Origin of the sequence: Pelagicoccus sp. SDUM812002 (assembly GCF_031127835.1) — a bacterium.
Classification (GTDB): Bacteria; Verrucomicrobiota; Verrucomicrobiia; order Opitutales; family Opitutaceae; genus Pelagicoccus.
Map to the genome: position 1 here is coordinate 57,672 of NZ_JARXHX010000014.1, position 57,671 is coordinate 115,342.

47 protein-coding genes (2 of these 47 cut by a window edge) are annotated in these 57,671 nt (G+C 54.5%); 22 read left to right on the top strand and 25 right to left on the bottom strand.

Annotated elements, in window-relative coordinates; translation table 11 throughout:
• Nucleotides 1–779, top strand: partial view of an ATP-binding protein gene (locus tag QEH53_RS17865; RefSeq protein WP_309024575.1) — the end only. 2,179 nt of this gene lie to the left of the window's left edge; the window shows 779 of its 2,958 coding nt (coding positions 2,180–2,958); its start codon lies beyond the left edge, outside the window; the stop codon is at nt 777–779.
• Nucleotides 780–827: 48 nt separating this feature from the next.
• On the opposite strand, the gene mog is transcribed toward QEH53_RS17865, so the two are convergent.
• The 3 genes from mog to QEH53_RS17880 form a co-directional block, all read right to left on the bottom strand.
• A complete protein-coding gene (mog, locus tag QEH53_RS17870; protein ID WP_309024576.1) occupies nt 828–1,367 on the bottom strand; it encodes a molybdopterin adenylyltransferase in 540 nt (179 codons plus the stop codon).
• Nucleotides 1,368–1,413: 46 nt separating this feature from the next.
• Nucleotides 1,414–4,524: an efflux RND transporter permease subunit gene (locus QEH53_RS17875; protein ID WP_309024577.1), complete on the bottom strand. Its 3,111-nt coding sequence runs from the start codon at nt 4,522–4,524 to the stop codon at nt 1,414–1,416.
• 100 nt (nt 4,525–4,624) lie between these two features.
• The gene (locus tag QEH53_RS17880) at nt 4,625–5,710 is read right to left on the bottom strand and encodes an efflux RND transporter periplasmic adaptor subunit (RefSeq protein WP_309024578.1); all 1,086 of its coding nucleotides are present in this window, start codon (nt 5,708–5,710) and stop codon (nt 4,625–4,627) included.
• Between the two features lie 209 nt (nt 5,711–5,919).
• On the opposite strand from QEH53_RS17880, the gene QEH53_RS17885 reads away from it, so the two are divergent.
• Both QEH53_RS17885 and QEH53_RS17890 read left to right on the top strand, forming a co-directional pair.
• Nucleotides 5,920–6,363: a Minf_1886 family protein gene (locus QEH53_RS17885; RefSeq protein ID WP_309024579.1), complete on the top strand. Its 444-nt coding sequence runs from the start codon at nt 5,920–5,922 to the stop codon at nt 6,361–6,363.
• 100 nt (nt 6,364–6,463) lie between these two features.
• Nucleotides 6,464–9,037, top strand: coding sequence for a pitrilysin family protein (locus QEH53_RS17890; protein ID WP_309024580.1), 2,574 nt, complete (start codon nt 6,464–6,466; stop codon nt 9,035–9,037).
• Between the two features lie 117 nt (nt 9,038–9,154).
• On the opposite strand, the gene QEH53_RS17895 is transcribed toward QEH53_RS17890, so the two are convergent.
• Nucleotides 9,155–10,522: an alkaline phosphatase D family protein gene (locus QEH53_RS17895; RefSeq protein ID WP_309024581.1), complete on the bottom strand. Its 1,368-nt coding sequence runs from the start codon at nt 10,520–10,522 to the stop codon at nt 9,155–9,157.
• Nucleotides 10,523–10,746: 224 nt separating this feature from the next.
• Here QEH53_RS17895 and QEH53_RS17900 point away from each other — a divergent pair, with 224 nt between their 5' ends.
• Both QEH53_RS17900 and QEH53_RS17905 read left to right on the top strand, forming a co-directional pair.
• Nucleotides 10,747–11,385: a DUF4202 domain-containing protein gene (locus tag QEH53_RS17900; RefSeq protein ID WP_309024582.1), complete on the top strand. Its 639-nt coding sequence runs from the start codon at nt 10,747–10,749 to the stop codon at nt 11,383–11,385.
• Nucleotides 11,386–11,507: 122 nt separating this feature from the next.
• A complete protein-coding gene (locus tag QEH53_RS17905; RefSeq protein WP_309024583.1) occupies nt 11,508–13,997 on the top strand; it encodes a glycoside hydrolase family 2 protein in 2,490 nt (829 codons plus the stop codon).
• Between the two features lie 60 nt (nt 13,998–14,057).
• On the opposite strand, the gene QEH53_RS17910 is transcribed toward QEH53_RS17905, so the two are convergent.
• Entirely contained in the window at nt 14,058–15,644 is a 1,587-nt protein-coding gene (locus QEH53_RS17910) for an MFS transporter (RefSeq protein WP_309024584.1), read from the bottom strand.
• 193 nt (nt 15,645–15,837) lie between these two features.
• On the opposite strand from QEH53_RS17910, the gene QEH53_RS17915 reads away from it, so the two are divergent.
• On the top strand, nt 15,838–16,656 hold the full coding sequence (locus QEH53_RS17915) for a hypothetical protein (RefSeq protein ID WP_309024585.1): 819 nt from the start codon (nt 15,838–15,840) through the stop codon (nt 16,654–16,656).
• Nucleotides 16,657–16,774: 118 nt separating this feature from the next.
• Here QEH53_RS17915 and trxA read toward each other — a convergent pair whose 3' ends face one another.
• The 6 genes from trxA to QEH53_RS17945 all read right to left on the bottom strand — a co-directional run bounded on the left by trxA (nt 16,775) and on the right by QEH53_RS17945 (nt 22,222).
• A complete protein-coding gene (gene trxA / locus QEH53_RS17920; protein ID WP_309024586.1) occupies nt 16,775–17,098 on the bottom strand; it encodes a thioredoxin in 324 nt (107 codons plus the stop codon).
• A gap of 2 nt (nt 17,099–17,100) precedes the next feature.
• Nucleotides 17,101–17,364 (bottom strand): hypothetical protein, encoded by a 264-nt coding sequence (locus QEH53_RS17925; RefSeq protein WP_309024587.1) that lies wholly within the window; start codon nt 17,362–17,364, stop codon nt 17,101–17,103.
• Nucleotides 17,365–17,399: 35 nt separating this feature from the next.
• A complete protein-coding gene (locus QEH53_RS17930; RefSeq protein ID WP_309024588.1) occupies nt 17,400–17,651 on the bottom strand; it encodes a hypothetical protein in 252 nt (83 codons plus the stop codon).
• A 15-nt stretch (nt 17,652–17,666) separates the two neighbouring features.
• A complete protein-coding gene (locus QEH53_RS17935; RefSeq protein ID WP_345785740.1) occupies nt 17,667–18,413 on the bottom strand; it encodes a segregation/condensation protein A in 747 nt (248 codons plus the stop codon).
• A gap of 197 nt (nt 18,414–18,610) precedes the next feature.
• A complete protein-coding gene (locus QEH53_RS17940) occupies nt 18,611–19,870 on the bottom strand; it encodes an RsmB/NOP family class I SAM-dependent RNA methyltransferase (RefSeq protein WP_309024590.1) in 1,260 nt (419 codons plus the stop codon).
• Between the two features lie 48 nt (nt 19,871–19,918).
• Nucleotides 19,919–22,222 carry a hypothetical protein gene (locus QEH53_RS17945; RefSeq protein WP_309024591.1) on the bottom strand — a complete coding sequence of 768 codons (2,304 nt, stop codon included), beginning with the start codon at nt 22,220–22,222 and terminating at the stop codon, nt 19,919–19,921.
• A gap of 243 nt (nt 22,223–22,465) precedes the next feature.
• Between QEH53_RS17945 and glgB the strand changes: the two genes are divergently transcribed.
• The 4 genes from glgB to QEH53_RS17965 all read left to right on the top strand — a co-directional run bounded on the left by glgB (nt 22,466) and on the right by QEH53_RS17965 (nt 27,896).
• A complete protein-coding gene (gene glgB / locus QEH53_RS17950) occupies nt 22,466–24,676 on the top strand; it encodes a 1,4-alpha-glucan branching protein GlgB (RefSeq protein WP_309024592.1) in 2,211 nt (736 codons plus the stop codon).
• Nucleotides 24,664–25,176: a gluconokinase gene (locus tag QEH53_RS17955; RefSeq protein WP_309024593.1), complete on the top strand. Its 513-nt coding sequence runs from the start codon at nt 24,664–24,666 to the stop codon at nt 25,174–25,176. Before glgB ends, QEH53_RS17955 begins: the two co-directional genes overlap by 13 nt.
• Nucleotides 25,177–25,385: 209 nt before the next feature.
• Nucleotides 25,386–27,128: a hypothetical protein gene (locus tag QEH53_RS17960; RefSeq protein ID WP_309024594.1), complete on the top strand. Its 1,743-nt coding sequence runs from the start codon at nt 25,386–25,388 to the stop codon at nt 27,126–27,128.
• Between the two features lie 240 nt (nt 27,129–27,368).
• The gene (locus QEH53_RS17965) at nt 27,369–27,896 is read left to right on the top strand and encodes an SRPBCC family protein (RefSeq protein WP_309024595.1); all 528 of its coding nucleotides are present in this window, start codon (nt 27,369–27,371) and stop codon (nt 27,894–27,896) included.
• On the opposite strand, the gene QEH53_RS17970 is transcribed toward QEH53_RS17965, so the two are convergent.
• The gene (locus tag QEH53_RS17970) at nt 27,893–28,180 is read right to left on the bottom strand and encodes a DUF1294 domain-containing protein (RefSeq protein ID WP_309024596.1); all 288 of its coding nucleotides are present in this window, start codon (nt 28,178–28,180) and stop codon (nt 27,893–27,895) included. The genes QEH53_RS17965 and QEH53_RS17970 overlap by 4 nt on opposite strands.
• Nucleotides 28,181–28,280: 100 nt before the next feature.
• On the opposite strand from QEH53_RS17970, the gene QEH53_RS17975 reads away from it, so the two are divergent.
• The 3 genes from QEH53_RS17975 to QEH53_RS17985 all read left to right on the top strand — a co-directional run bounded on the left by QEH53_RS17975 (nt 28,281) and on the right by QEH53_RS17985 (nt 32,475).
• Nucleotides 28,281–29,372: a glucokinase gene (locus tag QEH53_RS17975; protein ID WP_309024597.1), complete on the top strand. Its 1,092-nt coding sequence runs from the start codon at nt 28,281–28,283 to the stop codon at nt 29,370–29,372.
• A gap of 187 nt (nt 29,373–29,559) precedes the next feature.
• Nucleotides 29,560–30,306, top strand: coding sequence for a GvpL/GvpF family gas vesicle protein (locus QEH53_RS17980; protein ID WP_309024598.1), 747 nt, complete (start codon nt 29,560–29,562; stop codon nt 30,304–30,306).
• A gap of 258 nt (nt 30,307–30,564) precedes the next feature.
• The gene (locus QEH53_RS17985; RefSeq protein WP_309024599.1) at nt 30,565–32,475 is read left to right on the top strand and encodes a methyl-accepting chemotaxis protein; all 1,911 of its coding nucleotides are present in this window, start codon (nt 30,565–30,567) and stop codon (nt 32,473–32,475) included.
• Between the two features lie 46 nt (nt 32,476–32,521).
• Here QEH53_RS17985 and QEH53_RS17990 read toward each other — a convergent pair whose 3' ends face one another.
• The 4 genes from QEH53_RS17990 to ilvD form a co-directional block, all read right to left on the bottom strand.
• Entirely contained in the window at nt 32,522–33,412 is an 891-nt protein-coding gene (locus QEH53_RS17990) for a hypothetical protein (protein WP_309024600.1), read from the bottom strand.
• 46 nt (nt 33,413–33,458) lie between these two features.
• Entirely contained in the window at nt 33,459–35,807 is a 2,349-nt protein-coding gene (locus QEH53_RS17995; RefSeq protein WP_309024601.1) for an ATP-binding protein, read from the bottom strand.
• A gap of 328 nt (nt 35,808–36,135) precedes the next feature.
• Nucleotides 36,136–37,716 carry a glucose-6-phosphate isomerase gene (locus tag QEH53_RS18000; protein WP_309024602.1) on the bottom strand — a complete coding sequence of 527 codons (1,581 nt, stop codon included), beginning with the start codon at nt 37,714–37,716 and terminating at the stop codon, nt 36,136–36,138.
• A gap of 43 nt (nt 37,717–37,759) precedes the next feature.
• The gene (gene ilvD, locus QEH53_RS18005; protein WP_309024603.1) at nt 37,760–39,454 is read right to left on the bottom strand and encodes a dihydroxy-acid dehydratase; all 1,695 of its coding nucleotides are present in this window, start codon (nt 39,452–39,454) and stop codon (nt 37,760–37,762) included.
• A 154-nt stretch (nt 39,455–39,608) separates the two neighbouring features.
• Between ilvD and scpB the strand changes: the two genes are divergently transcribed.
• From scpB to QEH53_RS18020, 3 genes are all read left to right on the top strand, one after another.
• Entirely contained in the window at nt 39,609–40,526 is a 918-nt protein-coding gene (gene scpB / locus QEH53_RS18010; protein WP_309024604.1) for an SMC-Scp complex subunit ScpB, read from the top strand.
• Nucleotide 40,527: 1 nt separating this feature from the next.
• Entirely contained in the window at nt 40,528–41,595 is a 1,068-nt protein-coding gene (pheA, locus tag QEH53_RS18015; protein ID WP_309024605.1) for a prephenate dehydratase, read from the top strand.
• A 76-nt stretch (nt 41,596–41,671) separates the two neighbouring features.
• Nucleotides 41,672–42,706: a Gfo/Idh/MocA family oxidoreductase gene (locus tag QEH53_RS18020; protein WP_309024606.1), complete on the top strand. Its 1,035-nt coding sequence runs from the start codon at nt 41,672–41,674 to the stop codon at nt 42,704–42,706.
• A 36-nt stretch (nt 42,707–42,742) separates the two neighbouring features.
• Here QEH53_RS18020 and QEH53_RS18025 read toward each other — a convergent pair whose 3' ends face one another.
• From QEH53_RS18025 to QEH53_RS18035, 3 genes are read right to left on the bottom strand one after another with little or no spacing between them, the layout of a single operon-like run.
• Complete coding sequence (locus QEH53_RS18025) at nt 42,743–43,180, bottom strand: hypothetical protein (RefSeq protein WP_309024607.1); 438 nt, start codon at nt 43,178–43,180, stop codon at nt 42,743–42,745.
• 17 nt (nt 43,181–43,197) lie between these two features.
• On the bottom strand, nt 43,198–44,109 hold the full coding sequence (locus tag QEH53_RS18030; RefSeq protein WP_309024608.1) for a hypothetical protein: 912 nt from the start codon (nt 44,107–44,109) through the stop codon (nt 43,198–43,200).
• 39 nt (nt 44,110–44,148) lie between these two features.
• A complete protein-coding gene (locus tag QEH53_RS18035; RefSeq protein WP_309024609.1) occupies nt 44,149–45,858 on the bottom strand; it encodes a hypothetical protein in 1,710 nt (569 codons plus the stop codon).
• A 372-nt stretch (nt 45,859–46,230) separates the two neighbouring features.
• On the opposite strand from QEH53_RS18035, the gene QEH53_RS18040 reads away from it, so the two are divergent.
• The 3 genes from QEH53_RS18040 (at nt 46,231) to QEH53_RS18050 (ending at nt 48,828) form a co-directional block, all read left to right on the top strand.
• A complete protein-coding gene (locus tag QEH53_RS18040) occupies nt 46,231–47,052 on the top strand; it encodes a M48 family metallopeptidase (protein ID WP_309024610.1) in 822 nt (273 codons plus the stop codon).
• A gap of 169 nt (nt 47,053–47,221) precedes the next feature.
• The gene (locus QEH53_RS18045) at nt 47,222–48,016 is read left to right on the top strand and encodes a GNAT family N-acyltransferase (protein ID WP_309024611.1); all 795 of its coding nucleotides are present in this window, start codon (nt 47,222–47,224) and stop codon (nt 48,014–48,016) included.
• A 218-nt stretch (nt 48,017–48,234) separates the two neighbouring features.
• Nucleotides 48,235–48,828, top strand: coding sequence for a lysophospholipid acyltransferase family protein (locus tag QEH53_RS18050; RefSeq protein WP_309024612.1), 594 nt, complete (start codon nt 48,235–48,237; stop codon nt 48,826–48,828).
• A gap of 107 nt (nt 48,829–48,935) precedes the next feature.
• Here QEH53_RS18050 and QEH53_RS18055 read toward each other — a convergent pair whose 3' ends face one another.
• Nucleotides 48,936–49,187: a hypothetical protein gene (locus tag QEH53_RS18055; RefSeq protein ID WP_309024613.1), complete on the bottom strand. Its 252-nt coding sequence runs from the start codon at nt 49,185–49,187 to the stop codon at nt 48,936–48,938.
• An 11-nt stretch (nt 49,188–49,198) separates the two neighbouring features.
• Nucleotides 49,199–49,618, bottom strand: coding sequence for a hypothetical protein (locus QEH53_RS18060; RefSeq protein WP_309024614.1), 420 nt, complete (start codon nt 49,616–49,618; stop codon nt 49,199–49,201).
• Nucleotides 49,619–49,837: 219 nt separating this feature from the next.
• On the opposite strand from QEH53_RS18060, the gene QEH53_RS18065 reads away from it, so the two are divergent.
• The 3 genes from QEH53_RS18065 (at nt 49,838) to QEH53_RS18075 (ending at nt 53,647) form a co-directional block, all read left to right on the top strand.
• Nucleotides 49,838–50,839, top strand: coding sequence for a nucleoside hydrolase (locus QEH53_RS18065; protein WP_309024615.1), 1,002 nt, complete (start codon nt 49,838–49,840; stop codon nt 50,837–50,839).
• Between the two features lie 38 nt (nt 50,840–50,877).
• On the top strand, nt 50,878–52,788 hold the full coding sequence (locus tag QEH53_RS18070; protein WP_309024616.1) for a RecQ family ATP-dependent DNA helicase: 1,911 nt from the start codon (nt 50,878–50,880) through the stop codon (nt 52,786–52,788).
• A gap of 64 nt (nt 52,789–52,852) precedes the next feature.
• Nucleotides 52,853–53,647 carry an HAD family acid phosphatase gene (locus tag QEH53_RS18075; RefSeq protein WP_309024617.1) on the top strand — a complete coding sequence of 265 codons (795 nt, stop codon included), beginning with the start codon at nt 52,853–52,855 and terminating at the stop codon, nt 53,645–53,647.
• Nucleotides 53,648–53,703: 56 nt separating this feature from the next.
• Here the strand turns inward: QEH53_RS18075 and QEH53_RS18080 are convergent, their stop codons facing one another.
• The 4 genes from QEH53_RS18080 to QEH53_RS18095 form a co-directional block, all read right to left on the bottom strand.
• Complete coding sequence (locus QEH53_RS18080) at nt 53,704–54,672, bottom strand: D-2-hydroxyacid dehydrogenase (protein ID WP_309024618.1); 969 nt, start codon at nt 54,670–54,672, stop codon at nt 53,704–53,706.
• 67 nt (nt 54,673–54,739) lie between these two features.
• Complete coding sequence (locus QEH53_RS18085) at nt 54,740–55,984, bottom strand: tetratricopeptide repeat protein (RefSeq protein WP_309024619.1); 1,245 nt, start codon at nt 55,982–55,984, stop codon at nt 54,740–54,742.
• Entirely contained in the window at nt 55,981–57,327 is a 1,347-nt protein-coding gene (locus QEH53_RS18090; protein ID WP_309024620.1) for an AAA family ATPase, read from the bottom strand. The genes QEH53_RS18085 and QEH53_RS18090 overlap by 4 nt, the downstream gene beginning before the upstream one ends.
• 101 nt (nt 57,328–57,428) lie before the next feature.
• A protein-coding gene (locus tag QEH53_RS18095; protein WP_309024621.1) for a LytTR family DNA-binding domain-containing protein crosses the window boundary here: on the bottom strand, nt 57,429–57,671 show its final stretch. The gene runs 459 nt beyond the window's last position; the window shows 243 of its 702 coding nt (coding positions 460–702); the start codon falls outside the window, past its right edge; its stop codon occupies nt 57,429–57,431.

Below are 57,671 nucleotides of genomic sequence, written 5' to 3' on the forward strand. Positions count from 1 at the left end.
TGGTCGTGGACGACAACCCGATGGTGAGGCGTCTGATCCTCCAATACCTCGAGGCTCTTGGCTACGAAGCGGACGAATTCGACGGCGGGCAAGCTGCAGCAGATCATGGTTTGGAATATGACGTATTGATCATGGACCTACGAATGCCGGTTATGGATGGTCCGACCGCTGCGAGCAGAATTCGCGAAAAAGGTGTGGCTGCGGATCGTCCGTGGATTGTTGCGGTTTCGGCCTCCTTGCAGGAGGATGAGGTGAAGCGGGCCCGCGACGCGGGAGTGAACGATTTTCTGGGAAAACCGTTTTATGCGGGGCAACTCGGTGAAAGAATAGAGGCGATTCCTTGGATCGAGGAAAAACGGTTAGATCCTGCTTCAATCGTGGCAGAAGAGGAAGTTGTTGCGGAGCCGGAGCATGTGCCGCTGTTTATTGGTCCTGCCGTCGTGGAGGAGCCAGAGGAGGAAGTCGTAGCTGAACCTGTAGCGCCGAGAACGGTATTTGGCGGAATCGATAGCTATCCTGAAGAAGCGGTGAAAGCCGCAATCGCTGAAGTGTATTCAAAGCTCGGTGACATGGAGGCAGGTGCTGCGGAAGGTGACTGGTTTATGGTCAAGGAAGATGCCCACTACCTTGCCAATACTGCGATGGCGTTGGGAATCGACCAACTGTATCTTGATTCCAAGGACGTCGAGAATGCCGCCCTTGTGGAAGATGGGGAGAAAGTGAAGAAGGGGTTGGTCGAGCTGAAGTTGAACTTCGAGGCCTGGGAGAGCGAAGAGTAGAGAGAGCTTGGCTCAGGATGCACGGACGGGTTGGAAACCGTCCCTCCGTTAGGCACCCTTCGGACGGAAGGCTTTCATGTTGGCTCCGTTGGTTTCGAAGCGAGCGCCGCCGATGAGGTCAATGCAATAGGGGATAGCAGGGAAGACCGCTTCCAGGTTTTCTCGGATGGCTTTGGGCTTTCCGGGAAGGTTGACAATGAGACATGACCCGCGAGTGCCGGCTGTTTGGCGAGAGAGAATTGCGGTGGGTACGTACTTGAGCGACGCGGAGCGCATGAGCTCGCCGAAGCCGGGCAACATGCGGTCGCAGACGGCTTCGGTGGCTTCGGGGGTGATGTCGCGGGGAGCGGGGCCGGTACCTCCGGTAGTGACGATGAGACTACAGCCTTCCTCGTCGGAAAACTTCTTTAGGGTGGCCTGTATCTGGTCTTGCTCGTCGGGCACGACGGCGTAGGAGACCTCGAACTCGGTCGTGAGCCATTCCTTGAGGAGCTCCAGACAGGCTTTGCCAGGAATGTCTTCGTAGATGCCTTTGGAGGCACGGTCGGAGATATTGATGACGCCGATACGTGGAGAGGGTTGTGTCATTGCTCTTGGTTTGCTCGTAGAATGCGCAGAAAGGTTTGGATGAGGTTTAATCTCGTTTTAGTCGGAAGCGTCTCTTGATGTTGTCTTCGCAGGCGAGTAGTGACGGTGTCAATACGAGCGTGAGAATGGTCGCGAAGGCGAGACCGAAGGCGACGGAGGTGGCGAGTTGACTCCACCATTGGGTAGAGGGAGCGCCGATGGCGACGTGTGGTGTGAAGAAGTCGAGGTTGATGCCAAAGACCATGGGTATGAGTCCAAGGATTGTGGTCACTGTCGTTAGCAAAACGGGGCGAAGACGTTGAGCTGCGGTGAGCAGCGCGGCGTCATAGGAGTCCATGTTTTTGCGATGCGTGTTGAAGGTATCGATGAGGACGATATTGTTGTTAACGACGATGCCGGCGAGGGCGATGACGCCGATACCGTTCATGACGATGCCGAAAGCTTGGTCCATAACAAGCAGTCCGATGAATACGCCGAAGGTGGAGAAGAGCACCGCGGTGAGGATGAGCATGGACTGGTAGATGCTGTTGAATTGGGTGATGAGGATGATGGCGATGGCAAAGACTGCTACGAGGAAGGCCTTGCCGAGGAAGGCTTCGGCTTCCTTTTGCTCTTCGTCTTCCCCTCGGTAATCGATTTTCACTCGTGTGAAATCGATTCCGGAAGTGGGCAACCAATCGCGGAGTTGCTCGAAGATGGCTGCGGGTTGCACGCCTTCTTCAACCTCGGCCGCTACGGTGTAGACGCGGCGTTGCTCGACGCGATTGATGGATTGAACACGGGGAGCGGGGCGCTGCGTTATAAAATTGGATACGGGTGCGAGTCCGGCTTCGGTGACTATTTTGAGGTTGGCGACCTGATCGAGGTTTCGTTCGTCGAAGGGATAACGAGCTCGGATTTCGACTTCGTCATCAGCGTCGAAGGGGCGGTATTCGCCAATTTCGACCCCGTTGGTGAGCATTTGTATTTCGTTTCCTATTACAGTGATGTCTGCCCCGTAGCGAGCGGCTTCGGTGCGGTCGACTTCGATTTCCCACTCGAATCCTTCCACGCCTCGGGTGTCGGCTATATCGATAAGACCTTCGGTGGCTTCGAACTTTTCGACGATTATCTGGGTGGCCTTATTGAGAGCGTCCGGAAAGGCGGAGCTGATTTGCAGCTGGACGGGTTTGCCGACAGCGGGACCAGCGTCGGGCTTGGCGAATTCGATATGAATGCCGGCGAGGTCGGCGGTGCGTTCCCGAATGGTGTCGAAAATCTGGTTGGCGGTGGGGCGGCTTTCCCAGTGGGTGAATTCGAACTGGATGACCCCGACGGTGTCCTCAGGCACGTTTTGGGCGCGGAGTTCGGGATCGGCTCGGGAGTAGAGGAACTTGATGCCGTCGATATTGTGGATACGGCTTTCGACTTGGCGTACGAGTAGGTCCGCTTCGTCTACGGAAAGGTTTCCGCGGGCGCGGATGTTCATGCTGGCGAATTCTGGCTCGACGTCGGGAAAGAACTCGATGCCGTGGCCAAATTTGGCGTAGGTCGCGATAACGCCGACGAAGAGCACGATGAGGGCGACCAATTGCAGAACAGGGTGGCGAATGACTTTGTTCAGGAAGCGCGCGTAACTTCCGGTGAAGCCTTTTATTTTGGTGACGTCTGCGTGCTTGGCGCCGTCGAGAGCATCTAGGGCATCGTTGTCCGAATTGTTGGCCTTGCCAAAGATCGCACCGAGCGCGGGCACAAATATGAGGGCCATAGCCAAGGAAGCGGTTAGGGTGGCGATCAAGGTGATTGGCAGGTATTTCATGAATTCGCCAACCATGCCGGGCCAGAAGAGGAGGGGGGCGAAGGCGGCCAAGGTGGTTAAGGTGGAGGCGATAATGGGGAGTGCCATCCGCTTGGAGGCTTCCGCGTAAGCAGCGCCTTTGGGCATGCCTTCGGCCATTTTCCGGTCGGCGAATTCGGTGACGACGATGGCTCCGTCGACGAGCATGCCCACTGCCATGATAAGTGAGAAGAGGACCACGATGTTAACTGTGAATCCTATGGCATAGAGGAAGAGTACGCCCGCGAGAAAGGAACCGGGGATGGCAATACCTACTAGTAGGGCCGAGCGAACGCCGAGAGCGATGATGACCACCACCATGACGAGTACGATCGCTGAGATGACGTTGTTTTGCAGGTCGAGCAGCATATCGCGGATGCCAGTCGATTTGTCCTGCGAGTAGGTGACGGAGAGATTGTCGGGCCAAAGCGGCCGCGTGCTTTCGACGAGTTCCTTCACGGCGGCGATGGTATCGAGCACGTTTTCGCCGGAGCGCTTGGAGACTTCAATGCCGATGGCTGGTTCGCCATTGAGGCGGGCGTAAGCAGAGCGGTCCTTAAAAGTGCGTCGCACGGTGGCGACGTCGGCGAGACGCAGGACTTTGTCGCCGTCGCGCTTGACCGGGATGTCCATGACCTCTTGGGCGGACTTGAAGAGACCGGGGACTTTGACGGCAAAGCGGCCGTCGCCTTTGTCCATGTTGCCTGCGGCTACGATCTTGTTGTTGCGGGAGATGAAGGTGATTATCTCGCCCTGGGAGAGGTTGTAGGAGCGCAGCACGGTCGGGTCGATAATGACCTCTACCACTTCCTCGCGGTCACCGATGACGCGGGCTTCGAGGACTTGGCTGATGCCTTCGATCTCGTCGCCGAGGTCCTTGGCAATCTTGGTCAGGGCGCGTTCTGGGACTTCGCCGGAAAGCGTGATGACGATGACGGGGAATTGCGAGAGGTTGATCTCATGCACGGTCGGCTCCTCGGCGGCCTGGGGAAGCTCGGCTCCGGCGAGGTCGACTTTTTCGCGAACATCGGCGAGGGCGGCGTCGGGATCGAATCCGGCGTTGAACTCGAGGGTGACGGAGGCGGAGTTTTGCGAGGCGTTGGAAGTCATCTCCTTCACGCCTTCCACGCTGGAGAGTTCCTGCTCCATGGGGCGCACGAGAAGGCGCTCGGCGTCCTCGGGCGAGATGCCTTCCATGTACATAGAGACGTAGATGGTCGGGATGGTGATGTCCGGATCCGATTCCTTAGGAATCTGGATGTAGGCGAACATGCCTGCGGCGAGGATGAAGAAAAGCGCGAGGTTGACCGTGCGCTTACGGCTGAGAATGAGTTCGATCACTTTTTGTAGGTGATTGGGTGCTGGATCCTAGATGCTAGGGAGTTGGAGGGAGAGGGTGTTGGGGAATCGCGGTACATGGCCGCTTCCTACCGAGCCAGGATTACTGGATGCTGCTTTCTTCGACGGCGTTGACGGTGGCGCCGGGGACGACAAAACCTTGGCCCACAGTGATGAGCTTTACTTTCTCGGGAAGGCCGCTGACCCAGACCCCGTCGTCGGCAGTACCGATGATCTTGGTCTTGTGGAAGCTTACCTCGTTTTCGTCGTCGATGGTTTTAAGTCCGAGCTCGCCGTCGGTGTCGGCACTTAGGAATAGGATCGCTGGAGTGACCTTGTGGGCCATCTGGGTGGCTGTAGTGGCTACGATGTCGGCGGTCATGCCCGCTTCGAAGGATAGATTCGGGTTTTCAAATTCGAGCTCGACAGTGTAGGTGCGAACCGCGGAGTTTGCCGATTTGGAGAGGTATCGTATGTGTCCTTCCACCGTTTTGTCTCCGATCTTGGCGACAGCCGGGGAGTCGGCATTTATCTTTTGGATCTCCTGCTCGGTGGCCTCGGCGGTAACGATCATAGGATTGAGAGCGAGGAAATGGGCCATGGGGTCGCCGATCGCGACGAACTCGCCTTCCTCGACGAGACGATCATTGAAAACCCCGTCGTAGGGCGCGGAAACGACGGTGTGTTCGAGGGCGATTCGCGTGGCCGCCAAGGTGCTTTGAGCGTTTGCGAGCGCGGCGGCGGTCTCGGCGAGCCGGGTTTCTGATTGGTAGCCGCTTGAGCGGAGTTTTTGGGCTGCGTCGTATTCGAGCTGCCGCTGTTGGAGGACGGCTTCTGCGGCCTCGATTTGCTCGGGCAGGTTTTGCGGATCGATTTTGATGAGCGGATCTCCCGCTTTGACGGCGCTTCCTCGCTGTGCGACGATCTCGAGGATTTGCCCGCCGATTTCGGCTTTCAAGACGCTTTCTCGCGAGGCGAGCGTCTTGCCGCGAAGGGTTACCTTGGCGGCAAACTCCTGGGCGATCGAGTCGCGCACGCGCACGCTGGGAAGCGGCTTCTCGGTGGCTTCCACGGCTTGAACGGCCTCTGCTTTTTGGGCGGCTTCGTCGTTGGCGCCGATTGATCCGAACACCATCCAGGCGGTCAGAATAACTACGATAAGAGTAGCGATGGTAAGGTTGGTTTTCATCCTGTTTTTTAGGTCAAAGCGTGTTCAGAGGCATAGGGTTTGCCAGCCTAGGCCCCATTATACGCTCTTATATTTCGAATGGTTACGGAAAATGACTGCAGCTTGCACCGCTACAACTTTCTTTTTGAGAGATTGACAGTACAACCCCGTGCAAGTGGGGTTCTCTTTGCAAAAGTTGCCTCTAATTAAGGGAGCGCTATGTCACAGTAATGAAAGAGCACGATTTTACGGAAGTTGTTAGCCTCATCGTCAAAGAGGATCCGCGTTACGCGAAAAACGGGTACCTCTTTCTGCAGAAGGCCCTGAACTTCACCATCGACCGGGAGCGCAAGCGTCAAGGCAAGGTAGTGACGAAGGCAGCTAAACGGCACGTTTCGGGTCAGGAGTTGCTGGAAGGGATACGGGAGTACGCGCTCGATCAATACGGACCGATGACGTATTATATTCTGACCTCTTGGGGGATTGCGAAATGCGAGGACTTCGGCGAAATGGTATTCAACCTGATCGAGTACGGAGTTTTCAGCAAAAACGATAACGACGCTCGCGAAGACTTCGCTGCGACCTACACGTTCAAGGAAGCCTTCGAGGATCCGTTCAAGCCGAAGAAACGCTTTCTTAAGCGCCCCAGCTATCGGGCAATCGAGTCGTTGTAGGTGGCATCGTGTGCTATTTGCTCGCGACTGAGGTCGCTCCAACTTTTTGAATTCGTATTGAGGACGACTTGGAAGTCGTCCCTCCACACTTCTTATCGATATGATTGATTTTCCTAACAACCGCTCGCTGGATGCGAGCCAGGCTCTGATCGCTCCTCTCATGAAGGAACCTGTTGACCGTTACGTTTTGGACAACGGGCTAACGGTTCTGTTGAAGCCAGATCGTTCTTCGCCTGTTTGTTCGGTGCAAGTTTGGGTCAAGACTGGCAGCATGCACGAGGATAGCCACCTAGGGTCAGGGATCTCGCACTTCGTGGAGCACATGCTCTTCAAGGGTACGGGCAAGCGGCCGGGCAAGGAAATTGCCCGCGTGGTTCACGAGTCGGGTGGCTACATAAACGCTTACACGACGTTTGACCGTACCGTGTACTACATCGACATGCCCGCTGAAAATGCTGAGGTGGCTCTCGATGTTCTGGGTGATTCCGTGTTCGGCTCGGTCTTCCCGGCGGAAGAGGTGGACAAAGAGCGCGAGGTTATCAATCGCGAGATCGCCATGGGCGAAGACGATCCCGACAGCAAGCTGATGCACTCGCTCTTCGAAACGGCATTCAATAAGCATACCTATCGCTATCCGATTATTGGATACAAGGACGTCTTCAATCGAATCTCGCGCGAGGACCTCGTCGGCTACTATGAGGAAAGATACGTTCCGAACAACGCGGTTCTCGTGATTGCGGGTGACTTTGCAGCCGCCGATATGCGTGGAGCGGTCGAGAAGCATTTCAGTGCCTATCAGCGTCGTTCGCTTGCTCCGGTTTATCTCCCGGAGGAGCCCCTGCAATTGTCGGAGCGCCGCCAAGACCTTTACGAAGACGTGCAGATTTCCAGAGTGGCGATGGGTTTCCAGGTCCCTGGGCTAACACATGCGGACACGCCGGCGCTCGACGCCTTGGCGCTTGCCTTAGGCAGCGGCGATAGCGCATTGCTCTATCAACGATTGAGAGAGGAAACGCAGCTCGTTCACCACGTCGACGTCTCGAACTGGACGCCCGGTAGTGTGGGCGTGTTCTATATTTCGATGCTGTGCGATCCCGATAAGCTTCAGCCGGCCCTCGATGAGATGCGGTCCTATATCGAATCGCTTACGGAAAGTGATTTCTCGCAAAAGATCGTCGAGAAGGTGCGTCGCCAGCTGCTGGTAAATGAAGTTAATTCCCGAAAGACTGCTTCCGGCCAAGCTTCGCGTCTTGGTACCGCAGAAGTTGTGGTAGGAGATATTGGATACGCTCGTAATTATCTGAATCAAATAACCCAAGTTACGAGCGCTGATCTCAAGCGAGCGCTGGATACGTGGATACGTTGGGACCGATTGACGACAGTGACCTTGAATCCCAAGGACGAGCTCGAGAAGGGGACTGTTGTGGAGGACCAAGAAAAAGCGACTCTCGACTTTCAGGAGACGATTCTCCCAAATGGCTGCAAGATCCTGCTGCGTGAAAATAGGCGTCTGCCTAACCTGCATTTCCGGGTAGCGCTGCAGGCTGGTTCCTTGTTCGAGCCGGAGGGCAAGCACGGCCTTACCGCTTTGCTCTCCACCATGATGACTAAGGATACCGCCAAGCGCAGTGCCTTGGAAGTGGCCGAAGACATCGAAGGTGCCGGTGGAAGTTTCTATGAGTTCTCTGGCAACAACAGCTTAGGATTCGCTTTGGAAGTATTGCCGTCGGACACGGATATGGCGATCGATTTGCTGGAAGAGGCCCTCTTCCGGCCGTCTTTCAAGGACGAAGTTTTCGAGATCGAAAAAGAGTCGCACATAGCCGGAATAAAAGAGAACTTGGACGATATAGTGACTGCGGGTCGACGAACCTTGCGTAAGAAGTTTTTCGGTAAACATCCTTTTGGAATCAGCGGTAGTGGAGATTTGGAGACCGTAGAGTCGATAACGCTCGCAGATGTGATCGGGTTTTGGAAACAGATCGTAGTGGGCGGAAACGTGACGATCGGCGTTTCGGGACAGTTCGATTCGAAAGAGCTGAGAGCGAAGTTGGAAGCGTTGCTCAACAAGTTCGCCCCAGCTAAATTGCCGGAGCGAAAGGTTGCTTTCGACAAGCCCGTGGAACCGGGAGTGCATCGCGAGAAGATGGATCGCCAGCAGGCGATCGTTTTCCACGCATACCCAGCCCCCGGCTTGAAAGCGGAAGACTACTTCGTTTCCGAAGTCGCGGACGAGCTCTTTTCTGGGATGTCTAGCGAGCTCTTCGATCGCGTGCGCGAGAAGCTTAGCTTAGCTTATTTCGTTCGTTCGGCGCGTCTTGTCGGACTGGATACGTCAATGTTCTATTTTTATGCAGGCACCTCTCCCGAGCGCTTCGAGGAAGTGATCGTGGAACTGGATCGCGAAACACGTCGCGTGATGGACGGAGTCGACGAGGACGAGCTAGCTCGGTGCAAGAAGCGCCTCAAGGCTGCGAAGCGAATGAGCATGCAGACTAACTCAAGTTGCGCGAGCCAAGCAGTACTCAATGCGACCTATGGGTTGCCCGTAAACGAATGGCGGTTCTATGACCAAAAGATCGATGAGGTATCAGTGGAATCGCTACGCGATTTCGCTAAAAAATACTTCGTCGAAGCGAATCGCGTAGAACTGGTTATCGGTCCAATGGCCTAGCTCGGAGGATTTAGCAGTGAGCTGGGGGCCTCGAGTTAAAGCGTCGCCGTACGGTTCTTTATAGAAAAAAGCCGTCCGGAATCGGGCGGCTTTTTAGTTTGAAAACGTTGGCGAATATCAGTGTACCACGGCGTTGCTAGGTGCGGTGGGAGCGAGGGCTGCGTTAGCGTAAGCGTCGGGGTCGTCGACCTTGGTTTGCCATGAGGCCACACCGTTCTTCAATTCGCTGGCCTTAACCTCAAGAGTCGGGAATGCGCCTTCACCGAAAACGTTGATCACGTCGTAAGCGAAGCTTGGATCGTCGCCAGTCATGTCGAAGCTAAGAAGTCCGAAATTCATAGACGACGAATAGGGTTCGTGGATATTGATGGTGGAGGCTTCCTGATCGTCGTAAGTGGCTACGGGATCTTGGGCCAGCGGACTGCTTACAAGCTCGTAGAAATCGTATCCACCCTTCTGGGACATCGGGATCGCTTTGACTTCAGCTTGGTCGTTATCGCCGGACACGAGAATGACTCCTGGAATATCGTTGGAGGTAATGTAGCCGAGGAGCGAGTCGCGCTCTTCGACGTGGGCGGTCCAGGTGGAATTATTGTTTTCCTTGATATCGGTCCAGCTACTGCTGCTAAGCAGAACCTTGAACGGAGCGGAGCTCGCATCGAGCTCGGACTTGAGCCAATCGAGCTGGGCTTTGCCAAGGAGAGTGGAGTCGTCGCCGCTTTGGCGGAAGCTGTATGTGTCGAGAACGAAGAAGTCTACTCCGCCGTAGTTATACTTGAAATACGACCCGGGATTTTCGTCAGTGCCGTAGCTAGGGTTGGCCCAGTAGCGCTGGAAGACGTCGAAGGACTTTGGAGAATCTTGCTTCGGACCATCCCAAGTGGCCATTTGGGGGATAGAGCGTAGGAGGGGCTGCAGGAATGGGATATTGCGTTGCTTACGGTATTGCTCCGCTTGGAAAGCCGGTGGGAGGCCCTCCGCGGATTCGTTGTCGCCCAGCCAGAAGAAAGCGTGGGGACGGGCGTTTTGAACCTGCAGCCAGATGGCTTGCATTCCGTCGATTTCCGTCTTTGCACCGGCGCCGAAAGCGATGGTGAACTGGACTTCCATATCGGATGGAGGCGCTGTGAGGAGCGGATAGCCCTCCTTCTCGCGAACGGCGTCGAGGGGTTCGCCGTCCACGAGTATTTGGTAGTAGTAGAAGGAGCCGGCTTCGAGTCCGTCGATGGTCGCTTGCACGCAGTAGTCGTTCTCGGCTAAAGCGCGGAAGGGTGGGGTTTCGCGAGCATCAATGAACCGTGGGCTCTCTGAGTACAGGATGGAGAGGTCTGCTTCGCCGGCGACGCGGGCCCAGATCTGGGCCGAACTTTGGTCCACGTGGCCGAGCATGGGGCCCTGCATGAGCTTGGGAGCAGCTGTGGCGGCAAGGGCAGAAAGGGAGGCGCAGCTAGCGAGGATAGCGAGACGGAAGGATTGGATGCGCATATGTATTTGTCGTGGAGTTGATGTTAGCCGGCGTTTGTAAAACGTCCGTTAATGTAAAAGTATTGTTAAATCTACGACAGGATTTGGGAAGCCCGAAAGCTATCGGGAGTCGACCAACGAGGGCTGGGGGATTGGCTTAGGGTCGCTTGTCGGTACGACGATAAAATTGCTTGGTCGCATAGCAGCGCTATTGCTTTGCGACGTTGCATTTGTAGTGTGGCGAAATGGAACGTACCTTTGATAAAGACCTGCTTGTCCGGCAGTTGGGTCGAGTTGCCGACCCGACCCGCTTCCTGAAGACCATGGGGGAAATCGATTTGCTAAACGACGACGATCCCAAGCGAGTGGCGCTCGGAAAGCGGAACGTCGGGTACGAACTCTTTTTTGCCACTCAACTGACCCGGTGGGTGTTGCAGCTGGCACCGGAAGCATCCGAGGCTTTAATGCTGGCGGCCCGTGGACAGCATATCTGCCGTTGGATGATTCCTCGTGAGGACTACCCTCGTGACAGAGCAGGTTATCTGAACTGGCGGGCAGACCTGAAGAAGTTTCACGCCCATAAGGTTGGGATCGTCCTGCAAGAAATGGGGTATGACGAGGCGATGCAGTTAAAGGTTGCGGACCTTAACCTCAAGAAGGGCATCAAGAAGGATCCCGAGTGCCAGACCATGGAAGACGCGCTTTGCCTCGTCTTTCTGGAAAAGCAGTTTGCGGAGTTCAGCGAGAGGACCGACGAGGAGAAGATGATCGGCATCCTGCAGAAGAGCTGGGCAAAGATGAGCGAAGCTGGCCGCGAAGCCGCGCTCGCTCTCGAGCTTAGCGAAGATTGTCGGAAACTGGTTGAGAAGGCCCTTGCCACGTGAACGTTTAGTGCAGCGATTTCCGATCGCTTACGCAATTTCTCAAGCGAAATAAGTTCTGGAGCATTTCGACTTTTTGCGCTCCTGTCTGCTCTCTGACTGAGAATCGGAAACGACCCAAGATTATGATTGAAACGCTCTCGCTAGATGGAACTTGGATGCTCAAGGGGCCCAAGAAAATTAATATTCCAGCAACCGTACCTGGCTGCGTGCATGCTGATTTGCATCGGGAGAAGTTGATTCCGGATCCTTACTTTCGCGACAACGAGAAGCTTGTGCAGTGGGTGGGCGAGAAAAGCTGGACCTACTCGCGGAGCTTCGAGGTGGGCGGCAGTTTGCTAGAGCGCGACCGTGTTCTTCTGCGTTTCGATGGACTTGATACCTTGGCGAAAATTTCACTCAACGGCAAGGTGCTGGCGGAAACCGACAATATGTTTCGCGAGTGGGAGTTCGACGTGAAGTCTTTGTTGAGGGAAGGAGAGAATAAGCTCTCCATCGTTTTCTCCTCGGCCCTAATGTACGGACTCGCAAAGCAAAAGGAGCGATTCCTCTGGCAAACGGGTATGGGGCATCATCGCCTCGAAGGCGGCCAATGGGTTCGCAAAGAGCAGTCGAACTTCGGTTGGGACTGGGGTCCCATGATCGTGACCATGGGTATTTGGCGTTCGGTCCGTATCGACGCGTTCGATACAGCTGAGGTCACCGACCTTTTGGTTAAGCAGTCTCTGAGCAAAGGCTTCAAGAAAGCGGACTTGGAAATCGACGCCTTGGTGACGACGGCACGTCGCAGCAAACTCGCTGCTTTTGTCACCGTCTCGAAGGACGGGACCGTCGTGGCAACTGCGGAAGTACCCATAGCTCGGGGCAAGGCGAAGGCCAACCTCACTGTTCAGTCGCCGGAGCTTTGGTGGCCGAATGGACTAGGCGAGCAGCCGCTTTACGTGGTGGCAGTTTCCCTGCTCGACGGGGAAGGGGAGGTGATCAGCCAATCCAGCAAGCGGATCGGCATTCGCGAACTGAAGCTGGTGCGCGAAAAGGACCAGTGGGGCGAGTCGTTTTGCTTCGAGGCAAACGGAAACCGATTCTTCGCCAAGGGCGCGAACTGGATACCCTCCGACCAGTTCGACGTTTGGGGAACTGACGAGCGAAACCGTGATTTGCTCAAGTCCTCTATCGAGGCCAACATGAACATGATTCGTGTCTGGGGCGGAGGCAAATACGAACGGGACGACTTCTACGATGCTTGCGACGAGATGGGCGTCTGCGTTTGGCAAGACTTCATGTTCGCTTGTGCGGCGTATCCAGGCTTCGACGACGATTGGGTCGATAACGTGAAAGTTGAGGTCGAGCAGCAGGTTAAGCGTATTCGCCACCATGCCAGTTTGGCGATCTGGTGCGGCAACAACGAGATGGAGCACATACCGCCTATCCTCGGCGACGAACCCGGTCAAATGCCGTGGGACGAATACATAAAGCTATTCGACAAGGTGATCGGCAAAATTGTGAAACAAAACGATCCACAGCGCGACTACTGGCCCTCTAGCGAACACTCGCCAGTGGGGGATCGGAAGTTTTCCCAGAATCCGGATTGTGGAGATGCGCACTTGTGGAAGGTCTGGCATGGCCGTCGTCCTTTCGAATGGTATCGCACGGCGTTCCACCGTTTCTGCAGCGAGTTCGGTTTTCAGAGTTTTCCGGAGCCGAGCACGATCGAGACCTATACCAACAAAGAAGAGCGCAATGTGACTTCCTACGTTATGGAGCAGCACCAGCGCAGCCCGATCGGCAATAGCGCGATCATCGATTACATGCTCAGCTGGTTCCGCCTGCCGGTCGGTTTCGACAACACGATTTGGTTGACCCAGATCCTGCAAGGTCTGGCCATCAAGTACGCGGTCGAGCATTGGCGCATGAACAAGCCGCGTTGCATGGGTGCCTTGTACTGGCAGCTCAACGATTGCTGGCAGGTTGCGAGTTGGTCCTCGGTTGACTTTTTCGGGAAATGGAAGGCCTTGCACTACGCAGCTCGTAATTTCTACAACCCATTGCTCGTAGCAGGTGTAGAAGATCTGGATACAGATACGGTCGCGATCCACGTCGTGAACGATCTGCTCGAAGCCAAATCGCTAAGCATCGGTTGGAAGGTAGTCGACGTGGACGGCAAGGAACTCGAAACGGGGTCAAAGAAAATCCGCTCGGGCGCGAATTCGACGGGCGTTTTCAAGACGCTTAAACTGAAGAAGCTAGTAGCGGAGCATGGGCAGAGAGGGTTGATCGTGAAACTTTCTCTCAAGGACGGTCGCAAGGTGGTGAGCGAAAATTTGGTGACCTTTGCCCGTCCAAAGCACCTTTCCTTGGTCAATCCAGACCTTTCGCTCAAGGTGAAGGCGGCTACGAGAGGAGCTTACGATATTACGGTGACGGCTAATAAACCGGCGCTTTGGACCTGGTTGGAGCTAAAGGGAATCGACGCCCAGTACAGCGACAATTTCGTGCATCTCATGGCAGGCGAGTCGAACACGATTAGAGTGACGCCGAAAATCAAGACCACGGCAATCGCGGTGAAAGCTTTCTTGAGGGCTCGCTCGGTTTTCGATACGTACCAAGAAATTTAATACAAGTAAGGGCGGCCGTAGAGGTCGCCCTTCTTTGTGATTGGTAGCACTGCTGCTTCGTCACACCGTACCGCGGCGGTCTTCGAGTTGGGTACGGATCTCTCTCATCTTATCTGCGGTGAGCGGGAAGCGAACGATGAAGAAGAGAGAAACTACGAGGCCGGCTATGGGAACCGCAGCGAGAAGGAATCGTATCCAGAAAATGGCGCTATCCGGTTGGTCTCCTCCGAGCTCCGCGTCGAAGCCGGTTCTTTCGAGGGCTACACCCGTGATGAAGGTTCCGAGGATCATGCCGATTTTCATGATATAGCTGCCGCATGCTGAGAAGGCGCCCTCGCGACGGACCCCGCTTTCGAGTTCGTCGTAGTCGATGACATCGGCTCCGATGGACCCGTACATCATCCAGAAACCAGCCTGGGTGAGGGCGATGAAGCCCGTGGCGAGCACTTGCAGCATCTTGATCTCGGGGGTGTAGAGCCACCAGGTGGCGATGAACACGGCGATGCCGAAGAACTGGATGATGAGAATGACTCGCTTCTTATCGAACTTGGAGGCGAGTAAACCCCATATCATAGGACCGATGAAGCCAAAGAGCATTCCGACGATGCCCATCTTCAGATTGAAAAGGTTACCTTCGGTGCGGTTGCCGCCGCTCACGAAGTAGACGGTGGTGTAGAATCCGAGGGTGCCGACCATGCTCAATCCGAGAGAGTAAGCGAGTCCCATGGAAAGCTGGACGCGAAAGGGGCGGCAGCGCAGGGCTCCCCAAATAGAAGCGATAATCTTGGTCCTTGCTTGGTTTTTGTTTACGGTTTCGTAGTAGCGCTCCTTCAGTCCGAAAAAGAGAATGAAGCCGATGCAAATCATGACAGCTCCCAGCATGGAGGTGTAGACCCTGGCCGATAGCACAATGTTGATCTCTTCCGTACCGTCGCCTGTTTGCAGCCCAAATGGTGTTTCGAGGGCAGCCCAAGCCGCGGCAAAATTGAAGGTGAACAGGTTGCCGAGGAGCGATGTTGTCCAAGCGAATCCAGTGCTGAAAATATTGCCAACGACTTGCGGGATATCGGAAGCGGTCGCGCCCTCCCAGTTGAGGGCGGTCACAAAGGCCCCAGCGCCAAAGGAAGCGACTTCCATTACTTTTTGGATACTGCCCTTGTATTTGTAGATCGAGTTGCGCTCTGCGTAGTCTGGCGACAGTTCGGCACCTAGGCTGTTGTAGGGCATGTTGAAGCAGCTCACGAAGGCCATGAATACGATGGATGTAATGAGCATCCACCAAAAGTACTGCGTGTCGCTGGCTCCGACTTCTACCATGAAGAGGACGGGGAGGAATAGCCCGCTGAGGATGGATCCGACTAGGATGAAAGGGCGTCGTCGCCCGAAGCGCGTTCGGGTATTGTCCGACCACCATCCGAACACAGGGTCGGTGATGGCGTCCCACAGCAAACGGAGGCTAAGCGCGGTGCTTATGAGGGAGGGAGAGACGCCCAAGTACTGGTTGAAGAAGAGCCAGACGAAGGAGACATAGAACCAGTTGCCCCACATGTCGTTCCCAGAACCCAATCCATAAATGATCTTGGTACGCAGCGAGACAGACTGGGTGCTGGGCATATCTGACTCGGGCAAGGGCGAAGTGGGGGACATTGGCTTCTCTTAAGGGTGAGGAATCTGGGGATGGAAAACTAGGCTAAAGGCATACTTTATAGTCAAACTTCAAAACTTTAGCTTTTGCCCCGGCGGTTTGAGTTTTTTCTACGTCCGTAGAACTTAATAGCTCGGTCTCGAACGGGACCGTGAGGGGCAATAGCTCCACCTCGATACCCTAACCAAAATGTCTATGAACTATATTAAACGTGTAATTGTTTTTTCAATACTGAGCGTTGCAACCCCGTTGGCCTTTGCTGGCAAAGGCGAAGCTGAGAACTACATCGAAACTGAAATCTATACCCAAGAAGATAACGACGCTATGTTGGCCTTGTTCAAGGAACTGCGAGTAGCGGACGTAGCAGACGGAATGCACTCGGTTGGCCTGCCCCATACGGGTTTCGTCGATCCTGCCATCCATGCGGACTGGTTGGACCGGAAAACGATGAAGCATGTGATTCGCGGTATTGCGGTCACGGTGCGCTACGTTCCTACGCAGCGATCTGAGCATCCGGCGCCCGGGCAGGCCTTTTCTGAATGGGAAGGCAACTTCTACAACGAATATTCTTCAGAGCCTTTTGCGGACCATCTCTTTCCCGGAGCCGTTGTCATGATAGACGACGTTGAGGAGCGAGACATAGGCTCGATCGGCTCGTACAACATTCTGGCTTGGAAAGATCTGGGCGCGGTAGGCGTGATAACGGATGCGGGGTCGCGCGACACGGACGAGATCGCTTTGCAGGAGGTGCCACTGTACCTGAGGAAGCGTACTCGTGGAATTCGTCCAGGGCGTAACGAGATTGAGTCGATCAATCGTCCACTATCCTTTGGCGGCGTTTTGGTAATGCCAGGAGATGTGGTGGTAGCGGATGGCGATGGAGTCGTAGTGGTCCCGCGAGCAGTGGCGAAGGACGTGGCTGCTCATGCGCAGAAGGTTCTCGATGGAGATAAGGCTGGGAGACGGAGTTTGTACGAGCAGATGGGGATCCCACTCGACCAGACTGTTGAGTAGCGAGAAGCAGGACAGATAGCCGATCAAGGCCGCGTCCCCATTTATATCCAGCACGAAAAAGCCCTTCGCGGTTAGGCGAAGGGCTTTGTTTTCGAAAATGGGTTAGACTGGCGTGGCTTTAAACGTGAGCTTCGACCTTGGCTTTGAGATCATCCTTGCCGATCATTCCGACGATGGTTTCGACCTGCTCGCCACCCTTGAAAAGGATCAGGGTCGGGATCGCGCGGACGTTGAACTTGGCGGCAATGGCGCTGTTTTCGTCTACGTTGACCTTGGTGATGGCGGCTTTGCCATCGAGTTCACTAGCAATCTCTTCGAGAAGAGGAGCGATTGCCTTACAAGGTCCGCACCAAGGTGCCCAGAAATCCACTAGGACTGGTCCGCTTGCGGTGGATATAGCTTCGTCGAAGCTTTGTTCGTTCAGGTTGATAATGTCTGCCATGATTAGTGCGTGTTAAAGTAGATCAGAGCCGCGAATGCAAGAGAAGCCGTTGCGCAGATTAAACTGAGAGCGAATTCGAAGGGGCCCACGCGACTGTTTTTTCGGCGAGCGTATTCTTCGAGGAGGGTCAACGAATTGCCCTGCGAATCGGTTGCAAGCACCACTTGGTCGTCGTCCTTGGACTTGGTTGCAAGGATTTCCTCGCCCTTGCCATCTTCAATGGAAAGGGAGTTGGATGTGCTAGCTTCTCTATTGCGATTTGCCAATGGATTGGAGTGTCGGTCTGTCTGACCGTTCGGGTTCAATCTTGGGGACGGTTCTTTTCAATGAGTTCAGCTAGGTGCTTTTTCTCGATGGTTTCGAGCTGCTTCCCCGCCTTTTTCATGTCTTCGAAGGTTTTCACCACCGTTTCGGTCATCTTTTCGTGAGTCTCTTGGGATCCGCCGACGATGGAAAACTTGTCAGCTTGGGTGACGCGTTTGTGTCCATCTTCGTTGTCCAGACCAATTCCGAGTAGGTGTGATTGCTTGTTTGCTAGGCTTTCGTCTCGCACACCGCCTAGGTTGGGCTAAGGAGCTGGCTGTTCAAGCTCGTTTTCGTCCTCGAAGGAGAGGCTTTCGCCGCCTTCCAGTCCGGTGACAACGAAGTCGCAGAATGCTTCGTTTTGCTCGACCTTGAGGCGCCTCAAACGGGTGAGCTCCAAGATGGCGATAAAGGTAGTGACGAGCGTGCGAAGCCCGATGTGGCCATCGAAGAGGGATGAAAAGTTGAAAACGGGCTCGGTGCGAATTTTCGCGATTAGCATTTCCATCTGGTCGACCACAGTCACGGAGTCGTCCTGGATTTCTCCGACTACCAGTTTCTCGGTGAGGCGGCGGAGGACGATGTTGTAGGAGTTCCAGATCGCAATTTTGTCTTCGGGCTTGAGCGGTCGTTGCGGGGTCTCGGCCTTGTTAACAGAGTTGTAGTCGCGTTCCTTCAGGAGGGCTGCTCGATTGGAGAGCTTGTCGAGGGAGTCAGCGGCTTCCTTGAACTTTTTGTATTCCAATAGCTGGTGAACGAGTTCCCAGCGGGGGTCGATGTCAGCATCGTCGTCCTCGTCGTCGTCCGAAGCGATTCGCTTTTGCTTGGGCAAGAGGAGGCGACTCTTGATTTCCATCAGGGTGGCGGCCATGACGAAGAAGTCGCCGGCGACTTCGAGGCTGACATCTTTCATGGCGTTGATGACGCTTAGGTATTGGTCGAGAACGAGCTCGATGGGGATATCGTAAATGTCGATCTCATGCTTGCGGATGAGAAAGAGCAGAAGGTCCATGGGGCCTTCAAATACCGATAGCTTGATTCTGGGATCGTTCTCCTCTGACACGTCGGGAATTCACGTTGGGCGGGCGGCGGCTGGCAAGTGCGAAGTTGAGTGTAAAGGTTCCAGTCACCCGACTGTGGAGTTATTCGCGCTCTCCGGCTTCGCTCGTCCGCTCGGAAGACGTAACCGAATTTCGTTGCGAGCCGAGGCTAGGCTTTTTTGCGGAAGGTGGCGACGTAGAGTCCGTCGCCATTGTGGTCTTCGGGATAGACGGTGATGCCGCGGCCTCTATCCTCGTAACCGAAGCGGGAGGAGAGGGGTTCGTGGCGGAAATCGGTGTAGTCCTCGAGGAACTTCTCCTGCACGGCTTCGTTCTCGTAACGGGAGAGGGAACAGGTGCTATAGACGAGGATACCGCCTTCGGCGACGAGTGGGGCGTAGCTTTTGAGGATCGCGAGCTGGGTCTTTGCGTAGTCGAAAATTTCATCCTCGCGGGTTTGGCGCATGAGGTAGGGGTGGCGACGCCAGGTTCCGGAGCCGCTGCAAGGTGCGTCCACAAGCACTCCGTTGTAGGAGCCTTCCGTAGGTCGCTGGTCGAGCACGGATATGTTTTTGAGGCCTGAGCGTTTGGCGCGGGAGTGGAGCTCGCGCAAGGCGGAGCTGCGTTTGTCGTACGCGGTTACTTTGCCGTAGGGCTTGAGCAGATTGGCGAGTTGGAGGGTTTTGCCTCCAGCCCCGGCGCAAGCGTCGAGCCAGCTGCCTTTGGGTGCTTCTTTGAGGAGGTGAAGAAGGATTTGGGATGATATGTCTTGGATCTCGACGTCGCCTTCTAAGAAGCAGGGATGATTGGCGAGCGGGAAGTCGGAAGGGGCGTGAATGCAGTCGGGGACATTTGGGTGTTTCTCGATTCGCTCGGCTTGGGCGGGATTGGCTTTCGCTTTAAGTCGATCGACGAGATCCTCCCTAGGGTCCTTTTGGATACGCAGCCAGAGCGGCGGTCGAGTTACGAGGTTGAGCAACGACTCTGGCGAGGGAGAGCGCTGAGTGTGGCTGGTGAACCAATCGGGTAAGAGTTGCTCGAGATCGTCATCATCGCGGCCGAGCGAGCGGAAACGTTGGTCAGATGGGATCGCGAGTGGGGCTCTGTCCTTAAGTGTTGGATACAGCGTTTGGATCTCGTCGGTAGGGGCGGACAGGCAGATCAGCTTGTCCATGAAGCTATCTTGGTTGGCGTAGCTACTTTCCAGCCACGGCTGGTACCGGAGGTAGGTGTAGATGAGCTCGCGGTAGAGGCGGCGGTCCTTCGAGCCGAATTTGCCTTGGGCGCGGAAAAGCTCATGAATCTCGCGGGTGAAGGCGGTGCCGGGTTTCAGCAAGGTGCGCGATCGCTCGATGAGGGAGTAGGCTATTCGCCTCTGGTTTTGCAGGCGATGGATTTTGAGGCCTGCGTTAAGAAGTGGCTTTTGCACTTTAGAAGGAGTGAGTTGCTACGTGCTAGTAGTGTTTTTTGGGATTCGCTACTCGTCGAATAGATCGATTCCGACGGAGATGCCAAAATCGCTTTCGCGGCGGTCACCGTCGTAGATGCGCAACTCGTATTTGAGGCCGTACGTGTCGAGGGCGCGCTGCATGATTCCGATTCGTTGCTCGTAGAAGACGCCCGTTTGGTCGTCGTACCGAGTGGTGGCGTAGAGCTTCAGATTTTCGGAGAACTGGTATTCGAGGTGGGCGAAGTATTGCTCGAGGCGGAGGTTGCGGTACTCAGGGTAGCTGCGTCCGTAGTTGGGCCAAGTTTGCCAAGAGTAGGTTCGCGAAAGGTTGTAGGGTCCTGATGAAGTGAGATTTGAGCTCCCGTCGAGGAAGTGGGAGCCGAAAGTGACCCGCCAGTAGCCTTCGTCATGAATGGATACTCGGGGATTGAATTCTTGAACCGACATGCCGTCCTCGGGATCGAGGCGGGTGAAGAGCCCTAACTCCAACCACGGGGCAGGTGTGAGCTCGAAGTCGATGTTTATGAGAGATGAATATTCCTCGGCGTATTCGGATCCTTTCAGGTAGTAGTCAGTGGAAAGGTCGAAACGGGCGAGGTCGCGGGAACTGCCATTCTCGTTTCGAGTTTGTATCCGGTTTTTCACTTCGAATCGGATTTTATGGTCTTCGCGAATGTTGTCTGAGTCTCGACGGTCTAGCATGTCGATGGACGGCAGGTAGCTGGCGAAGGCTCCTCTGTCAGCATAGAGCATGCTCTCACCCATCGGCGGACCGTATATTGCTAAGACGGGCTCATCTGGGATGGTTAGGCTCGAATCGTAGCTCAACTCGGGGACGTAGCGGTAGGAGATGCGAGGTTCGATGATGTGGCGGATGCCGTCGATATTCCAAGTCTCGTTCTGGTAGTCGAAGGTGGCGCTCGCCTTCATGTTGAGATCCGCTCCGATCTCGCCGTAGGACTTGGTTCCGCTCGCTTTTCCCCAAGCGCTTACGGTGTCGGAAGGATCGTTAAGACTGGTGCGAACGTAGTAGGTTTCGGCGTCTTCGTAGCGGAGTCCGCGAGCTCCGGCGGTGAGGCGAAGGTTCACCCCGTCAGCCAAGCGGCGATTCCAATCTAGGCCGTAGGCCGCGTCGATCTTGGTGCTGTTCAGGTCTAGGTCGAAGCTGTCCTTTTTTTGCAGGGCTGCGGCCGAGAGGAAGCCACGGTGGCTGAAACCGTGGCCGAGGGATGTGGGAAAGTAGGTGAAGCGGACTTCGGGAAGGCGTTCGGTGTAGGATTGGAACTCCCCGAGAGCGGCCCGAGTGAAGAAGGAAAGTTGCCAGTTGTCGGCGTTGTAGTTAGCTTCCAGATACGAGTCTGGATTCTGCATACGGTCGAAGGAATCCTCGTAGAAGTCGCGGGTTACTTCTGAGTCTGACCAGTAGCGCGCGTAGGCGGAGATGTTTGCCCCGTTGTCGGTCCACATCTGCTGGTGCTGCCATTCGGCGAAGTAGCGGTCTTTGTTGATGAGTTCTCCGTTTACGTCGAGACCCAGATCTCCTTGGTCGTTTATGTAGCCAGAGATGAGCGAACCGTCGGTGGTGTAGGCTTCGTTTTCGAAGGAGTAGCCAGCGGCGGGGCCGACTAGAATGCCGCGCTTGGAAGAGAGGGCGACATTGCCTCCGAATCGGATGTGGTCGGTGACGGGCACGAGCGCTTCAGCTCCGATGAGTGCTCCGATGTGTCCGCTATAGTCGAGGGTTGGCTTGAAGAGGTTGGTTTCCGCATCGAGCGGTTGGGTTATGTTAGGAATGAGAAGGAAAGGGACAGCGCCGACCTTGAAGAAGAGACGTTTGCCGCGGAATTCGTTTTGGTCGACGATGGCGAGCTCGCCAGCGCGGGCTACGAAAAGAAAGGTGCCAGGTTCGCCAGGGTAGAAGTTGATCTCCTCGAAACGGAAGTTGTCCGGGTTTCCTTCGAGAAGGGATCCGTCGACGTAGTAGAGGCCGTTGCCGGCCCTGAAGTTTTGGGCTCGGGCGAATTGCTCGCGAGGTTTGTAAGTGAGGGAATCGGCGACGAGGCGTAGGTCGGCGCGGGTGAACACGACATCGCCGTTCGCAGAGGCTTCGCCGGTTTCTTGGTTGAAGCGTATGGTGTCGGCCGAGAGGAGCCACTCGTCGTACTCGATTTGGGCACCTTCGGTGGCTACGACTTCACCTGTGTTTTGGTCGTAAGTGACGGGGCCGCTGGGGATTAGCTCTATATCTTGGGCACGAAGGGACGTGTAAAAGGCGGCTAATGTGGCAGCAGCCAAGGCGAGGCGTGGAAATTGTCGGAAGAGCTCGATCATGGTGTCAGGTTTGAAAGCTGATTAATAAGGTAGGAGGAAGGGCGGCTGGCAAGGTCCAAGAAGACTCGCCTTAGGACGGCTAGCTAGGGATTCGGTTCCGTCACAGGCCAGACTGGGAATTGGGTACCAACCTGGCGGGCAGCTTGCTGATTATCACGAGTTTGAACCGGTTTTGCCTTGTCTATTTTAGGCAGGGCTGGCATCGGTTTCGAGAGTAAGTCGCCACACTCTTTGGCCAGTTTTATGTACACTTCGAAGCAGGATCTTAAACGGTTTGTCGACGCCAAGGTCGGCACGCCTCACGATATTTTAGGGATGCACCCTTACACTAAGGGCAAGAAGCGCGGCATCCTAGTTCGGGCCTTCCTCAGCGGGGTGGACGAATGCGAGGTCGTCGACGCGAGTTCCGAGCAAGGGCCTCGTTACTTGATGAAGAAGATCGATGACAGCGGTTTCTTCGAAGTGCTGATCGAAGACCGCGACATGGTATTCCCTTATCGTCTGCGTTCGGAACAGCGTAATCGCGAGATTCGCCAGTTTTATGATCCGTACTCTTTCCTGCCGACGGTGGGGGAATCGGACCTTTACCTTTTCAACGAAGGCAACGAACACCGCATCTACGAAAAGCTAGGTGCGCACCCGAGAACGGTGGACGGGATCCCAGGTGTTTCTTTCGCGGTTTGGGCGCCTAACGCGGACCGAGTTTCGCTGGTTGGCGTGTTCAATGATTGGGATGGCCGCTATCATCCGATGAGATCTTTGGGAGCGAGTGGCGTTTGGGAACTCTTCATTCCCGGCCTCGAAAAAGGCGAAGTTTACAAATTTGAAGTGCGGGCAAAGAATGGCGACGTTTTCCTGAAGACCGATCCCTACGGCTGCTATTTCGAAGCTCCTCCCAACAACGCTTCGATCGTCTTCGATCATTCAGCCTACAACTGGAGCGACCAGGCGTGGATGGCGAAGCGGGTTAATCATCAGGCTCTCGACCAGCCGATGAGCATTTACGAGGTGCACCTTGCATCCTGGAAGCGTCGCTGGGAAGAGGACAACCGGCCGCTGACCTACTCCGAAATGGCCAAGGAGTTGGCTGATTACGTTACCGAGCACGGCTTCACGCACATCGAGTTAATGCCGGTGGCGGAGCATCCATTCGATGGGTCGTGGGGGTATCAGGTGACTGGATACTATGCGCCAACGCACCGTTTTGGCACGCCCGACGAATTCAAAGCCTTTGTCGACTACATGCACCAACGCGACATCGGCGTACTCCTCGATTGGGTACCCGCCCACTTCCCTCGCGACACTTTTGCTCTCCCCGGATTTGATGGGACCTGCCTCTACGAGCATGAGGATCCGCGCCTGGGATCGCACATGGACTGGGGCACCTTGATCTTTAACTTTGGACGCCACGAGGTGAAGAGTTTCCTCGTCGCCAACGCTCTCAGCTGGCTCGACCGTTATCACATTGATGGACTTCGCGTGGACGCGGTGGCCTCCATGCTTTACCTCGACTACTCAAGAGAGGAGGGGCAGTGGATTCCTAACCAGTACGGCGGCAACGAAAATTTAGAAGCGATCGCCTTCCTACGCGAGACTAACGATCTCGTTCACAAGTACTACCCCGGCACGCTTATGATCGCGGAGGAGTCGACTTCCTTTGGCGGTGTCACCAAGTCGCCCGCAGAAGGAGGACTCGGTTTTGACCTGAAGTGGAACATGGGCTGGATGCACGATAACATGTCCTACTTCGAGAAGGACCCCATCTACCGCAGGCATCATCATAACAACCTGACCTTTGGCATGCTCTATCAGTACGCCGAAAAGTTCGTAACGGTTTTCTCGCACGATGAGGTGACTCACGGCAAAGGCTCGATGTTGATGAAAATGGGGGCTGGATCGATTTCGGACAAGTCCCGCACCCTGCGGTCTCTGTATGGCCACATGTGGGGGTATCCGGGCAAGAAGCTTTTGTTTATGGGCAGCGAGTTCGGCCAGTCCGAGGAATGGAACTACGACAAGAGCTTACAGTGGCACCTGAACGGGTTCTCGGACCATCATGGGATCGCCTCCTTGGTGCGTGATCTGAATCGCGTATACAAGTCGGAGCCCGCTCTCGCGCTGACCGACTTCGATGAGCAGAGCTTTCGATGGATCGCTTGCTGGGATGCGGATTCAAGCATCATCAGCTATGTACGAACCTCGCCGGATGGTCGCAGCAAGATTCTAGTTATCGGTCACTTTACGCCGATGGCTCGGGAAAATTATCGGATCGGTCTGCCGTCTGCAGGGCATTGGCGTGAAATTTTGAATACGGATTCGTCTTTCTACGGAGGATCGAATATCGGGAATGCGAGCGGTGTAAACTCCGAACCGGTCGAGTACGATAGTTTCGCTCAGTCGGGCCAATTTACAATACCGCCGCTCTCTACTGTTTATTTCAAGTGGGAAGGATAGAGTCTGTTGATTCGTCCCCGATCGCGTACTTCGTGATGGGAATTTGCGGCAGTGGCAAGTCGACCATCGCTATTGAAATAGCGAAAGCGAAGCGTATTGAAATGTTGGATGCGGATGACTTTCACCCACAAAGCAATGTCGACAAGATGAGCACGGGCATCCCCTTGACTGATGATGATCGGGCGGGATGGCTGCATGTCTTGAACGCCGAGCTTAAGGGGAAAGTGTCAAAGGGTGAATCAGTGGTATTGGCGTGCAGCGCGTTGAAGCAACGCTATCGCGATGCATTGGGTGAAGGCCTGCCTGATGTTCGGTGGCTGTATTTGCGCGGTGACAGAGAGACGATACTCGAGCGAATGGGTGGGCGAAAGGATCACTTCATGCCGACCACTTTGGTGGATTCCCAATTGGAAGCGTTGGAAGAACCGAAGGGCGCATTGGTCGTGGACATTCGTTTACCTGTCGATCTGATCGTTGAGAAGGCTGTAGCGGAACTGTGAATAGTCTGATTCGGCTAATCCAATTGCAACAGACGTTAGTCTACGACTCTCCAGAAAGAGACATGGTTAGGCAGTCGCTTTATGGTGAGAGGTTTTCCTACCTGCTTGCCATCTGTAGATCGGATAAATTAGGTTTTAGGTGTCTTCTGGCCTCGTGCTTTCGAATTAGAAGCAGCCCAGCACCTCACACCCGCTAATCAATTTATAGAATGCAAGGATCCTTTATAGTCACTGCAGCCCTGGCTCTCACTTTCTTTCTAACCGCTTGCGGCGGGGAAAAGGAGTTTTCGCCGAATGGAGTTGGGCCTCTTGAAAGCATTATTTTGAAAGGAAGGGACCAAGCCTGGACCGGTTCCAGCGAGAACGGTGTATATACTCTCGATAATTCTGGTGATACAGGGGCCATCAAATACTTCTACACTCCTTACAATGGCGAAGATGCGGGCCGGCGTGTTATTTCTGTTCACGTCGACGCCGAGGGAGCTTCGCCAGAGGGCAGGGCAGGTCTTCTTTACGGTTTCGATCAATCGCCGCTGAGCTACTACGCTATCGTCGCAAGTCCCGATCACCTCCTTGAGATTTACCGTCGTGACCAAGAAGGTTTCGCGATGACAAGTTCCACTTCGTTCGACCCCGCCGCATCGGGTTTCGAGCAGATCGTTGTCGAAGAAAGCGAAGATCAAATCTCAATTTCGGTAAATGGGCGGCAGGTTTCATCGCTTCAGGCAAGTGGTGTGGGTCGGGGGGCAGTGGGCATCCTTGCCATGGGGAGCGGTCGTTTCGCCTTCACCAACTACACGGAAAAGGGTTCTTCGAATGGGCAAGTGTCTGAAGTTTCGAATAGAGAAATCAAGGCAGAGTCGACTCGCGCTCCGGCTTACCAGTTCAAGGATCGTGCTGTCCTCGATGTGAGCCGCAATAGCATTGCCGCTTATAATCTCTTTGTGCCAGAAGGTTGGAAACTTGAGGGTCAATTCGAACAAATTCCTGCGTTTCACAACGTGCCCTATTTCGGAGCGATCGATGTCAAAGCCCCCGATGGCCGCGCCTTCTCCTACCTCCCGCTTGCCGAATTCACGTACACCGACTTCGCTCAGCTCGGATTCATGCAACCTTACGAGGGCCGCCCCGCCTACCGTCTGCCACCGAATCTCGGAGACATCATGAAGACGATCGCTCAAGCGAGTCCGGAAAAGACGATTTCAAACCTGCAGATCATTTCTGAAGAGCCTGCCCCCGAGCTGATTGAAAACTCCCGCAATTATGCTCGCAGCATTTACCAGCAGATCGAAGCTGCCAATCGGCAAGCGGGTGCTTATGGCGAAAAGCAAGCTTACCATGTCGATGCCCGCAAGGTCGTTGCTCGCTATAGCGAAAACGGCATGCAAATCGAATCAACGACGTTTGCGACCATCACCAACTATGCTTTCATCCAACCCAACGGCGGCACCCGTATCGCAAAATGGAATCTTCTAAACGTGGTCTCGCTCGCAGGACCAGTGGGTTCAGATTATCTCAATGATCCGCAACTCGCCGCGGTGGCTCGCTCGGTTCGGATCAATCCTGACTGGGCTTACGCCATCGACCAATGGGGGAAAGGTGCGCGCCAACAGGCAATCAAAGAAGGTATAGCCAAGGCGGCCGCGGCCAACCAGAGCTGGCAAAACACTCAATCAAGCCAAAGCGAGGACGTGCTCGATATCAGTTTCAATGGATGGAAGTCTCGCAACGCTTCTAGCGATCGATCACAGAGCAGAATAGTAAATGGTATTCATGAACGAACTACTTACGCTACTCCTACTGGAGGCACTGTAAATCTACCATCGTATTACCAAAACGCATACACTGACGGCCAAGGCAATTACGTTTTGCACAACAGCTCGCTCTACGATATCAACACCGACCCTTCCTTAAACTCAACCAATTGGACCCGCATCCAGGAAGCCCAATAATGGGCGTGAACCCTACTTCCGTGCAAAAGGAGGGCTATTCCGGAATTGTGAGGTGGGAGCCCGAGGTTGTCCGGTGTTATGGACAGTTCCTTCGCTTGGTTGGCTGGCGTGACGGCAGCCTCGCGGTGATCGGACTGAGAGGTTTAGTTCTTCCTCGATCTTCGATGAAAAACAACATCACGCGTGCGCGTCCTAGTTGTTTCGCATTGCTAGCGGACAGCTTTCTAGCAAAAAGGGGCTATGAGAAAGTTTTTCCTAGCGATCTTTTCAATTTTTTCGCTGCTGTTCATCGCGGCCATCGCGGTGGGTTTCTTTCTGTCCAATGAGTTCACCGTTTCACGCTCGGTCGTGGTGAAAGCCTCGCCGGAAAAGGTGTACGCACTCATCGGAGACTTGGAGCAGTGGTCAGTGTGGGGACCGTGGAAGGACGCGGACGAAAATTTGCAGGTTAGCTTGGGAGAGCAAACTTCGGGAGTGGGGGCATCGCAGAGCTGGGTCGGTACGGATGGCGACGGTCGTTTGGTTTTCACCGAGGCGGATCCTGAGTCAGGCATTGCTTTCGATCTGTTGTTCAACGAGGACGCCTTCGCTAACATCTCTTCGATAACCTACGAGCGGGTAGACGAAGGCTTGGTTGTCACTTGGGAGATGTCGGGATCTGTACCTGCTCCGGTGGTAGGAGGTTATCTCGCTTGGATGATGCCCGATATGATTTCGCCCATGTTCGACGATGGCTTGGCGAAGCTAAAGGCTGCTGCGGAAGCTTAAGAGTAGGAAAGCCAATAGGAAGCGGCTGAGTGAAGCGCGAGCAAGGCCGGTACACCGTATCGAAATTTCGGTTTCGATGTCTTGTGGTTGAATACTACCATCCCAATCAGGGCTCCAGGAGACGCGCCGAGGGCAGAGGTTAGGAGTAGGGCCTTTTCGGAAATACGGCTTCGGTTCGCTTTGGCGAAGAGCTTGTCGGTTCCGTAGAGCAGGAAGGCGATCAGGTTTAAGGCGGCGAAAAGTGCGAAGAGTTGCTGCTGATTCGGCATAGAGATTGATTCCACTTTAGGGTGGGGTGGTTCTTTTGGTTTTGGAAGAGCGATTTTAAGGTGGTGTCGTCAGGTCGATTTGTTTTCTCTCCCGCCGCTCTCTCTAAAGACCATCATGCAATCGAATACAATTCAGTCCATTTGGCATAGCGAATCCTGGAACGGCGAACCAATCGTGCTCGCAGGTGACATCGGAGGAACCAATTCGAATTTGGCCTTGGTCAAGGTTGCGGGTGGCAGCTTCGACTTGCTGCTAGAAACGGTTGTTCCGAGCGCGGAAGTCGACTCGATCATACCATCGATTCGCATTTTGCTAGATTCAGCGACGAAGAAGTTTCCAGAGCTCAGAGTCTCGGTGGCAGGCATTAGTGGAGCAGGTCCAATATCCAAAAACCACTGCGACCTTTCGAATTTGGACTGGGATCTGGATGGAACGGAGATCGAGATGGCTTTTGGTTTTCCGACCAAGATCATAAATGACTTCGAGGCGATCAGCTATGGCGTGCCGTTGCTCGATCTGAACAATCCAGAGGAGGTCACTCACCTGCCGCACACCGATGGAGGCGACCCGGAGCCGATCGGATCGGTCAGCCTGATTGTGGGTGCGGGTACCGGATTGGGTGTGGGGATGTTGATTAAGGACGGAGATCGCTATCGGGCTCTGCCGTCGGAGGGTGGGCACGCTTGTTTCGCGGCCTTCGACTTGGAAACGGAAGAGTTGAGGGCTCATACACAAGGGGCGGCGAATACGATCGTCGAAATCGAGGATCTGCTCTCGGGGAGAGGACTGAACACGATCCTCGACTATTTCATCGTGATGCGTGGCATGAAGGTGGATGAGACCTTGGGTAAGATACTTGACGCAGAACCCTTGCAGCGTCCCGCCTTGATTTCTCGTCACGCTGAACACCATCCGGTTTGTCGGGATGTGATTCGATTGTTCGTGAAGATCTACGGACGCGTAGCGGCTGACTTCTCCGCGACGGTTTTACCGCGCTGCGGGCTGTTTCTAGCCGGTGGCATTGTGGGCAAAAACGAGCGCTACTTCCTCGACGGCAGCCAGTTTATCTACTTCTTCGAGCAGAACGCCCGCGAGCAGGTGAAGCAGGTCTTGCGGAAAATCCCGGTCTACATCGTGAAAGATTATTCCATTTCGCTAGTAGGAGCGGCTCATGCGGCTTGGCTCCTGAGGGACGAGCTCGTCTAGATCGTCAGGATAGCTTGCTCTCCCGTAAGGCTAAGTAGCGTCTCAATACTAGGGGGCCGGGAAGCTACGCATCGTGGAAACCCTGATCCCGCGTAAAGCCGGGAGCGGCTGATTGACTCGTTTGTGAAGATCGGTTGACATCTTTTTTACGAGTAGGGGGGTCCCTTTCTGATGTGAGACCGACTATATGAGCATTTTCCTGTACGCATACACTTTGGCCGACGCTCCTCATGATCTTGAGGATCTTACGGGGGTGGAGGGGAGGAACCTCTTCATGGTAACGGTTGGGAATGTCTCTGCGGTGGTGAGCGCCTATGGTCAGAAAACGCTGACGTTAAGCGGTGACGACATTTTCGCTCATCAGCATGTGCAGCGTTTGCTGATGTCCCAATCGTCCATCATTCCGCTCCAATACGGTCTGACTCTTTCAAGTCTGGCTCAGGTTGAACGGGTACTTTCGAACAACGAGGAGATTCTCGAAAAGGAGCTCAATCGGATCTATCGCAAAGTTGAGATGGAGGTGACAATGCGCTTTGACGTGCTGGACCTACTTGACCATATGATTGAGAAGTATCCCTACCTACGCGACGAAAAGGGAAAGGTATTGAACGGACGATTGCTCTACTTCCTAGGTGACCGCGCGAAGAAGGGCGAAAAGTTCACCCGAACATTGGCTAAGGAAAAGGAAATTTATAAAGGGCAGCTCAAGGAGATGATCGGTCCTTGGTGCGCGGAGATCTGCGAAAGCCGATTGCCGACCTCCGAGGACGATGTAGTCACCTTTAATTGCTTGGTGAATCGGGAACGACTGCGTGTATTCGAAAAGTCGATATACGATGCCGGAGATCGTTTCGCGCCAGATTTCTCATTTACCTATAACGGTCCGTGGGCTCCGCAGAACTTTTGTAGTCAGTCGCTGATTTCCTACAAGTAGCGAGCATGCCCGGCGTGCTCCGGCATTAAGGAAACTTGGGACGTGTATGAATTTTGCCTTTAACTGAACCGTTCGCCGGGGGGGGCGCTTAAGCGTTGGGGGCGTTTCTTGCAGGATTCGAGAGGGTTTCAAATCGTAACATTAATTGATCTCAAGAGGGGTGTGATCGATGTCGAGAATGTGGCTTCCGGCGGGCGACGTATCTAGATGAGCTAGAGCTGGCCGGAAAGATCTTCAACCCACAAATCTGTCCTCTCAATGAGTTTAAAGTTTAGAATATTCCTAGGTTTCCTAGGGTGCGTAACCTTAGTTTTGGCGCTCTCCGCATTCGCGGTCGTTGCTATTGGCCGTTTGGCTGGTGATATGAGTGCGGGCAAGGATCGCGTTGTCGCTGACATACGCCGCGATTCAGTAATGGTAGGGACGGCTAACCAGATAGTCTCTCTTTCGCGCAAAATCGAATCGATGAAAACCTTTGATGCGTTGGATCGTTTCGATTCGGATGTTGAAATCGAGCGTGTTCTAAGAGAGGACAAAAACTTAGCGGAGGGACTGCTTGGAAATATACGGGTCGAACTTGGACAGTTGCACCTCGCCCGCAGGAATTACTTGGAGCTGATGGAGCTGCTTCCTGAGGAATTGGATGCGATTACCGAGAAGTTCAATCAGCTGTTTGCAGACTATGGCGAGCGTTTGGCTGCGATTCCGGAAGAGAGCTTGCCTGACTCGCGTCGTTCGCGGGCGAATGGAGCCCTTACGAATTTAGCCTATTCTGGTTCGAGAATTGTCGCGTCCGCAGAGCGGACGGTTGCCTTGTCGCACAATGACAAGGCTTTCGATCGTTTCGAGGAAAACGTGATGGATGCCATCGTCGACGCCCAAGAAGGTTTTTCCGCCCTGGAAGAAAGCCTGGCAGGCTCTTCGGCTGGAGAGTCGTTGGCCGAAGAGGCCTTTGGCGAATTCGGAAGTATTTTCCTCGGGTTTGTCGACGAGGAGGGTTTGTCGCAACACTTGGAGCAGCTTTCTATCAAGGCTAATTCAATCGATGCCGCTTCCGATAACCTTTATGCCTCCGTCTCTATGATTCAGAAAGAAGCCATGGCGCGATCGAATGAGATGGTGGTCGATTTGGAGCAGCAATTGGATGGTGTCGTTTCTCAAGCGATGTCTGGCCGTTCTACTATCATTTGGATTTGCGTTGTTGCGGTTGTTTTGTCGATTGCCATGGGAATCTGGATACCGAGGGTTATCAACCGTCGGTTGACTTCCGCTTCGCTCAAAATGGCGGACGTCACGTCCGCGTTGAGCGCTTCATCCGAGCAGGTCATGGCTGCGAGCAGCGTATTCGCGTCTGGTTCGGACCAGCAGGCAGCCAGCCTCGAGGAGACGTTTTCTGCGTTGCAGGAAATTTCGAATCGTTCGAGCGAGAACATGGGCAACGCGGACAAGACTGTTGCAGCGACGCGGCTGGCACGAGAGACGGCAGAAGATGGCGTCGCGGAGATTTCTGAATTGGAAAGCGCCATGGGACGTATCCAACGAAGCAGCGCAGAAACGGCTGACATCATTGAGACGATCGAGAACATTGCATTTCAAACGAACTTGCTGGCTTTGAATGCGGCCGTCGAGGCGGCTCGCGCAGGGTCTGCAGGCTCTGGGTTTGCAGTGGTCGCGGATGAAGTGCGGAGCTTGGCGCAACGTGTTTCGAAAGCTGCCAATGAAACGGGGACCAAGATCGAACAAGCGATCGAAAACTCGGAGCGGGGCGCTCGGATTTCCGTTAGAGCCCGAGATCGATTAGAAGAGATTGTTTCTCGCATCCGAGAGGCAGACAGCTATGTCGAGATCATCGCTGACGCAACTTCGGAGCAGTCCGCTGGAATCTCACAAACGGCTGAGTCGATGCGACAGATGGACGTTGTCGCTCGCGGCACGGCCCGTAGCGCCCAGCAAACAGCCGAAGCTGCGGATTCTCTGGAGAAGCAATCGTCTCGATTGCGCAATGCCGTGGACGAATTGAACTCTTTGCTAACAGGGGAAGAGTCGATAGCGAGCGAGACGGGGGAAATAAAAGAGTCCTTGAAAGAGTTGGGAGATAGGTGCGGCTCGCACCGGAAGATCTCGCCAAGCAGAGCTGAGCGAGAGGTTGCCTCGGGTTCATGGAATTAGTGGGAGCTCTTTTGCCAAAAGGTTAGGTGCTCTCGTTTTCGGCTAATTACTCGTTCTCAGTCGATTCGCTCTCTTCGCGCCAGCGCCTGTGGTACCAAAAGTACTGCTCAGGCCGTTCCGTTATAACCTTTCCCAGTTCTTGGTTGTAGGTTTCTAGAACCGCTACCTTTTGTTCGTTTGCGGTGATGCGTTCAGGCACCGGTAGCTCGGAAATCGTGACGGTATGGGTGCCGTCCTCGTTTCTATGTCCTGACATCATGAATACGGGTACCTTGTACTTTACTGAGAAGGACCCAGGCAAAGGGAGCGTCGAAGCGTTCTTGCCGAGAAAAGGCACTACTATACCACCGGCTCCAGCGTGTTGGTCCGCAACCATCACGACGGCACGGCCCGCTCGCAGCTTCTCGAGAATCACTTTGATGGCGGTTCGGCCTTTAGTTATAAATTCAACCCTATCCCCCGGAATCTTGTGGATGAAGGAGTCGACTTTTTCGTTGTGCTGCTTGCCCACTAGCAGGGAAAGGGGAATATCCCGCATTGCGATAGTGGCGAAGTAGATGGCCCAAGCTCCGAAGTGGCCTGTCAATAGTATGGCGCCGCTTCCCTTGTTTAGCGCGTCGCTCAGCAGACTCAGATTTTCTACCTTCACGACCTGCAGGAGGTCATCACGATCTTTTATACCGTAGCGTATGAATTCGGCGACGGTACGACCAAAATTCTTGGCAGCTTGTTTGCCAATTGCTTTTAGCTCAGTTGAGCTTGCGGACGGGCGAGCGTTTGCGATGTTCGATAGCACAAGGTCTCTGCGCATACCTGTCGTCCAACCGAACCATCCGACAAATGAACCTAAGTTGAGGGCCCATTTTCTAGGGATGATGCATATGAATTTAGCGAGGCATATGAGGGCTAGATACTGTATCTTGTGAGAAAGTCGCATGAGAAATCACTGAAACACTGGCCCGAAACACAGAGTGGGCAAGCGTCTAAGCGTCTTTCATGGCGCTGGGGCCCGAGCTCGATCTCTGGAAGGAGAACCGCTTGATGGATTCCGCGATGTCGCTGATGAGGGCGGGCTTAGAAAGGTAGTCGTTCATACCAGCTCTTTCTATCTCGAGCAATGCTTCCGGTTCCGTGTTCGCAGTGAATCCGATTATCCAAGGCTGAGGGCGGTTGCTAGGGAGTGTGTCGCGGATTTCTCGAGTGGTGGTTAGTCCATCTTTTAAAGGCATTCTCACATCCATGAAGATGATATCGAAGTCGTTTTTCCTGACGAGTTCGTAAGCAACGTTGCCATTGGATGCGGTCTCAATGTCCAGCCCGATCAGCTCCATATGGTGGAGGAAAACGTTTCGGCTCAATTCGTTGTCCTCGGCTAGGAGGATTTTAAGCTTGCCCCACTTCTCCGTGGGGTACGAGGCGAAGGGCTCAGTGTCCGGGTATTCAGGCAACTCGTTGCTGTCGGCGTGCTTCAGGAGTGCGTTACGCAAGTCTCGTTGACGTATTGGTAAAGTGAGTACAATCGTTTCAGTCGTTTTACGTATGAGGGAGGCGTGATCCGCGTGGGCGATGAGGATGACCCGTTCGAAGGAGTCTAAGCGCGTGGCTTTCTCGACGGCTCTAAATTCGTCCTCCGAAATTGCGGAGGCTATAGTGAGGTGAGGCTGGGTATGCTTCGCTTCTTCAGCTTGGAGCAAGCGGCAGTTCCATGATTTGATGCTGGTAGTCAGGGCTTCTTCGAGCAGCGGAGGGAGGAATCTTAGGTAGACCGAAACGGGGGCTTTGAATTCGAGCGGCTTGCCTATGGTTCCGCGCAAGCTCTCGATGCGCCGAATCGGTAGCGTCAGGTGGAAGGTGGATCCTTTGCCTGGTTCGCTTTCTAAACTGATATCTCCGCCCATAGCGAGTGCCAGACGATAGCTTATGGTGAGCCCTAGCCCGGTGCCGCCGTAATGGCGGGAGGTGGTTCGGGTAGCTTGGGTGAAGGACTCGAAAACGCTTTGCTGGCGATCCTTGGGTATTCCGATTCCTGTATCCTGAACGCTGATACGGATACGTTCTCCTCGGCAGCGGTCAGCAGGAATGTGCGATGCGGAGAGGGCGACGGATCCGGCGTTGGTAAACTTGAAGGCGTTGCTTAGTAGGTTAACCAAGATCTGCCTGAGTCGTGTAACGTCGCCCGATAGGTGTGATGGAAGAGAGGGGTCGAATCGGCTGCAGGAGACGAGCCGGTTGTTTTTCTTGGCAGCGGCAGCGATATCCATGGCCTCTTCTAGGCAAGAGACTAAGTCGAAGGGGTTGTTTTCCAGTTCGAGGCGGCTGGCTTCGATCTTAGAGAAGTCGAGGATATCGTTTATGAGGTCGAGCAGGTTTACGGCGCTTTTTTGGATGATCTCAATTTGCCGGGCTCTTCCGGTATCCAAGTCCTCGAATCGGAGCACGGAGCTCATACCGATGATGGCATTCATGGGGGTGCGCAGCTCGTGGCTCATAGTGGCGAGGAAGTCGGCCTTTGCCTCGAGCGCCTCTTCCGCCTTTACGCGGGCCGTCACGAGTTTGGCGGTTCGGTCAGCTACCAGTTGTTCGAGATTGCGGTTGGTCTCGTTTATCTCTTGGTCGCGCTGGCGGACGGTGGAGAGCATAAAGTTGATGCTGTCTACTAGCACCCCCACTTCGTCATTTCCATGTTTCTGGGCTCTTAGATGGTAATTGCGTTCTTCCGAGACTCGCTGGGCGAGTTTTGCAAGGTCTTCAACGGGGCGAGTAATGAGCGGTAGGAGCCGCTTGGCTAGGAGTAGTGATAGGACAAGTGATACGACGAGAATTAAAACATTTATAACTAGGCTCGTGACGTATTGGGCCAGCAATTGCGAATTTTCGGACTTGATGAATATGGTCCCAATGCGTCTCCCATTTAGCTTAATTTCCTCGTGTACTGCAAAGGAAGTCATGGAAGCTGTGCTTCCGAGCTGCTCGGGCATGGGTAGCGTGGCTCTGTCGGCATCCCGCTGATACTGGGCGAAAGCTTGTCCGTCGCCGTCGTAGATTGCGGCAAATGTGATGCTTGGTTCGCTGCGGAGGTTTGCGAGGTGTTCACTGGCAGTAAGGTTGTCGTCGAACCGGATCGCCGCGACGGAGTTTCCTGCATAGATTCTCGCCATCGAACTGAGCTTGTCGCGCTCCCGCTGAGAAACGATTTGGTATTCACGCACGATACTGGAGCCAGTGATCAATCCCAATGAAAGGAGGCTGGAGACCAAGACGATCAGCAGCACTTTGTTGGCAATCGATGTTTGCCAGAAGCGTCGCTTCAGAGACTGGACGAGACTCGCCATACTAGTTAGACGGGCCTTGTCCTTGCGATCGACGGGCCGCGCTAGCAAATCTTCCGAGGGTGAGGAGACTCGAATCGCTATTTAGGTGCTTCGTGGGAGGGCCGCTCATGCGGGTGTCTGCTGAGGAGTGCATCGGAGGAGATTGGTATGAGGATCGGTGAAGAATCGGTTGCTGGGGGTCAGAGTTTCGTCCGTGGAAACAAAAGGAAACGCTCTATTGAAAATACTGGGATACTAAGTCGCTTTCGGCTGGCGGGCGGGTAAAAAAAAGCCTGACCTTCAGGATCTACTGATGGTCAGGCGGAAGTGCTTACAGTAGTTGCGCGGATTATGCAAGCACGAGGAATTTGGCCTCGTGCCAGTTTGCTCCGTCAATCTTGGAGATACCTGCTTTGGCGTTCGCGGCCATGTGCAAAGCGATTTTGAAGACGAGCTCGGTTGATTCTGGCTGTCCTAGCTTTTCGGCGATGGTGGGTGCATCAAGGGCTTCGCCTTTATTCGCCTCGAGGGTCTCGACGATGGCCTTGCCGAGCTCGATTGCGATGCCAGCCGCTTTCTTGCCCGCCTCAACGCCTGGCTGGTGGTAGGCGTTTATGTTAGTCAAGCTTGCGTAGAAGCCTACGGCGCGTTCGTAAAGGGCGATAAGGTTGGCGACGCTGGCTTCGTTGATTTCGGCAACGGTCAGAGTTATCGATTGGCGGTCCTTTTCAGCTAGGGCTTCACGGGTTCCTAGGAGGAAACCTTGCAAATAGTCACCGGCGGTGACGCCTGGTTCGACTTCCATCGAAGGCCCGTTGCGGTCCTTGAGTACTTCGATGAGGGTTGCGAAGAAGTTCGGTACGCCCTCGCGGAGCTGCTGCACGTAAGCGTGTTGATCGGTCGATCCCTTATTTCCGTAAACGGCAATGCCCTGGTTGACCACGTTTCCGTCGAGATCGAATTCCTTGCCCAGCGACTCCATGATGAGCTGTTGGAGGTAGCGGGAGAAGAGGAGGAGGCGGTCCTTGTAAGGTAGGATGACCATGTCCTTTTCGCCCTTGCCGTTTGTCGCGTAGTACCAAGCTAGAGCGAGCAAGGCAGATGGGTTCTTTTCGATCTCTTTAGCGCGAGTGACCTTGTCCATGGCCGCTGCTCCGTCGAGAAGGGCTTGGATGTTGAGGCCTTGAAGGGCAGCGGCGACCAGACCTACGGCGCAAAGCACTGAGGTACGTCCGCCGACCCAGTCCCACATCTCAAAGCGTTCGAGCCAGCCTTCGTCGATGGCGACTTTATCGAGCTTTGAGTCGACGCCGGTGATGGCCACAGCGTGCTTAGCGAAGTCGAGTCCCATGTCAGCGTAAGCCTTTTGGGCTTCCAACATGCCGTTACGGGTTTCAGCGGTGCCGCCAGACTTCGAGATGACCAGTGAGATGGTGTTGCCGAGACGGTCGCCAATGGCGTTTAAGGCGAGGTCCATACCGTCTGGATCGGTATTGTCAAAGAAGTGGACCTGGGCTTTGTCCTCGCTCGGTACGCCGAGAGCGTGGGCAATGAATTGTGGACCGAGGGCAGAACCTCCGATGCCGATCACGAGCACGTCGGTGAATGTTCCATTGGCGCCCTTGAGTTCGCCGGAATGAACCTTCGAAGCGAAGGCTTTGATCTTAGCGACACTGGAGTTAATCGTTTCCTTCAGTTCGTCGTTTGGAGCGAGATTTGCGTCGCGTAGCCAGTAGTGGCCGACCATGCGTCCTTCGTCCGGATTGGCGATGGCGCCTTGCTCCAGCTCGTCCATGGAAGCGAAAGCCTTGGCGAAGGCACCGCGCTGGGAGTCGAAGTAACCCTCTGGGAGGCCCAGACGGCTGAGATCGAGCGAGAGATCGACTTCAGGAAAACTGAATGTGAGTGCTTTGTATGTATCCCAAGACATTGTGAGAGGTGTTTAGGTGGTTGGAAATTTAGCAGTTGGAGACCTAAAGGTTCTTGTCGGTGACCGCCCCTTCGGAAGCGGATGCGGCAAGAGCGGCGAACTTGCCGAGGACGCCACGCTTTTCACCAGGTCCTTTGGGAACGTAAGATGCCATGCGAGCGTCGAACTCGTCTTGCGGGATATTGAGCGAAATGGTGTTCTTGATCGCGTCGATCTCGATTTCATCGCCGGTTTTAACGATACCGATGGGGCCGCCGCAGGCTGCTTCTGGAGTGATGTGGCCCACGTCGAAGCCGTGGCTGCCGCCTGAGAATCGTCCGTCAGTGATGAGTGCAACTTCCTTGATGAGGCCGCGTCCGGCGACGGCGGAAGTTGGAGAGAGCATTTCACGCATGCCGGGCCCGCCGACGGGTCCTTCGTTGCGGATGACGACTACATCTCCCGCAACCACGTCTCCACGAAGGATTCCTTGGAGCGAGTCTTCCTCGTTTTCGTAGACTTTGGCGGTGCCTTTGAAGTAGAGACCTTCCTTGCCCGTGATCTTCCCAACGGCTCCGGTAGGGGCGAGGTTGCCGCGTAGGACGCGTAGGTGGGAGGTCGCCTTAATTGGGTTGTCCCAATCGCGGATGATGTCTTGGTCCTTCGGATACGGTTGAACGCCTTCGAGATTTTCCGCGATCGTCTTGCCTGTCACCGTCATGCAAGTTCCGTCGAGTAGCCCGCGATCGAGCAGGATCTTCATCATTGGCTGAATACCGCCGATGCGGATGAGGTGGGACATGTTGTACTTACCGAACGGCTTTACATCCGCGAGGAGTGGGATCTGTTCGCCGAGGCGTTCGAAGTCATCGATGCTGAGTTCGACATCCGCAGCGTGAGCGATGGCCAGTAGGTGAAGAATAATGTTGGTAGAGCCGCCGAGGGCGATGCAGGTTTTGATGGCGTTTTCGAAGGACGCCTTTGTCATGATGTCTCGAGGCTTGAGGTCGATCTCAAGGAGCTTGGCGACTTGCTGGCCTGCGTTGAAACAGTCTTCGCGTTTGTCCTTGCTGACCGCGAGCTGGGCCGAGGATCCGGGCAGGGACATGCCTAGGGCTTCGATGGCTGTAGCCATTGAATTTGCCGTGTACATGCCGCCGCAGGATCCGGCGCCGGGGATGGCCTTGCACTCGATTTCCTTAAGCTCTTCGCCATCTATTTCACCCTTGGCGTGTCGGCCGACTGCTTCGAAAATAGACACGATGTCGATCGGCTTATCCTTGTGCAGCCCAGGTAGGATGGAACCTCCGTAGACGAAGATGGAAGGGCGATTGAGGCGGGCGAGGGCGATCATGCAGCCGGGCATGTTCTTGTCGCAGCCGCCGATGGCGACTACCCCGTCGATACTTTCGCCGGCGACCACTGTCTCGATGGAGTCGGCGATAACTTCGCGGGAGACGAGGCTGTAACGCATGCCTTTGGTCCCCATCGAAATACCATCGGAAATAGTGATGGTAGAGAAGTTGACTGGCTTTGCTCCACCTGCGTCGGCCCCCTTGGTCGCGTGCTCGGCGAGCTCGTCGATGTGCATGTTGCACGGAGTGAGGTCACTTCCGGTGGAAGCGATTCCGATTTGCGGCTTCTGGAAATCCTCGTCGGTAAATCCCACTGCACGCAGCATGGAGCGGGCAGGGGCGCGGTCGTTGCCGTCAACGAGCGCGGATGAGTGAGGGCGGTTGGTTTTTGGTTGGTCGCTCAAGTGGGTTTTGGTTGAGAAAGTTTGATTTGCCTTCTTCCGCTTAGACCGTAGCGGTCTCTGCAGAAAAAAGAGAACCTTTACATCAGAGGGCCGGATTGCGATCAAGTTATACTTTGGCCCAAATTCAGCGACGATTTTCCCTCCTTCCCAACCCATGGCATTCAGCTTAGATAGAGTTTTAAAAGCCCTCCTTTTTGGCGCGTCCGGACCTTTGAGCGTCAAGGATATCCAGGGTGTGTTCACAAAGTACCATGCGGAACGGGAAATTCCTGAAGGCGAAGAAGTAGAAGAGAATCCGGACTACGAAGAACCGGAGCAACCGTTTTTGCCGGGCGACGGAATGCCCACTACCGAAGTACCTGATCTCGTGACCGCAACCCAGATCCGCGAATCCATGGATCGGATCGCCGCGGAGATGATCGACAAGGACGAGGTTTATCGGCTGATCGAGCGCCCGAGCGGATTCTTGATGGTGACCTCTCCTACCGTTGGCGAATGGATTAGTTTGTTACGTGACGAACCGCGTCCGATAAAGCTCAACCAGTCTGCTCTCGAGACCTTGGCTGTGATCGCCTATCGTCAACCGGTAGTGCGAGCAGAGATAGAGAAAATCCGTGGTGTGTCGATCGATTCTCCGCTCAGCAAGTTGCTTGAGCGGGAGTTCGTTCAAGTAGTGGGCCGAGCGGATTTGCCCGGCCGGCCTATTCAATACGGCACCACTGAAGCGTTTTTGGAATTCGTGGGGATTCGCTCTATCGAGGAACTTCCCGCTTCTGACGTGCTCTCGCCCGGTCAGCTTGATGAGTGGTTGCATGAAGTATCCAAGCAGCAGGAAATGACCGAAAAGGAAATGGGCCTGCCGGAAGGAGAAAAAAAGGAGTCTGGCGATTTGCCAACTGAGTCGGATTCGGAGAAATCTGAAAGTAGCGAAAGCGCATCCGAAGAATCTGCTTTCGGAGATCCGAATTCCGCGCCAACGGATGATGTTCTGGACCCGGAGGACGCTGAAACCGAAGAATTACCTGTTGAATCGGAGGGGGAACCCGCCGAGGAAGAAAAGCCTACTGAGTAGTATGGATCTGGATACGCTAAGAAAGAAAATCGACGAGATCGACCAAGAGGTTCTCAAGCTTCTCAATGAACGGGTTCGCACGGCTGCCGAAATCGGGCATGTCAAGCGCCTCGAAGGCTCTCCAATCTATGTCGCGAGTCGTGAAGAGCAGGTGCTCCGAAAGCTTGGTACCTTGAACCAAGGTCCGCTCAGCGACGAAGCGATCCGCGCGATCTATCGTGAAATCATGTCGGCGGCCATCGCTTTGGAGAAGCCGATGAGCATCGCATACCTCGGACCTGAGGCCACGTACACGCACCAAGCTGCTCTCAAAAAGTTTGGAGCGAGTATCGAGTACATCGCCGCGCCTGCCATTCCGGATGTCTTCCATCTAGTAGCCAAGGGAGAGGCGGACCACGGAGTGATTCCGATAGAAAACTCCACGGAAGGTGCGGTGTCGCATTCGATGGACATGTTTTTCGAGTCGGACCTTAAGATTTGCGCCCAGATTTTTACCCCCATCTCCCACAGCTTGATTTCGCGGTCTCAACCAAACGAGGTCGAGAGGGTTTATTCCAAGGATCAAGCGATCGGACAGTGCCGCAAGTGGTTGCATGCCCACTTGCCGAATGCGTCCTTACACGCTTGCGACAGCACAACCAAAGCTGTACAAATCGCCAAGGAAGATCCGAAGGCAGCAGCAATCGCCTCTATATTGGCTTCCGATCTATATGGCGTACCTGTAGTGGCTGAGGGAATACAGGACCGACTGGACAATACGACACGCTTTCTCGTGATCGGAAAGGAGTCCAGTGGGTATGCTGCGGGAGTCGAATTCAAAACTAGCTTCCTGATTTCAGTGGACCATACGGTGGGTGCACTAGAGAAAGCGCTTCGAGTATTCTCTTCGCGCGGGTTGAATTTAAGCAAAATTGAGTCCCGTCCAAGCGGTAAGACCGCTTGGGAGTACTGCTTCTTCTTGGACGTGCTAGGTCACTTCGAAGAGCCTCCGGTTGCGGATGCGGTCAAAGAGCTCCGAGAGTTCTGCCCGTTCGTCAAATGGTTGGGTAGCTATCCGAATGCGAAGTAGATGAGGTGCGCCGGGTAATCCGTCCTTCGACGAGTTCGGGATTGTAGTCTTCACAGGAATACGCAACCTCTGACCTATGAAGATGCTCAAGGTTGGTGTAATAGGAGCAGGAGCGAATACCCGTCTGCGTCACATTCCGGGTTTTAGGGCGATCGAAGGCGTCAGCATTGAGGTCGTTTGTAACCGGAGCGAAGGTTCTTCGCGATCGGTAGCGGAGGCGTTTGATATTCCTCGAATCGCTACGGATTGGAAGGAAGTCGTAGCCGATCCGGAAATCGATGCCGTTTGTATTGGCACGTGGCCTTACCTGCACGCGGAGATTTCCATCGCGGCTTTAAAAGCGGGCAAACACGTCCTCACCGAGGCACGCATGGCCATGAACACCGAAGAAGGGGAAGCAATGGTGGAAGCGTCTTTAAACCGGCCTGAACTGGTTGCTCAGGTCGTACCGTCTCCGTTCACACTCAAATGGGACGCGACGATTCGGAAGATTTTGGCATCTGAGGAATTGGGTGATTTACGAGAGATCTCGTTTGCTAAATCCTTGGCTATGAATGTAGACAGCAAGGCTCCGCTAAACTGGAGGCAAGACCGGTCGTTAAGCGGCAACAACACGTTGATGCTCGGAATCTATTACGAGGTGGTGCAGCGTTGGCTCGGAGTGGAGCCGGAGCGCTTGCTGGCGAATGGCGCTGTATTCACGAATCAAAGACGCAAGGGGGCCGATGGGGATTTGGTTAATATAGAGATTCCGGAAACGATTGACGTAATCGCCGAATACGAAAGTGGCCTGCGTTTGGTGGGTCGCATGACGGGCTTGGAACTTGGTTCGGGCAGTGACGGCTACGTGATCTCAGGCAGTAAAGGTACGCTACGGTTAGACCTGAAGACAGGTAAACTGCATAAGGCTCTGCTCGGTGCAAAGGAAATTGAGATCGAGCCGAAGGCAGAAGATGTCGCTGACTGGAACGTCGAAGCGGACTTCGTGAAAAGTATTCGTGAAGGAGCTCCGATTGAGCTGACTAATTTTGAAGACGGCCTAGCCTATATGCGGTTCACCGACGCTGCAATTCAGTCCCTACGAAAAGACTCCGTTTGGGTGAGTCTGTAGTTGATCGTTTGTGACAGCTTGATGAGCTAGTCCGCTCTACTCTTCGTTCTCCCCGGAAAGTTCGGGAATTAGGTATGGATTGTCAACGTCCTCGGCTACCCCCATATTGTCGGGTGTTGCGTTGAAATCGAAGCGAATGATGTCGACGGTACTGCTGCTGAGAGAAGGCTTTTTTAGAACAACGGAGAGCCGTATCTCTTCGAGCAGTTTCTTTTGATGGCGGGCGTATGTCAGGTCTTCGAGAGGTCCGTATAAGTAAGTGAGAAGCTCATGCTTGTACCGGATATACCATCCTTCGTCGGACAGCCCGTATTGGGTGACATCAATGCCGGGATAGGTTTCGTTGAACTTCTGTTGGGAAAAGCGCGCCCCGTCGGCGATGGCTTCGACCGGATAAACGATGATTCGCTCCTGCTGTGCTTGTGCGATACAGGCGGCTGCGATTGCTATACCGATTGCGATAAGGGTTTTCATGAAGTGTGAATCTAATATTAGAGATTTGAGGGTACGCCTACGTCGTCAATAGTGCCGGTGCCACGTTTGCTACCGGAGGACCCGCCGATGTCTTCGGGCATGGCCTGTCCGTCGCTTTCGGATGACGACTCTTGCTGTCCGCTAGAACCCTGACGTGCTTTTCGGCTCGATTGGTTCTCGGCGGTTTCGCTCGATTCTCCGCTCTCGCCCCCTTCGCCATCTTGAGAAGCAAGTTCGCCATTAGGGTCTATTTGTTCGCCTTCGCTGCCGATGGATTGTTCCTCGGGAGGTGGTGGCATTTGGCTGGATAAACTCCCCGTCTGACCTTGTTGTCCCTGCTGACCTTGCTGACCCTGCTGACCTTGTTGTCCCTGCTGCCCTTGCTGTCCCTGCTGACCTTGTTGACCCTGCTGACCTTGTTGACCCTGCTGACCTTGCTGACCCTGCTGACCTTGTTGACCCTGCTGCCCTTGCTGTCCTTGTTGACCTTGTTGACCTTGCTGTCCCTGTTGGCCTTGTTGACCTTGGCTTTGGGATGGAGGAGGCGGGAACGGGCTGCTCTGTCCACCGCTTTGTCCTCCTCCGCCGCCACCGCCCATGATTGGCGGCATTCCGGAGCTTCCGCCAGCAGCTTGGGCTACGGCGCCGGCCATTCCGCCGGGCATGTTCATTGGGTTGCCGTTGATGCCAGGAATATTCGTCTGAACATCGATGGGCGGGAGTCGCGATTCGTTGACAGGCGTGATGCTGCCGCCGAGAGGAGAGTTGTTGCCCTGAATCTTGCCGCCGTTAGAGCTCGCTCCGTTTTGCACGGCGTCGTAGATCGATGGGTCTGGGTTGATCTGGGCAGGGGCCGAAGCAATTACGCCCATGCCTATCGCGATAGAGATAAGTTCTAGGCGGCGAAGGTAAGTGTGCGAGTGAGCCATGGCTGGGGTGGTTAGCGGTTTCAAGTAATTGGTAAACTTCTAGTAATCGTTCTTAACGTTAGCGGATACGGTGATGGGGTCTTGGCTCATGCCACCTCTGATTTGGATACCAAAACGTACGTCCTGATATCCTTTCTTGCGGCCGATGATGAAATATCTGCCGGGCAGTAGATCCACAGTAGTAGTGTCGAATTTTTCCGGTTTACGCATAGATGGCCCCTGCACGCTTACCCATGTCGATCCGTCGGAAACGAGGGTCACGGACACAGGCTGACTTTGCAGTTGTAGGAACTTGCGAAGGCGATCTCCCTCCTCGGTCAAAGGAAGGTACTCTGGTTTGGACTTCATCGCTTCGTCGAAAGTGCGGATCGCGAGCTGAAATTCGGTGCGTTGAGCTTCAGTCGTAGCTACTTCAAGCAAGGTTTCGTAGCGGAGAATGCTGCGAATCATCCTGCCGGTGCGGAGGAGACCGTCTTTGGCTTCCTTGAGGTCCGGCTCCATTTGCACAAGCTCTTGGTAAAGGTCGCGAGCGCTTCTCCAATCGAACACCCGTTCGAACTCGTATGCTTGAGTTATCCTGGTGACGATATCGTTTTGACGCTTCTCGGCGACCGCTCGTTCGATGGCCGCTTCGATATCGGTTCGTTCAGGGAAAATCTCGAGAGCGGTTTGGTAGTTGACGATAGCGTCTTGGAAGCGCGATTCGCCTATCGCGGTTTGGGCTGCAGAGTAGGCGGCAGTGAAGTCTCGCTCGGAGATCTTGCGGCGTACGCGAGAGACGCCAGATTGAGCTTTCGCCGAGCCCGAGTCGATGGAGGCTGCTTGCTGATAGAAGCCGAGAGCTGATTCTAGCTGTCCTTCGTCTTCATTGGTTTTTGCGGATTGCAATGCAGCGAATACCTTGTCCGCTACGCGAGAACGCTCGAGTTGCTTGAGAGCCTCGTCGTTGGTAGGATCGAGTTCGAGCACTTTAGTAAACGCTTCTACGGCCTCTTCGCTCTTACCCTGGGCGATAAAGCGATTTCCCTCGGCAGCGTTGCTGCTGATGAAATTCTGCTTCGCTTTGGTAACTGCATCCAGAGAAGATGAAGCTTCCTCCATGCGTTGGAGCGCGAGGGTAAAGCTTCCGGAATCGAGGAACTTCTTACCTTCGGAAGCGAGTCCGAAGGCAGATTCGAAGCTTTCCTCGTCGAGGTGCTTGACGATTTCAAGCTCGCCGGAACGGACAAGGAAATCGTCGTAGAGGCCGCGGGCCCGTTGCTTGTTTTCAACTTCCGAGGTAAAATCTTCGATTAGGGAGTCGACGCTGTTGTACTGGGCGATGGCCCTGGCGAAGCGATTCTTAGACATTAGGTCGTCCGCTTCGATTTTCTCCTTCTCGATATTGATGAGCTTTTGGCGGAGTACTTCGTTACCGGTGATCGGCATTTGCCGCGCGGCCTCGAGCTTGCGGTCCACGGAATCCTTAACTCCTTGGGCGCGTGAGACACTTTCGAACGCGCGGCGCGGGTCGGTCTCCGAGGCACCTGCCGCCGCGATTTGCTCAGGCGTTGCGGTGGGTGGCGTGTAGAAGAATAAGAAGTAACTTATGACACCGATACCCACAACTAGCAGAGCCACGATCGCGCCGCCCAAGTAGGCCTTTACCGCGGGTTTGGAGTTTGCTCCGAGATCGTCTTCTTCGGGGTTCCAGTGTATAACCTTATGTTTCTTGGGCGTCTGTTGAGAGGGATCTTGGAGATCTGCCATAGTTCTAAACTCCTTCTGTGAGGTCGCTTCTTGCGGGGTGTCAGGTTGCTTGGTTAACGAGTGAATGAACGAATGCAAAACACACTATGCCAATTGTATGCACAAGTGAAGCGTCGTCTAAGGAAATTACGAAAAGCTTAAGGTTATGGATTCAGCTTACGGTGGAATGGATCGCAATTCTATCGCGGCGAAGGCTGAGTTTGGTTCTAAATAGGGACCTCGCGGCATTTATCGGTAAGTCCTACCCCGTCGAAACGGGGACCACGCCTTATCTATTGCAAAAGTGGAAGCGAGGGGCGAGGGTCTTTGAAACCAAATTTGCCTTCTGGACGTATTGGCTTTTTGTACAGCGTAGACTCGTTTGCTCCAACCATGAAGACTCTAAAACCTATCCTACCCGTTCTGCTTAGTTCAGCGCTTCTACTCAGCTCATGTAGCACCGCTCCGGTCACGGGCCGCAAGCAGATGAACCTGACCTCGGAAACGGAAGTGGCCAAGATGTCGATCGCGACCTTCGAGCAAATGAAGGCTCAGATGCCGATCTCCACTCACGCCCGTTACAACGAAATGCTACAGAATGTGGGGGAACGCATCTCCCAGCAGGTCTTTTGGGACATGCCGATGGCGGAGTGGGAGTTTATCGTTTTCGACCAACCGGAGGTGAATGCGTTCGCGATGCCCGGCGGTAAGGTAGGGGTATTTATGGGGCTTTTCCAAATCGTTAAGACAGAGGACGAGCTCGCGTCGGTGGTAGCTCATGAGATAGGGCATGTGACGGCTCGGCATACGCACGAACGCATTTCGCAGCAAATGGTATTGGGCGCAGGTAGCTCTATAATCGGAGTGGCTGCCGCGCTTGGCGGTACGGCCGCGATCGGCAGTGGTGGATACATCAACGCTGCGCCTATGATCATGGGCATTTACGGACTAGGCGCTGGGCAAGTCGCAGCCTCTTGGGACCAAGGCAAGGAAGCGGAAGCGGACCATATCGGGATAATATACATGGCTAAGGCGGGTTACGATCCGAACGCGGCTATCACAGTTATGGAACGTATGGTTGAACTCGAAGGCGGCATGTCTGGTAACAACTACAACTCGACTCACCCATCCTCGATGGATCGCCTCAACGCCCTCCACAGCTATCTCGAAGAGGCAATCGCTGAATACGACAAGGCAAAAGAGTTCTTCTATTGATACATCGGCCGCGGAGCGGCGATTGTATCAGTTGGGTTAACCCAAGGTGACGCCGGCGTTAAAACGAATCTTTGAGCGGCGGGCGCTCTTGACTCGATGGCCCCGAGCTGGATGGTTGAGGGCCTAGACGGATGAGGAATCCAGCTTTTCTACCTCATTTAATATAGCCATGCCCATCAGTGCCAACGATCGGAAGGTGCGCGTCGAGCGCTTCATTCCTCCATCACCAACATCCGCGTACAAGGTCCGTATCTCAGATAGTGATACAGATGTCTCGCAAGCCCAGCGTTTGCGTTACCGCGTTTTTAACGTGGAGCTTGGGGAAGGGCTCGCGGAATCGGAAGCCACCGGTAAGGATGCCGATCCGTTCGATGTCGTGTGCGACCATCTTCTGATCGAGCACGTTGTCTCAGGCCAAATCATTGGAACCTATCGCCTGCAAACGGGCGCTTCCGCTTTGGCTAACATCGGTTACTATAGTGAACAGGAGTTCGATTTTTCGCCCTTCGAATGTATAAGATCGCAAACGATCGAACTCGGCAGGGCCTGTATTGCCAAAGAGCATCGTAATATGGTCGTGCTCGGCTTGCTCTGGAAGGGGATCGCTCAATACGCAAAACTCTGTGAAGCGCGTTACCTGATTGGTTGCAGTTCGATCACTTCGACCGATCCGGTAGAAGGACAGGCGGCATTCTGGAAATTGTCGCGTTACTTGGTCGCCCCTAAATTCATGACCAAGGCGACGGCGAGATTCGATTGTCGCGTGGCGGGAGCTGACGAGTCAGAGATCATCGCTCTGTCGCGTGCTGTGGACATTCCGCGACTGATGCGGGCTTACTTGACTTTGGGAGCGAGAATATGCGGTGAACCGGCTCTCGACAGGGAGTTCAAGACGATCGATTTCTTGACGCTGCTGGACCTTCGTTCGCTTGGTCCCCGAGCAATGGCGAAGTTTTTGGGCTAGGCGTTCTGTAGATCCGAAACGCTCGGAGCTTGAAAAGCGTGTGCTTGTACGCATTGAAACGTTGCGTGCAGTTTCTCGTCCACAAACTCCGTCAAGCGCGGCGACTCGTCGCATTGGTAGGCGTATTCATAATTGCGGGACTGGATTTTATCTTCCGGGTTGGACGGTCGCCGAGTCGACGAGAGCGAGCCGATTGGTTGCAACGCAGCGCGAGGCTCATGCTGAAGGCAGTCGGCTTCGAGGCGACAGTAGTGGGTACACCTCCAGCTGGTGGTTTCATCGCTCCAAATCATCTTGGATACATGGATATCGTCGTGCTCGCTTCGGTGTCTCCGCAGGTTTTCCTTTCGAAGCTCGAGGTCAATTCCTGGCCAGTGGTGGGGGCTTATTGTCGCATGGCAGGCACGCTCTATATCGACCGCCAGCGTCGCTCGGATGTCGCGACGAAGGAAGCGAGCTTTGCGGAAGTTTTGGCGGCCGGGCTGAACATGACCTTCTTTTTGGAAGGCACCTCGACTGATGGACGAGCGGTGTTGCCGTTTAGAGCTTCCTTGCTGCAACCTGTTGTGTCCAACAGTTGGCCAATCACTCCTGCCTATCTGAAATACGAATGCGAAGACGGAGATGTAACCCGAGACATTTGCTGGTGGGGCGATATGGGTTTCGGGTCGCATATATTCCGCATGTTCAAGGTTAAGCACGTTAAGGCTACGGTTGTATTTGGAAAGCAAAGACAACCTGGCGGTGATCGGAAGTCGCTTGCGAACGAGCTTTATCAAGATGTGCTGAGACTGAGCGAATCAGTGGCCTGAAGGACGTGTTCCGATCCTATTAGCCGATTGGTCTGATGGCGGTAATGAAGTCTTTCCAGTAGGCTACGGTGTTCCGGATTCGGAAATATTAGCTCAGGGGCGAATATTTATTTTGAGAGGCCGAGAGCAATGCGGATTAAGGCAGAGGTGAGCAGGGTAACACCAATTGTAACGTAAATGCTGGTACCTATGTAGAAGCTCGGGGTACTGTCGTTTGCTACGAGTACGCCGAATGGCGAGTAGAGCTTTCCTCGCATCATGGATAACGTTGCGAAAGTCCCGCAGGCGAGGGCCGGTATCAGAATTGCGGCTGTTACGATTGCCCGCCTGCGAGGGTTGGAAGAGAGTTCTGGGTTCATGGAGAAACAGCTTATCGGTTTCTGACAGGTTGCCAAAGGAGAAATGTTTGAAGCTCCTCAGCGCGGACGAGGGGGAGTCCCTCCAGAAAGACAGCGAGATCGATTTGAGCCCGCCGCTTGTGGCCGAAGAAAAAGAGTGTGGCAATAGAAGAGCAGAAGAGTCCAACCAGAAGGTTCGAAGCCTCGTACAGGAGAACGCTGCGAAGTAGAAGTAAGCCGAAGGGAACGAAAAGCAGCGAACGCATCGCTCTACCATCCCAGGTTCTCAGGGCGGACAAATTCGAAAGGTCTTTCCGATCGAATTCTGCGAGTGAAGCCAGAAGTACAAAGCCGATAGCGGCGATCGCGAAGTCTCCTCTCAAAGGGACTAGTAAACAGGTGTTCGCAGCGATGTAGGGCACAGTGAGTTTTTTGGCCGCTGGTCGTGCCATAGCTGAGAATCCGAAAAACGCGTAGGTGCTCAGACGTATAAACGCAATGGTTACGGTGAGAGCAAGGGGCGGAAATCCGATTGGCGAAAATTGAAAGACTCGAAGTATTCGGAAAACTGAGACGTAGTGCCGTTCAGCTGGGCGTAGATTATTGCTCCCAGTTGGCAGAACAGAACGGGAAAGCTTGCGATCGCTGAGGTTTGAAGAGAGGAGAATCTCGTGCTGCAGAAGGTGATTATTGACAGTGATTGGGGTGGGGACGTGATGCAGCTCTCCAGCGTATTGTTGGCGAGGCCCGCTCAATTCGAAGTTTTGGGAGCTACTGTAACTTTTGGGAATGCGTCCTTGAGACAGAACCTGATTAACGCAGGTGCTATTTTGCGTTTTCTGGGGTTCGATGGTTTTGTGAAACGCTATGGCGGTGCAAATGCTCCCAGGGGAGTTGCCACCCCGCCAGAAGGAGACAACGCTCACGGGAAGACTGGGCTGGGTGAAGCGAGGCTTGCATTGTCAGGCGTCGAAGCCGAAACCGAGGCCGCCATAGACTTCCTTTTGAAAACGGTTGCGGAGGAAGGCGAAGGAACCATCACTCTGGTAGCCACTGGTCCGCAGACTAATGTTGCTCGGGCGATTCGCGAGGCTCCGGAGGTGATGAATCGGTTGAGGGAGATTCGAATCATGGGTGGCTGCATTCGAGAGATTCTGGGGTATCGGGTAGATCAAAACCTGAACCGGGTGGAGGAAACGCAAGTGCTGCGGAAAGGGAATATCACCGAACGATCAGAGTTCAATTTTCAACAAGCTCCTGAAGATGCGGCTACTGTATTGGAAAGTGGGATACCAGTGGCTCTCTTCCCGATGGACTGTACTCACCAAATGACATTTACGCGGGAGCGGGAGTGTCGCTTGAGAGATATATTCGAGGCAAAGCCTGAGAAGCTTGAAGTGCTGGTGGACTTATTGTCTGCCCCCCGTTTAATTGACGAAAAAAAGTGGGGAATCGCCCCGGTCATGCATGACGTACACACCACTGTATCGATGGTGTCTCCAGATTTGTATCGGGGACAGAGAGGGAGGGTCGCAGTGCGCGATGGAGGCGAAACGGACTTTACGGTCGATGAGCGTGGCCCTCATTGGGTTGCGGACCGGATTGTGGATCCCGATGCGGTTTTTGAGCTACTGGCCGAATCTCTCGCCCGTCTGCTTTTGCAGCCTCGCTAGGCTTGCTTGTGGCTATCAGGCTTGCGAGCCTGATCAACGTGCCACCACTCAATCCGCTTGAAACCTTAAAGTCAGTTTTTGGGTTCGACTCTTTCCGGTCAGGGCAAGAGGCGATCATCGAACAGATTCTCAAAGGAAATTCTGCTTTGGCCGTCTTTCCCACGGGGAGTGGCAAGAGCCTTTGCTACCAATTGCCGGCTCTATTGCTCGACGGTTTAACCATAGTGATCTCGCCTTTGATCGCCCTGATGAAGGACCAAGTCGATTTCCTGCAGGCGAAAGGAGTCAAAGTGGCTCGGCTGGATTCTTCTCTCAGTGCTCAAGAGGCCCGTCAGGTCTACAGCGATGTGCGAGCGGGCAACTTGAAGCTGCTCTACGTCGCTCCAGAGCGCATCTCCAACGAACGTTTCTTCGTGGCGATCGAGGGGAATCCGATTTCGCTAATGGTAATCGACGAGGCTCACTGTATATCCGAATGGGGACATAATTTTCGGCCGGAGTACCTGAAGTTGGCGCTTGCGGCCAAAGCGTTGAAGGTGGAACGTGTCCTCGCTCTCACGGCGACTGCGACTCCTACTGTAGTGGAAGATATAATACGTGAGTTCGAGATCAAGCCCGAGGCTTATGTGAATACGGGTTTTCATCGTCCCAACCTGTTTCTATCCTTTTCGCCAACTCCCGCTGCGGAGCGGATGGAGGTGCTTAAGAAGAGGCTTGATACGATCTCTGCAGGGCCAACGGTTATTTACGTGACGCTGCAAAAGGCAGCGGAAAAGGTGGCAGAAGCGTTGAGCTCGGATGGGTATCCAGCGAGGGCCTACCATGCTGGCATGAAGAGCGAGCAGCGGTCCGAAATTCAGGACTGGTTCATGGCGTCGTCTGACGGAATCGTGGTAGCTACAATTGCGTTTGGAATGGGTATCGACAAATCGGATATACGGCGTGTCTTTCACTACAATTTGCCTAAGACCTTGGAGAACTATTCGCAGGAGGTTGGCCGTGCGGGACGCGATGGAGCAGCGTCACATTGTGAGGTGCTTGGATCCGCGGAAGATCTCGTGGTTCTGGAAAATTTCGTATTTGGCGACACGCCGACCCAAAAGGCAATCGGCGCCTTTGTGGACTTCATCCTATCGCAAGAGGACGAGTTTGACATCTCGCTGTACCACCTTTCTCAGGAAACGGATATTCGCCCGTTGGTCCTTGGGACATTGCTGACGTATTTGGAACTTGAAGGAGTGATCAAGTTCACGGCTCCTTTTTACAGCGAGTACAAATTCAAGTATATCCAGCCAAAGGTGAGTGTGCTGTCTTCGTTCAAAGGGGAGCCAGGAGAGTTCCTCAGGAAGGTGTTGGCTCAAGCGAACGAGAAGAAGACTTGGAGCTACTTGAATTTGGATACGGCCGCGCGGGCTTTGGGTGCCGACCGTACACGAATCGTAAAAGCGTTTAATCACCTCGAGGAGGTGGAAATGTTAGAAGTGGGCGTGACAGGTTTGCGGCAGGGTATGCGAATGGTTTCGCGACCGAGCGTAGAGACTGTTACCGCTGGGTTGGTGGACAAGGTTGTTAGGAACGAAATGGGAAACCTGTCTCGTATCGGAAATGTGGTGCAGCTGCTCAACCACGATGGTTGCAAGACGCAGCGCTTACTTGCGTACTTCGGCGAGAAGCTGGAGATGGCTTGCGGACACTGTAGCTACTGCGAGAGCGGGAAGGTGATAACGATCGAGGGAATTGATCGCGGTTTAAGTGAGGCCGAAGGGTTAGTGGTCGAGCGGTTCCTTTCCGAACGGCCGATTGGATTCAAGTCGCCGCGCGAGGGAGCTCGTTTTCTTTGTGGGATCACGAGTCCGAAGACCAGTCGAATAAGAGGAAACAGGGATCCGTTGTTTGGCGCACTAGAGTTGGCTCCGTTTCAGGCGGTCATGGCGGCGTTGGATGAGTGAGGATTTCTACGTTAAAGGACATCGGAACTTGCGGGAAAGCAGGGTCATTGTCAGGTAGTTCGACATGATCGCGAATAGGGGTTTGAGTTCAGGATTCGAGAAGCGGCTCACGAGCAAAAGGCTGCGAGCATTGATTTCATTGGTGGGAATTTGTTCGTTCGCCACGATCGGATCAGCATCTGTTGAGAGCGCTCACAGTACGTCGACGGACGAATGGGTGGCGATGCCAAGCGACTTGCATTGGGTGCGCAATGCGGCCGAGTACAAGGCTCTGACGCAGCAGATCTACGCAGCGGCCACGAAGGAGTTGGAGGCGAGAGTCGCGTCTGGTGAGTTCGAAGGAAAGCGTTGGGGAGTGTCTATGGATGCCGACGAAACTGTGCTCGATAATTCGCTGGAGGCGAAGGAGCGTCGTGGAGCCGAGTTTCGCTTGGATGTTTGGCAAGATTGGTGTCGGCGTGTGGAAGCGCCAGCGGTTCCTGGATCGGTAGCTTTTATCCGTCGCGTTAAGGCACTGGGCGGAAATGTCGCGATCGTATCGAATCGTAGCGTGATGGTTCAGGAAGCAACTGAAGCTAATCTAGAGAAACTGGGGGTGCCGTTTGACGTCGTGCTTCTCAAGGACGAAGCCGATGAAAAGGAGCCTCGCTGGGAACTGGTCGAATCAGGCGCGGCCATTGCGGGCTTGGAGGCTTTCGAGATCGTGATGTATTTTGGCGACAATATAAAAGACTTTCCGAAATTGACCCAAGGCTTAGCGTCAGATGGAGCCGCAACGGAATTTGAGGAATTCGGCCGCAAGTTTTTCGTATTGCCCAATCCCGTTTACGGTTCTTTTGCGAGTAACTCCAAACTTTGAATGTGACCTAAGGTTTGGCTCCTAGGATGCATTGCTTGCTCAGAACTAGAGCCGTCTTAGATCACTCGATTTTCCAGATCCTCTCCAGCGTCAAAACGGGCTAGGTTTTTAAGGAAGTGGTCGATGCAAGCTTCGGCTTCTCCGGCGAAGCCACCAGCGGTATGCGGAGTGATGAAGCAGTTCGGTTGCTTGCGAAGATCGTGGTCCTGCGGTAACGGCTCGGGATCGGTTACGTCCAGCCACGCTTCGCGGAGTTGCTTGCTTTCGAGCACTTGGACGAGGGCGTCTTGGTCGACAGTGGTGCCGCGGCCTATATTATAGAATGTGGAGCTAGGCTTTAGTTGTGCGAAACGGTCCGCATTGAAGAAGTGTTGGGTGGCGGCGCTGTCGGGCAGAATGTTGATTACATGATCCGCAGCGGCTAGGGCGGCGGGGAGATCGGCCTCGCCCACAACCGGCATGCCTTCGTCTCCACGAGGAGTGCGGCGGTATGCGGTGAGCTTCATTTCGAAAGGAGCGAGCAGTTTGGCAAGGCGTCGTCCAATCGCTCCGAAACCTAGGATGAGCACGCGTTGTCCGCGCAAGGGCACTCCGCCGGAGCGAATCGCCTGCCAATCCTCCGATCCGTTAGGAGCAGTGGAAGCGAGTGCCTGCGGGAGTTGGCGGGATTGAGCGAGCATGAAGGCGAGGGCATGGTCGGCGCAGGCTTCATTGTAGACGTGAGCGCTGTTGCAAACTGAGATACCGCGTTGCGTCATGAGCTCGCGGAATTCAGGAGTATCGTAGCGGGTGATGCCAGACGAACTGACTTGTATCCACTTTAAGGATTCGGACTTTCCGGCGGCTTCGGTTTGAGGTTGGCCGAAAATGATGTCGCAATCGTAGAAAGCGGGTTCGATTTCACCGAGTCCGAGTACTGAGGCAGGTTTGGATGGAATGACAAGTTCGTGCCCAGTAGTACCGTTCTGGAGACGCTTGTGGAGTTCTGGAGTGAGGACGAAGTCGATGTAGATTTTGTGTGGCATGAAAGTCTTTTAATTGTGAGTAGACGGGGTGGTGTCGAGCGAAACGACGCCTTCCCCGTAGCCTCTTTTAGTTGCGGAAGAATGAACTGAGCCAAGTGAAGGCGACGCCGGTGAGCACAGCGAGGGATGCGGGACCGTCGGCGGTATCGGGGTTACCGGCTAGGTATAGGGCGAATGCGCCGAGGGCACAAATGGATTGGGCGACGATGATGACTCCAAGTAGTTTGAACTTTTTCGGTGAAGAAACCCGCTCGGCGGCGGAAATTGGAAGTGAGGTCGCCGCGAAAGCGAGGGCGCTGAACAAGGTACCTTCGATACCAGTCGTGACGTGGATCGTGAGCGATGCGACAATCAAGATGACGCAAGCACCGACTCCGGAGGCGACTTTTCGTTGTCGCTCGGAAAGGGCGAAACGTCCCATCGGGTGGATGAAGAGCAGCAGGTTGAAAAGGCTGCTGGCTGTCCAGGTGAAGTAGGCGAACGCTCCATACAGGACACGGACGGCTGTGGCGGCGCCGTACTGGCCGGAGGCTGCGAGACTGCTTGCGATGATTCTCTGGGCGAAGAATCCACCGAAGATGATGGCCATCTGCATGCCCGGCTTGAGACGGGTCATGAAGAAGATGTACTTGAGGAAGAGGGAGTAGACGAAGTGGCGAGCCTTGAGAGCTTCAACTAGACCTTCTTTGGCTTCTTCGAAGTTGGGAGCAAGTCTAAGGGCTTCGCAAAAATGTTTGGCAGCCTCTTCGTATTTACCTGCTTCGAGCAGGGTGTTGCCTTTCTGGTAGTGGGTATAGGGATTTTCTGGATTCCGCTTGAGCGCGTAGTCGAGGGAGTCTTGGGCGTCGTCGACGCGTTTTAGCTTGGAAAGGGCGTTGGCTCGGGCGTTTGTGCAGAGAATATGGTCGCTGTCGAATTGGAGTCCGTTTTCGGCGAGGGAGAGAGACTTTTCCCAATCAGCTTTGCGTGCGGCGAGGTAAGCGAGGAGTCCGAACATGTCGGAATCTTCTGGATTCATCTGCAGGGCTTGTTTGGCTGAGGCCTCAGCCTTCTTCCAGTCTTGCAAGTGATAGTGCACGCGAGCGAGGTGGGCGTGCATGTGAGGGTTGTCGGGATCGAGGCTGAGGCATCGCTCGGCTGGGTCGAGAGCGTCGCGATCCTTGTTTTGCTGGAGAAATGCAGTGGACAGATAGAGGTAGCCGAGGGCGTCGTCTGGGTTCTCTTGGATAGCGAGGCGAGCGTATTCCTCGGCGTCCTTGCCACGGTTCTGCTCGAGCAGGAGCTGAGCGCGTTCGAGGTTGGGGCTACTCATCGTTTGATCTTGAGGTAGTCGAGTATCTCGTCGTAAAGACCGGACTGGTTGGCGTAGAGGGCGTGGTTTTTGGCGGAGGAGAACCAGTCTTTTGAGCTGGCCTTCGTTTTGGAGGCGGCTTTGAGGAGCGCTTTGGTACGGAGAGGGACAATGCTGCCGGTCTTCATCGCCTCTTCGAGGGTGTCTTCCACTGCGACGTCGACGATTGACTTGAGGTCAGCGCCCGTGAGGCCCTCGGTCTTTTTGGCAAGCTTTGCGAAGTCGATGTCTTCGCTCGGCTTTTCGGCGAGCATGAGCTGGAGAATGGAGGTACGGGCCTCGAGATCGGGGGGCGGGACGAAGACGATTTGGTCGAATCGTCCGGGACGCCGGAATGCTGGATCGAGGTGCCAGGGAGCGTTAGTGGCGGCGAGCACCAGGACGCCTTCGTTGGAGTAGTCGATGCCATCAAGCTCGGAAAGGAATTGGTTAATAAGCTGGCGCCCGGCGCTTTGTCGCATGTCGGAACGGTTGGCGGCAACGGCGTCCACCTCGTCGATGAAGAGGACGGACGGTGCGTTTTGGCGGGCTTGCTCGAAGAGGTCGTGCAGGTTGTTTTCGCTTTGTCCGATCCACATGCTGAGGATCTCGTGCAGGCCGATGCTGATGAAGTTGGCTTTGACCTCGCCAGCGGTGGCGCGGGCGATGTGGGTTTTTCCGCAGCCCGGAGGCCCGTAAAGGAGAACGCCGCCGCCGATCTTTTTGCCGTAGGCTTTGAAGAGCTCCGCGTTTTTCAGCGGGTGGATGATCTTCATGCGGATCTGCTCTTTGACCGGCTCCATGCCTCCGACGTCGGCGAAATTGATTTTTGGTTTCTGGACGTCGGTTTCGAATTCGCCTGGATGATCGCCGGTGGGAAGCTTGTTGGGGTGGTCGGCGGGCTCGGAACTCTCGATGAGGAAAGGGGCGAGCTCGGCAGCAATTTCTTCGTCCTCCATCTTAGGGTCGAGCGCGACAGCTTTCTTATAGTGCTCGGCGGCGAGGACCAGCTCGGTCGTGTTGCTAAGGAGTTTGGCGAAGAGGAGGTGTCCGGCAGCTCCCAGTTCGTCTTTCTTCTCAAGGCTCTCGAGCACGACGAGAGCTTCGGAGCGCTTATCTTGCTGGCTGTAGGCTTTGGCCAAGGACAGCTGGAGTTCCCGGTTGCCGGGGTCTTGGACGAGGCCGGATTTGAGTTCGCGCTCCGCCGAGGCGAAGTGCCCGTATTTGATGAGGGCGTTTGCGAGGTGGCCGATCAATGGAATGTTGTCGGGGCTGAAAGCTAAGGCTTGGCGGAGGGCTTGGATTTCCTGTGGTTCGTCGCTCATGGTTTAGGTGCTGCTAAGGTGGGTTTTTCTGCGTGGGGCTGGCAATCTCTTTTCTGCTTTGGGATCAATGAGCGTGTATCTCGAAATAGAATACGAGAAGCCTAGCTTTCTAGCTTGTTTCTCAATTCCTTGGCCTTGCTGCGGCTGAGGGGGATGTCGCGGCCGCTGGGGAATGTAAGGGTGTGCTTGTGGTTTCCTCCGTTGTACAGACCGCTGATGGATTCGAGGTTGGCGAGGTAGGATTTGTGGACGCGATCGAATTGGGGAGGGAGAAGCTGGTGCAGGTCTTTGAGCATCTTGTCGTGAGATCTTAGGGATCCGTCTTTTTGGGCGATGAGCGAGCA

Bases quoted from the DNA above. Each gene is read 5' to 3' on its own strand.
- mog (WP_309024576.1), bottom strand. From the start codon at position 1,367: ATGACACAACCCTCTCCACGTATCGGCGTCATCAATATCTCCGACCGT.
- QEH53_RS18080 (WP_309024618.1), bottom strand. From the start codon at position 54,672: ATGCCACACAAAATCTACATCGACTTCGTCCTCACTCCAGAACTCCAC.
- trxA (WP_309024586.1), bottom strand. From the start codon at position 17,098: ATGGCAGACATTATCAACCTGAACGAACAAAGCTTCGACGAAGCTATA.
- QEH53_RS18050 (WP_309024612.1), top strand. From the start codon at position 48,235: ATGCTGAAGGCAGTCGGCTTCGAGGCGACAGTAGTGGGTACACCTCCA.
- pheA (WP_309024605.1), top strand. From the start codon at position 40,528: ATGGATCTGGATACGCTAAGAAAGAAAATCGACGAGATCGACCAAGAG.
- QEH53_RS18040 (WP_309024610.1), top strand. From the start codon at position 46,231: ATGAAGACTCTAAAACCTATCCTACCCGTTCTGCTTAGTTCAGCGCTT.
- glgB (WP_309024592.1), top strand. From the start codon at position 22,466: ATGTACACTTCGAAGCAGGATCTTAAACGGTTTGTCGACGCCAAGGTC.
- QEH53_RS18075 (WP_309024617.1), top strand. From the start codon at position 52,853: ATGATCGCGAATAGGGGTTTGAGTTCAGGATTCGAGAAGCGGCTCACG.
- QEH53_RS17880 (WP_309024578.1), bottom strand. From the start codon at position 5,710: ATGAAAACCAACCTTACCATCGCTACTCTTATCGTAGTTATTCTGACC.
- QEH53_RS18090 (WP_309024620.1), bottom strand. From the start codon at position 57,327: ATGAGCGACGAACCACAGGAAATCCAAGCCCTCCGCCAAGCCTTAGCT.
- scpB (WP_309024604.1), top strand. From the start codon at position 39,609: ATGGCATTCAGCTTAGATAGAGTTTTAAAAGCCCTCCTTTTTGGCGCG.
- QEH53_RS18085 (WP_309024619.1), bottom strand. From the start codon at position 55,984: ATGAGTAGCCCCAACCTCGAACGCGCTCAGCTCCTGCTCGAGCAGAAC.
- QEH53_RS17915 (WP_309024585.1), top strand. From the start codon at position 15,838: ATGAACTATATTAAACGTGTAATTGTTTTTTCAATACTGAGCGTTGCA.
- QEH53_RS17900 (WP_309024582.1), top strand. From the start codon at position 10,747: ATGGAACGTACCTTTGATAAAGACCTGCTTGTCCGGCAGTTGGGTCGA.
- QEH53_RS17975 (WP_309024597.1), top strand. From the start codon at position 28,281: ATGCAATCGAATACAATTCAGTCCATTTGGCATAGCGAATCCTGGAAC.
- QEH53_RS17885 (WP_309024579.1), top strand. From the start codon at position 5,920: ATGAAAGAGCACGATTTTACGGAAGTTGTTAGCCTCATCGTCAAAGAG.
- QEH53_RS18020 (WP_309024606.1), top strand. From the start codon at position 41,672: ATGAAGATGCTCAAGGTTGGTGTAATAGGAGCAGGAGCGAATACCCGT.
- QEH53_RS18060 (WP_309024614.1), bottom strand. From the start codon at position 49,618: ATGGCACGACCAGCGGCCAAAAAACTCACTGTGCCCTACATCGCTGCG.
- QEH53_RS18000 (WP_309024602.1), bottom strand. From the start codon at position 37,716: ATGTCTTGGGATACATACAAAGCACTCACATTCAGTTTTCCTGAAGTC.
- QEH53_RS18030 (WP_309024608.1), bottom strand. From the start codon at position 44,109: ATGGCTCACTCGCACACTTACCTTCGCCGCCTAGAACTTATCTCTATC.
- QEH53_RS17890 (WP_309024580.1), top strand. From the start codon at position 6,464: ATGATTGATTTTCCTAACAACCGCTCGCTGGATGCGAGCCAGGCTCTG.
- QEH53_RS17945 (WP_309024591.1), bottom strand. From the start codon at position 22,222: ATGATCGAGCTCTTCCGACAATTTCCACGCCTCGCCTTGGCTGCTGCC.
- QEH53_RS17905 (WP_309024583.1), top strand. From the start codon at position 11,508: ATGATTGAAACGCTCTCGCTAGATGGAACTTGGATGCTCAAGGGGCCC.
- QEH53_RS17990 (WP_309024600.1), bottom strand. From the start codon at position 33,412: ATGCGACTTTCTCACAAGATACAGTATCTAGCCCTCATATGCCTCGCT.
- QEH53_RS17985 (WP_309024599.1), top strand. From the start codon at position 30,565: ATGAGTTTAAAGTTTAGAATATTCCTAGGTTTCCTAGGGTGCGTAACC.
- QEH53_RS17995 (WP_309024601.1), bottom strand. From the start codon at position 35,807: ATGGCGAGTCTCGTCCAGTCTCTGAAGCGACGCTTCTGGCAAACATCG.
- QEH53_RS18025 (WP_309024607.1), bottom strand. From the start codon at position 43,180: ATGAAAACCCTTATCGCAATCGGTATAGCAATCGCAGCCGCCTGTATC.
- QEH53_RS18055 (WP_309024613.1), bottom strand. From the start codon at position 49,187: ATGAACCCAGAACTCTCTTCCAACCCTCGCAGGCGGGCAATCGTAACA.
- QEH53_RS18035 (WP_309024609.1), bottom strand. From the start codon at position 45,858: ATGGCAGATCTCCAAGATCCCTCTCAACAGACGCCCAAGAAACATAAG.
- QEH53_RS17895 (WP_309024581.1), bottom strand. From the start codon at position 10,522: ATGCGCATCCAATCCTTCCGTCTCGCTATCCTCGCTAGCTGCGCCTCC.
- QEH53_RS18045 (WP_309024611.1), top strand. From the start codon at position 47,222: ATGCCCATCAGTGCCAACGATCGGAAGGTGCGCGTCGAGCGCTTCATT.
- QEH53_RS17980 (WP_309024598.1), top strand. From the start codon at position 29,560: ATGAGCATTTTCCTGTACGCATACACTTTGGCCGACGCTCCTCATGAT.
- QEH53_RS17935 (WP_345785740.1), bottom strand. From the start codon at position 18,413: ATGGACCTTCTGCTCTTTCTCATCCGCAAGCATGAGATCGACATTTAC.
- QEH53_RS17960 (WP_309024594.1), top strand. From the start codon at position 25,386: ATGCAAGGATCCTTTATAGTCACTGCAGCCCTGGCTCTCACTTTCTTT.
- QEH53_RS17910 (WP_309024584.1), bottom strand. From the start codon at position 15,644: ATGTCCCCCACTTCGCCCTTGCCCGAGTCAGATATGCCCAGCACCCAG.
- QEH53_RS17965 (WP_309024595.1), top strand. From the start codon at position 27,369: ATGAGAAAGTTTTTCCTAGCGATCTTTTCAATTTTTTCGCTGCTGTTC.